This is a genomic window from Stenotrophomonas sp. YJH_SMC_8, from assembly GCF_059371315.1.
This window is the reverse complement of the sequence record NZ_JCAFUL010000003.1, coordinates 280,353-334,215: the sequence shown is the minus strand read 5'-3', so window position 1 is coordinate 334,215 and position 53,863 is coordinate 280,353. Positions and strand designations below refer to the sequence as shown.

Sequence of the window (53,863 nt, the reverse complement as noted above, 5' to 3'; positions counted from 1 at the left end):
ACCTGCTGCTGCGGCGGCCGGCAATGGCCGTGCTCAGAACCGATAGCTGATGGTGCCGGTGACCACGCGCGGGTAGCCGGCGAAGCAGTCGCCAAACGTACGGCACGGGGCGTAGTAGCGCTTGTCGGTGAGGTTGGTGATGTTCAATGCCATCGTCCAGTCGGTCACCTGCACTTCCACCAGTGCATCGGCCAGCGTGTAGCTGGGCGTGACGATGCGTCCGCCATTGCCCAGCGATACGGTGTTGCCGACGTGGCGCACGCCCAGGCCCAGGCGCAGGCGTGCGGCATCGTCCAGCTGGAAGCCCTTGGACACCCAGGCCGAGGCCAGGTCCTGCGGGGTGTCATTGAGGCGCTGGCCCACTTCCAGCGCGAAGTTGCTGCGGCTGACTTCAGCCTCGTTGCGGGCCACCGCGGCGGTGATGGTGAGGTCGTTGGCGAACTGGAACTGGCCTTCCAGCTCGATGCCCTTGGAGCGGATCTGGCCGGTCTGCACCACGTTCAGCACGTTGTCCGGATCGTTGGTCTGGCGGTTGGTTTCGGTGATGCGGTACGCCGCCATCGTCAGCAGCAGATTGCGCGCCGGTTGCCACTTGATGCCGGCCTCTGCCTGGCGGCCGCGCATCGGCTTGAAGGCCTGGCCGAACAGGTCCTGGCCGGCCACCGGCAGGAACGATTCGCTGTAGCTCAGGTAGGGCGACACGCCCGCGCCCAGTTCACCGATCAGGCCGGCGCGGTAGGTCGTCGCGTTGTCGATCTGGCTGGGCTGGCCTTCGGTCTTCGAGCGCGCATGGTCGCGGCGCGCGCCCAGCACCAGCGATACGCGGTCGGCCCAGCGGATCTGGTCCTGCACGTACACGCCCAGCTGGGTGGAGGTCTGGTCGGGCTGCCGCTCCCAGCCGCGTACCGTGGGTGCCACCGACACCGGGGCGTAGATATCGATGGGCGTGCCGGTGGCATCCAGCCGCTGCAGCTGTTCCTTGTACTGGCTGTAGTCCACGCCGGCCAGCAGCAGATGCTGGAAGGCACCGGTGGCGAAGTCGAACTGCAGCGCGTTGTCGGCGCTGAGGATCTGCACGTCCGGGCGGGTGCCGTAGGCGGTGCGGTTGACCACGCGGCGCGCAGCGTCGATGAACGGATCGGCCGGATTGCTGTAGCTGTCCACGTACATCTGCTGCAGCGTCGTCCTGCCGTCGATGTAGCGTACGGCCGAGCGCAGGCTGAGCACATCGTTGAAGCGGTTGTCGAACAGTGCGGTCAGGCTGTAGACGCGCGAGTCGATGCGGTCGAAGTCGGGGTCACCGATGAAGGTGGAAGGATCCAGGCGGCGCCCGGGGGGGGCCAGCAGGGTCGCGGCCAGCGGCAGGAACTGCTGGCTGGAGCCGGTCCTGTCGTGCTGGTAACTGGCCAGCAGGGTGAGCGTGCTGCGTTCGCCGCGCCAGCTGACCGAGGGCGCCAGATAGACGCGGTCGTCCTTCAGTACATCGGTCTGCATGTTCGATTCACGCAGCAGCCCGACGAAGCGGCCGGCAAGCGTACCGGCATCGTTCAGCGCGCCGCTGAAGTCCCCCTGCAGCTGCCTGCGGTCGAAACTGCCGAGCTGCACGCCGACCTCGCCAGCGAGGGCGCCGAAGGTCGGGCGCTTGCTCATCGCATTGATGATGCCGCCGGTAGCGCCGGCACCGTACAGCACCGAGGACGGTCCGCGCAGGACTTCCACCCGCTCCAGGCCATAGATTTCCGGGCGGGCGAGGGGGCTGAAACCGTAGCTGCGGCGCAGGCCATCCTGGTACTGCACCGGGTCCAGGCCGCGCACCGAGGTGGCATCGTTGCGGGTATCCAGGCCCCAGGCATCGGCGGTGACGCCGGCGCTGTAGCGCAGCACTTCCTGCAGGTTGTGCGCGCCGCGATCGGTGAACAGCTGCTGGGTGACCACGCTGATCGCCTGTGGCGTCTCGGTCAGGGCGGTATCGGTCTTGGTGGCGGTGCTGGCGCGCTCGGCCACCACGGTCACTTTGTCCAATGTGCGTGCCGCCGGGCCGTCCTGGGCGTGGGTGATGGCGGAGGCCAGCAGGGTGGGCAGGGCGAGCGCGTACAGCATCGGGCGGTGCGGCGACAGGGCGGGCATCGTCAGGAATCCGGGAAGGCGGTGACGGCGGATTATCCGGATGCCCGTCCGCAAATACAAATGATTCCCAAATGCAATTGACTCACCCGGGCCCGGTGTCAGGGCAGCCCGTTCGAGGCGCCGCGGATGCTCAGCCAGGCGCCGCCGCCCGGGGCGCTGCCCGCGCGCAGCCGGAAGCCGTGCAGGCCGGCGATGGCGGCCACGATCGACAGTCCCAGCCCGAACCCCGGTCCCTGGCCGGCGCTGCTGCCGCCGCGGAAGAAACGCTGGTAGATCAGCGTGCGGTCCTGTGGCGGAATGCCGGGTCCATTGTCGATCACATCGATCCTCGGGGCGCCGTGATCGTCGACCGCACGCAGCAGGATGCGGCCGTGTGCAGGGGTGAACTGCAGGGCGTTGGACAGCAGGTTCGCCACCGCTTCGAACAACAGTTCACGGTCGCCGCGCAGCGGGCCGGCCTGTGGATCCACCTGCAGCTCCAGCAACTGCTGCTTCTCTTCGGCCAATGGCAGGTAAAACTGGTGCAGTTCCTGCAGCAGCTCGGCAAGGTCGACCTCGTCGAACGCCGAGCGCCGCTGGTGGCTTTCCAGTTCGGATACCCGCAGCAGCGCGGTGAAACGCGCCATCAGCATGTCCGTTTCAGCCAATGCCTTGTCCAACGGGTCGGCATGGGGGTCCTGTTCGTCGAGGCCGACGCGCATGCGGTACAGATGTGCCCGCAGGCGGGTGAGCGGGGTGCGCAGATCATGGGCGATGCTGTCGCACACGCCTTTGACCTCGGTCATCAGCTGCTCGATGCGTTCGAGCATGGCATTGACGATGCTCGACAGCCGATCGATCTCGTCGCGACGGTTGGATACCGGCAGGCGCTGACCGAGGTCACCGGCCACGATGCGGTTGGTGGCGGCTTCGATCTGCTGGATCCGCTTCAGCGGGCGCCGGCGCAGCAGATGCCAGCCCACCAGGCCGGGAATGACGGTCAGCGATACGCCCCACAACAGCGCATCGAGGATGATGCTGTTGACGGCAGTGAGCTTGCCGTTCTGGCGGACGAACACCAGCGTCCGCCCATCCCGGGTCGCCATGCCCAGCGCGTTGCCGCCGCTGTCGTGCCTGCCACCGGCCAGCGTCCATCCCTGCACCGGATGCGAGCGGCCATCCAGTGGCAGCCCCTCGGGAATGGCGATCAGCGTGCCGCCCACCGGTGAGCCGCGGCGGTCGAACAACCCGTAGGTGTACACCTGGTGCAGGTCGAAGCGCTGGCTGTCGCGCAATGCCTCATCCAGTGCCTGGCCGTCGAATGCCATGAACAGATGGGCGCGCTGCTGCAGGCCGGATTCGGTCAGGTCATTGAGGTAGTCCGAGATGCGCCAGTACATCACCCCCAGCAGCAGGCTCGACCAGGCGACGAACAGGATGCAGTACAACCCGAGCAGGCGGCTGCTGGACGAGCGCCACTGGTCAGGGTTGCGCATCGAAGACATAGCCGGTTCCACGCACGGTGGTGATGGGTTGCGGGCGGCCGGGCTGCTCGATGCGTCTGCGGACACGGCCGATGTGGACGTCGATCAGGTTGGTGCCGGGGTCGAAGTGATAGCCCCAGACTTCCTGGAACAACATGCTGCGGGTGACCACCTGGCCGGCATTGCGGACCAGGAATTCGAGCAGCTTGAACTCCGTCGGCAGCAGGCTGATCTCCTGCCCGCCACGCCGGGCCGAACGGGTCATCAGATCCAGTTCGAGGTCGCCGGCGCGCAGGACATTATCGGCAGGGCCGGCCTGGCTCTGGCGACGGATCAATACCTCCACGCGGGCGGCCATCTCATCCGAGGCGAACGGCTTGGTCAGGTAATCATCACCGCCTGCACGCAGGCCACGCACGCGCTCGTCCACGTCCGACAGCGCGCTGATCATCAGTACGGGCGTGACGATACCTTCGCGCCGCAGGGCAGTGACCAGCGCCAGGCCATCGATGCCGGGCAGCATGCGGTCCAGGGTGATCACCGCGTAGTCGCCCCCCCGCGCCAATGCCAGGCCGGCAGTGCCATCAACGGCAACGTCGACCTCGAAGCCATGGCTGCGCAGTTCGGTTGCGATTTCCTCCGCAGTGACAAGGTCGTCCTCGATGGTGAGTACGCGCGGCATGGGCCATTGTGCAGGTTGGATGGCTGCCATCCTCGCAACCGCACGCGGTGACTGCAAATGAAAAATGTTTCATGCGCGATTCGCCGGAATCCGCGCACGGGTCTTCTATATTCGGCGCCGAGCGTCTCCCCCCGGCGCACGGAATCCCGGCCACCGATGAACCTCCTGCACACCCCGTCGCCACGCCACGCCCGGCCACTGAGGATGCGCCGGCCGGCGCTGCTTGCACTCGTTCTGCTCAGCCTGCTGTCGGCCTGCGGCAAGGATGCGCCCAAGCCGGCCGGCAGGCTTCACGAGGTGGAAGTGCTGACCCTGCAGGAGAAGCCGTTGGCGATGGAACAGGAGCTGCCTGGGCGGACCATCGCATCGCAGGAGTCGGATGTGCGCCCGCAGGTGGATGGCGTGCTGGTGAAACGCCTGTTCGAAGAGGGCGAATCCGTGCATGCCGGGCAGCCCTTGTTCCAGATCGAGCCGGCCCTGTACCAGGCGGCAGTGAACCAGGCGCAAGCCAACCTGAAGACCGCCGAAGCAGCGGCAGTGACCGCACGCCTGCGCGCGCAGCGGATGCAGGCGCTGGGCGGCGAGCAGCTGGCCGCGCGCCAGGACGTGGATGACGCCATCGCCAGCGGGCAGCAGGCCGCAGCCGCGGTACAGGCGGCACAGGCGAGCCTGGATACCGCGCGCACGCGGCTTGGTTTCGCCACGGTGACCGCGCCGATCGCCGGTCGCATCGGCCGCGCGCTGTTCACACCGGGTGCGCTGGTCACCTCGGGCCAGGCCAACCCGCTGGCGCGGATCCAGCAGGTCGACCCGATGAACGTGGACATCACCCAGTCCAGCAACGAGTACCTGGCCCTGCGCCGCGCGATCGCCGATGGAGGCGTACAGGCCACGACCGCTGCGGTGCGGCTGCGGCTGTCCGATGGCAGTGAATATCCGTTGCCCGGCACCCTGGAATTTGCCGATATCGATGTGCAGCAGGAAACCGGCAGCATCACCCTGCGTGCACGTTTTCCCAATCCCGCCGGGCAGCTGCTGCCGGGGATGTATGTGCGGGCGCAGGTGGGGCAGGGCACGCAGCAGCAGGCCCTGCTGGTGCCGCAGTCTGCGGTGGACCGCAGTCCGAAGGGCGAGGCGCAGGTGTGGGTGGTGGATGAGGGGGGCAAGGCGAAGCTGCGCCTGTTCCGTACCGCGCGGGCGATTGGCGACCAGTGGCTGGTGCTGGATGGCATTGCTGCAGGTGAACGGGTGGTCGTGGCCGGCGCACAGGGGCTCTCCGATGGCATGGCGGTGCAGGTGAAGCCCGCGGCGGCAGTCACGCCGGCAGCCGCCGGGAAGGACTGAGCCCATGCTTCCGCGCTTCTTCATCCACCGCCCGGTATTCGCCTGGGTGCTGGCGATCTGCATCATGGCCTTCGGCGCGATCGCCGTCAGCCAGCTGCCGGTCGAACAGTACCCGGACATCGCACCGCCGCAGGTCAACATCACGGCCAACTACACCGGTGCCTCGGCGCAGACGGTGGAAGACAGCGTCACCCAGGTGATCGAGCAGCAGATCAAGGGCATCGATCACCTGCTGTACTTCTCCTCCACCAGTTCGTCATCGGGGCAGGCGCGGATCACGGTCACGTTCGACCAGAGCGCCAATCCGGATATCGCCCAGGTCCAGGTGCAGAACAGCGTCAACCAGGCCATCAACCGGCTGCCGCAGGAAGTGCAGCAGCAGGGCGTGACCGTGGCGAAGTCGCAGGGCGACTCGCTGATGGTGGTATCGCTGTACGACACCAGCCGGCGCATGGAACGGGTGGACGTTTCCGACTTCCTGGTCAGCAACGTGCAGGATCCGATCAGCCGCATTCCGGGTGTGGGCGAGATCAATGTGTTCGGCTCGGCGTATGCGATGCGCGTGTGGCTGGACCCGCACAAGCTGCGCGCCTACGACCTGATGCCGGCCGACGTGCGCACGGCCATCCAGGCCCAGAACACCCAGGTCACCGCCGGTGAGCTGGGAGCGTTGCCATCCAGTGCAACGCAGAGCCTGAATGCCACCGTCACTGCCCAGTCGCGCCTGCAGACGCCCGAACAGTTCCGCGCGATCATCCTGCGCACGCTTCCCAGCGGCGCTGCAGTGCACCTGGGCGACGTGGCACGGGTGGAGATCGGTGCCGAGAACTACCAGACCAGCAGCTATCTCAATGGCTATCCGGCGGCGGGTTTCTCGGTCACGCTGGCCTCCGGGGCCAACGCGCTGGCCACCGCGGATGCGGTCCGCGAGGAGATCGAGCGCCTGCGACCAACGTTCCCGCCCGGGCTGCAGGTCGCCTATCCCCGCGACAGCACACCGTTCGTGCGCGTTTCGATCGAGGGTGTCATCCATACCCTCATCGAAGCCATCGTGCTGGTGGTCGTGGTGATGTTCCTGTTCCTGCAGAACCTGCGTGCCACGTTGATCCCCGCGATCACGGTGCCGGTGGTGCTGCTGGGCACGTTCGGCGTGCTGGCGGTCGCCGGATTCACGATCAACACGCTCACCTTGTTTGCGATGGTGCTGGCGATCGGCCTGCTGGTCGACGACGCGATCGTGGTGGTGGAGAACGTGGAGCGCATCATCCACGACGAGCACCTGCCGCCACGCGAGGCCACCGAAAAATCGATGGGCGAGATCACCGGCGCGCTGATCGGCATCACCGTGGTGCTGGGCGCGGTGTTCCTGCCGATGGCCCTGTTCGGTGGTTCCACCGGCATCATCTACCGCCAGTTCTCGATCACCATTGCATCTGCGATGGCGCTGTCGGCGCTGGTCGCGCTGACGCTGACCCCGGCGCTGTGCGCGACCCTGCTCAAGCCATCTTCGGCGCAGAAGCCGCAGGGCCGCTTCTTCAGGGCGTTCAACCGGGGTGTCGAGCGCAGCCAGTTGGCCTATCAGGGAAAGCTCGGTGGCGTGGTCGCCCGGCCGCGGCGCTGGATGGCGTTCTACCTGCTGCTGGTGGTGGCCATGATTGCGCTGTACGCGCGCATGCCCACCGGCTTCCTGCCGGTGGAAGACCAGGGCCAGGTGACCTTCCAGTTCTCCACGCCGGAGGGCACGCCGATGGCGCGTACCGAAGCGCTGGGCGAACAGATCAGCCGCTACTTCATGGAGCACGAGAAGCAGAACCTGGACGTGGTGTTCGTGGTGGTCGGCCGCAACAATGCCGGCACCGGCCAGAACGCCGGACAGGGCTTCCTCGCACTGAAGCCCTGGGATGAGCGTACCGGCGACAACACCGCTGCGGCGATCATCACGCGTGCCAATGCCTACTTCCGCGGGTTGCCCGATGCCAGGGTCAATGTGCTGGCACCGCCGGCAGTGCGTGGACTGGGCCAGTCCAGCGGCTTCGAACTGTGGTTGCAGGACACCAGCGCCGCCGGGCGCGTGGCCCTGCAGGCGGCGCAGGAACAGGTGGTGCGTGCGGCCGGCGAAGACGATGGGCTCACCTCGGTGCGCCTGAACGGCCTGGGCGACAAGGCCGAGCTGCGGCTGGACATCGACCATGCGCAGGCCAGTGCGCTGGGGCTGTCCCAGGCTGACATCAATTCCACCCTGTCCGCGGCCTGGGGCGGCAGTTACATCAATGATTTCCTCGATCGTGGCCGGGTCAAGCGTGTGTACATGCAGGGCGACCAGCCCTACCGCAGCGTGCCCGACGACATCGGCCAGTGGTACGTGCGCGGTGGCAACGGTCAGATGGCTTCGTTCGCCAGCTTCGCCAGCAGCCACTGGGCGCGCGGGCCGCAGCTGCAGCAGCGCTTCAACGGCCTGCCGGCGATGCAGATCCAGGGCAGTGCCGCCGAAGGACGCAGCTCGGGCGAGGCGATGCAGCGCATGCAGGCGCTGGTTGCGGACCAGCCGGGTTTCGACCTGCAGTGGAGTGGCCTCTCCTACCAGGAGCGGCTGGCCAGCAACCAGACGCTGTGGCTGTACCTGGCCTCGATTGCCTTCATCTTCCTGTGCCTGGCTGCGCTCTATGAAAGCTGGACGGTGCCGGTGGCCGTGGTACTGGTGATTCCACTGGGGGTCATCGGCACGGTGCTGGCGACCACCGCGGCGGGCTTCGTCAACGACATCTACTTCCAGGTCGGTCTGCTGACCACCATCGGCCTGTCGGCGAAGAATGCGATCCTGATCGTGGAGTTCGCCGAGGCCCGCTATCGCGCGGGCAGTTCAGCGGTGGAGGCTGCGCTGCAGGGCGCACGCCTGCGCCTGCGGCCGATCGTGATGACGTCGCTGGCCTTCGTGGCCGGCGTGATTCCGTTGGCGCTGGCGACGGGTGCGGGTGCAGTCAGTCGACGTGAAATCGGCATGAGCGTGATCGGCGGCATGCTGTCCGGCACGCTGCTGGCGGTGATGCTGGTGCCGCTGTTCTTCGTGCTGGTCCGCAGCCTTGGCCGATCCCGGCCGCAGGACTGAGGGGGCCACCTGTCATCTGCCTGCCGCAGCACCATCACCCGTTCTTTGCCGATGCAGGGCTAGCGTAGGTCGTCCCCGTCCCCCACGGAGACCCGCCATGTGGCTGCTCGACCATCTCTGGCCTGGCCGCAGACCCTCACCTCCCCCGGTCGCGGCCGAGCCGCAGGCCGCGCCCCGTCGCCCCTGGCTGAAACGCCCGGTGCGGGCCGGGCGCAGCGGCATGGCACCCTGGCAGAAGGTCGCCGCACCGCCGCGGCGCACACGCCACTAGGCGGTGCGGTCGGCGGGGTGGTTGACCCCGTCGTTGACCGGGATCATGCCCAGTGCAAACGGGTCGATGCCCTCCAGGCAGGCCACGTTGTAGCCGTACTGGTCCGGGTTGGAGCGACGCCGGTGGTGGGTGTAGATGCCGCACACGCCGCAGAAGTAGTGCTCGGCCACATGCGTGTTGAACTGGTACAGCCGCAGGTGGTCCTGCCCGCGCACCACCTGCAGGCCCGCGCGGGTGACGCTGGCGGCGATGGCGCCACGTCGGCGGCACATCGAGCAGTCACAGCGGCGCGGGTCGACGATGCCATCAGGCAGGTCCAGCAGCAGTTCGACCGTACCGCAGTGGCAGGTGGCGCGGTGCCGGGGTTGGACCGGAACGCCGGCCACGGACGTGATACCCATCGTTTCTCCTGTGTGGTGGAAGGCGGCCGCAGGGGCCGCTGCCGACCCTGCGCCGGCCTGCCTGAACGGGCCGTAGATGCGACGCTGATCCGGCTTGTGGCTAACTATGCGGCTTCAAGACCGCGACAGGATGCCAGTGAACGCCGCAGGACGTTGGATGACAGGAAGTGCCATGGCGCTGGCGGCGCTGTGGGTGACCGGGCTGCTGGCGTACCAGTTGCCGGGGCCGGGCTGGTTGGCCATCGGCGTGGCCGTGCTGTGGCTGCTGGTTGCCCTGTGGGTGTCGTGGCGGATCGCGCGTGGCCGTGGGTCACGCAGGTTGGGCCTGATGTTCGGCGCATCGCTGGCGCTGGCCGTGCTGTGGTGGCTGCTGCTGACCCCGCGCCAGGACCGCGTATGGGCCGACGACGTCGCGCAGCGGCTGCACGTGGTGTCCTTCGATGGCCGCCACGTGGTGTTCGACAACGTGCGTGATTTCACCTGGCGCACCGAGACCGACTACGACGCACACTGGGTGCGCCGCGGGTACGACCTGGACCAGCTGCGCTCGGCCGACCTGGTGCTGTCGTACTGGATGGGCCCGGCCATCGCCCACACCCTGATCTCGTTCGGCTTCGAGGATGGCCGCCACGTGGTGTTCTCTCTGGAGATCCGCAAGGAACGCGGTGAATCGTTCTCGGCACTGGGCGGCTTCTTCCGCAAGTTCGAGATGACCCTGGTGGCGTCGGAGGAGACCGACATCATCCGCACCCGCACCAATGCGCGCGGTGAGGATGTCTACCTGTACCGGCTGCATGGCATGGACCGCACGCAGCTGAAGGAACTGTTCGCGGCCTACATCGAACAGGCGCGCGACCTGGATGCGAAGCCGGGCTTCTACAATACGCTGACCAGCAACTGCACCACGATCGTCTTCGACCTGGCCCGCCACATCGCACCGCGCCTGCCGCTGGATTACCGCCTGCTGCTGTCCGGTTACCTGGCCGAGTACGCGCAGGAGGTCGGCGCGCTCACTCCAGGCGTGCCGTACGCCGAGCTGCACGACAAGGGCCGCATCACCCAGCGTGCGCTGGACCTGGGCGATGGCCCGCACTTCTCCACCGTGATCCGCCAGGGCGTGCCCGGCACCGAGCAGGACCCGCAGTAATGACCCGATTCTTCCCATCCCGCTGGCAGCGCCTGCTGCCGGTGTTGTTCGCTGCCTTCCTGCTGCTGGGCAGCAGCGGTTGCGCGATGGTCACCGTCAAGCAGGTCAAGTCCAGCGATTCGCTGGTCAACAAGCGTGCCGACGTGCTCAACACCGGCAAGCTCAGCCCGGCCGCGCGCGAGACGCTCAGCGCGGCAGGCCTGGATGAGTCGCAGTGCGAGAAGGACTTCCTGGTCTGTCGCAGCACCCTGCTGATGACCGACGATCTCAATGTCGAGCAGCGGTTGTCGGCGCTGTCCGAACTGTGGGTGAAGGCGGCGCTGGCGCTGACCCCGAAGAAGACCGCTGCCGGTGATCCACCGATGAGCGATGCGGCGCTGGATGCCTGGCTGGAAGCGGCGCGCTATGCCTACGCCTACTTGTTCCACAGCGGCCGGTCTCCGTCTGATCGTGCTTTCGAGGACCGGCAGACGCAGGTACGCGACTACTACAACTACGCGGCCGAGAAGGCGGCAGTGGTGCTGTTCGTGCGCGCGCGTGCCTCTGCATTGGCCGGCGAGGACTATACGAAGCCGATTTCGGTCGGCAGCTGGTCGCTGGCCTCCAACTACCAGCAGCTGAACCTGAAGAGCATTCCCGCGCAGCTGGTGCCGGCTGGCACGGTCAGCTTCGTCGGCCTGCGCAGCACCTATCGCCGCGATGGCTTCGGTGCCGAGCTGGTGATGGTGATGGACCCGCCGAAGCTGGTCGCGCCGGTGATCGCACCCGATGGCCCCAAGGCCGAGGCGCCGCAGGAGGATGAGGACGACGCACGCCGTGGCCGCCGCCATCGCCATGACGACTCGGTGCCTGAGTTCAGCGAGATGTCCTCGATCAACGTCACTGCGCTGCTGCGCTTCGAGGGCAGCAGCCTGGAAGACGTGATGCGCACGCGCCGGGTCGAGCTGGACGCCTATTCGCCGGAAGCCACCGAGCGCATCACCCTGCATGGCGAACAGGTGCCGCTGGCCGGCAACTTCACGGCGGCCTACGGCCTGTGGCTGGCGCAGAGCGGTTTCGCCCGGCAATCTCTGCGCACGCTGTTCGGCATGAGCGAGGGCATCGGCGAACCGCACATCTACCTGATGCAGCCGTGGGACCCGAACCGCCGCATCATCTTCATGCTGCATGGCCTGGCCAGCAGCCCGGAAGCCTGGGTGAACCTGGCCAACGAGATCATGGGCGACCCCGAGCTGCGCCAGCAGTTCCAGGTCTGGCAGGTCTATTACCCGACCAATGCACCGATCGCTCTGAACCGCTACGAGATCGCCAACGCGTTCAACGATACGCTCAAGCACTTCGATCCCAATGGCAGTACGCGTGCATCGAAGGACATGGTCTACATCGGGCACAGCATGGGCGGCGTGCTGGCGCGCCTGCTGGTCAGCGACTCGGGCGACGTGCTGTGGAATGACCTGCTGGCCAACTACGACCTGAAGGGCGAACGCCTGAAGCGGGTGCAGAACAAGCTGGGTCCGCTGCTGCATTTCAAGGCGCAACCGAACGTGGAGCGCGCGATCTTCATCGCCGCGCCACACCAGGGCACCGACATCGCCGGCAACAAGGTCGGTCGCCTGATCGGTCGCCTGGTGCGCCTGCCGCTGACCATCCTCGGCAAGTTCGAGGACGTGTTCCTGGCGCTGGCGCAGGCCGAACAGCAGGTCGATGGCACCGCCAAGCCGAAGATCCCCAACAGCATCGACAACCTCAAGGCCAGCGATCCGTTCGTGAAGGCCGCCGCGCAGTTGCCGATCGAGGCGGGCCTGAAGTACCACTCGATCATCGCCCAGCGCAAGCCGGAACTGCCGGTGGAGAAATCCGATGACGGGCTGGTGCCGTACTGGAGCGCGCACCTGCCGGGCGCACTGTCGGAGAAGGTGATCATCTCCGGCCACAGCGTGCAGGAGACCCCGCAGGCGGTGCTGGAAGTGCGGCGCATCCTGCATCGGGACATCGATGATGTGGGAGCCGACAGGACACCCTGACCGCTGCCTTCGCCGGGCGTGGCCCGGCGGAATCCGCCCGGTGGCGTTACACCCGTCGCGCGATCACCGTGGCCAACACCGCAAGGCCGAAGGTGATGGCCAGGCACAGCAGGTAGCCAGTGTGCGGGGCGCTTTCCACGAACAATGCGAACAATGCACCGGAGACCGCCAGCGCGGTGGTCACCGACAGGGCCTCGCTCAGCTGCAGTGCCGAGGTGTTGGCACCCTGCTCCTGCGGCGCCGACAACGACAGCGTCAGCACCGACAGGCTTGCGTAGATCATGCCCATGCCGAAGCCGGTCACGGCCCAGCCGAGCAGCGACACCGGCAGTGGCACCACGTTGAACAGCACTGCCAGCGTGGCGGCAATGCCGACCGTCATCATCGTCGTGCCGGCGCGCAGCAGCTGCTGGCGTGACCAGCCACGCTGCTGGTGGCCCTGCAGCCACGAGCCGGCGAACCAACCCAGCGCACCGAGACTGAGTACGGCACCGGCCCAGCTGGGCGAAAGGCCACGTTCGCGCTGCAGCAGCAGCGGCAGGTAGGCCTCGCAGGCGAAGAAGGCGGCAGCCGCGATGCCACGCAGCGCGATCACGCTGGGCAGGCCACGGCGCAGGATCAGTGTTCCGGGCGGAAGCAGTCGATGTACGCAGAACAGCAGCGCCAGCATCGCCACGCCGATGCAGAGCAGGGCGGGCAGGCCCTGTTGCTGACCGCCGAAGTACAGCAGCAACGCGGCCAGCGAGGCACCACTGGCCCAGCGCACCACCTTGCCGTGTCCATCGTCGGCGGTGCTGGCGGGACTGGACTGCATGCGTGCCAGTGCGGGGCGCAGCAGCAGGGCCGCCGGAACCGCCAGCAATGGCACCGCCAGGAACACCCAGCGCCAGCCCAGGTGCTGCACGATCAGGCCGCTCAACGCCGGGCCGACCATCGATGGCACCACCCAACCGGCCGAGAAGGCGGCGAATACCTTCGGCCGCAGGTGCTCCGGGTAGCTGCGGCCGACCATCACGTACAGCGAGACCGAGATCGCGCCCGCACCCAGGCCCTGCAGCAGGCGTCCTGCCACCAGCATGCCCATGCGCATGGCAAAGCCGGCCAGCAGCAGGCCCAGCACGAAGCAGGCCAACCCGTACCAGAGCGGCCGTGCCGGTCCATGGCGGTCGGCGCATCGCCCGGCCAGGGTCATGCCGATCACGCTGGTGGCCAGGGTACCGCCGAAGGCCAGTGCGTACAGGCGCAGGCCGTCCAGTGCCACGGCCACGGTCGGCATGGCGGCCGCCACCGCCAAGGCCTCGAAGGCGTGCAGCGCGACCAGCGCGACCATGCCGATGGTGGTGGCGCGGTAGCGCGCGGACAGGATCGAAGTGTCGGCCGTTGAACTGGCGTTGGCGGGGGAGAGCGTGGGGGTCATACGGGTCAGATGCGGGCCGCGCTTGTCAACAGGCGGCGAAGATAGCAGCATGACACCTCAACTGCAGTTGAGGTCAAGCAATGGTGTCCCAGGAACTGAGCGTTGGCGAAGTCTCCCAGCGCAGTGGCGTGGCGGTTTCGGCGCTGCACTTCTACGAGCGCAAGGGGCTGATCAGCAGCCTGCGCACTTTGGGCAACCAGCGCCGCTACAGCCGCGACGTGCTGCGCCGGCTGGCGGTGATCCGCGTAGCGCAGCGCGTGGGCATGCCATTGGAAGCGGTCGGCCGTGCCTTCGAGAGCCTGCCCGACGGCCGCGCACCGACCAAGGCGGATTGGGCCAAGTTGTCCGCGCGCTGGCGCACCGAGCTGGAGGAGCGCATCCACATGCTGCAGCTGCTGCGCGATGAGCTGACCGGCTGTATCGGCTGCGGCTGCCTGTCGCTGCAGCGCTGCCGCCTGGCCAATCCCGAAGACATCCTGGGCGAACGCGGCGACGGCCCGATGCGCTGGGAGTGACCGGGAAAAAGGGGACGCGCTTCCGGTAGCGCCGGGCCATGCCCGGCGGACGAAAACGACTTAATCCCCTCCGTCCCCTTTTTCTTACCAGACCGTGATCGTCTCGCCGCTCTGGATGCCTTCCACCGCGCGCTGGTAGCCCAGCGCCGCGCGCTGCGCGCTCACGGCTTCGAAGCCCGGGAAGTAGGGGCCGTAGGCCGCCATCGATTCGATCAGCACGTTCGGGCTGACTACATTGATGCGCAGGCCACGGGGCAACAGCTCCAGCGCCGCCGCACGCACGAAGCCTTCCAGTGCGGTGTTCACTGCGGTGGCGTTGACGCCGTCGCGGATCGGCTGCGCGCTGATGATGCCGCTGGTCAGGGTGATCGAACCGCCTGCATTGAGGTGATGCTGCGCGGCCAGCGCCAACCGCACCTGCCCCAGCAGCTTGTCCTGCAGGCCGAGGTTGAACTGTGCCGGCGTCATCGCCTGCAGCGGACCGAAGTGCACCGAGCCGGTGGTGGAAATCACTGCATCGACCGGGCCGGTGCGTGCGAACAGCTCGGCAACGCTGGCGTCGTCGGTCAGGTCCACGCGCAGCTCACCGCTGCGGCGGCCGGCGGCCAGGATCTCGTGCTGCTGACCGAGCTGGCGAGCAACTGCCTGGCCAAGGGTGCCGCTGGCACCGACGAGGAGGATCTTCATGGTCGTTCCTTGCGAGGAGATGGTCGCAGTCTGCGCCCTCACAAAGGGGTTGGGTAAGGGGCGTATGATTCGCTGATTCCTAACTCTGGATTAGTAATGGATACGTTGCGCTGCATGCAGGCCTTCGTCGCCGTGGCCGAGCGCGGGAGCTTTGCAGGGGCTGCCGAACAGCTGCAGGTGTCGGCGGTGATGGTCGGCAAGTACATCCAGCAGCTGGAGGCGCATCTGGGCACGGCCTTGCTGCAGCGGAACACCCGCCGCCAACGCCTGACCGAAGCTGGCGAGGCCTACCTGGCCGGTTGCCGGCAGGTGCTGGAGCAGGTGCAGCAGGCCGAGGCGGATGTGGCCGGCCTGCAGGTACAGCCGCGTGGCCTGCTGCGGGTCAGCGCGCCAACCACCTGGGGTTCCTGCGTGCTGGCTCCGCAGCTGGCCACGCTGTTGCGCGCGCAGCCGCAGTTGAACGTCGAGCTGGACCTGAGCAACCGCCGCGTGGACCTGATCGAGGAGGGTTTCGACGTGGCGATCCGGGTGGGTCCGCTGCCGTCGCAGGAAGTGGTGGCGCGGCCGCTGCCGCCGTACGCGATGAGCCTGTGCGCGGCGCCCGCGTACCTGCGCCGGCGCGGCACGCCGCGCACACCCGCCGATCTGGAAGGGCATGACTGCCTGAGTCATCTGGCCTGGCGAGGTGGTCACGGCTGGCAGTTGGCCAACGGTGAACAGGTGGACTGGGAAGCGCGCCTGACCTGCAATGATGGTTTCGCGTTGCGCGAAGCTGCGGTGGCCGGAGCAGGGCTGGTGCTGCAACCGACCGCGTTGTTGGCGGGCGAGATCGCGGCCGGGCGCCTGAAGCCGCTGCTGCGCGACTACCTGCCCGAACCGCGGCCGATGCACCTGATCTACCTGCCTGATCGACGGCCGCGCCCGCGGTTGCAGTGCTTCGTTGATTTCGTCATGACCACGTTGGGGCGGTAGATGGGGTCAGATCCCTTTGCCCCGGCAAAGGGATCTGACCCCAGGGGATCAATCATTCGCCGCAGACAATTCCTGCCCGCGCACCTGCGCGGCGCGCAGCGCGGTGTCCACCAGCGCCTCGAAACCACCGGCCTGGAAGCTCTCGATCGCGGCCTGGGTGGTTCCGTTCGGCGAGGTCACGCGGCGGCGCAGCTCGGCCGGGCTTTCACCGGCCTCATCCAGCATGCGCGAGGCACCCAGCAGGGTCTGCACCACCAGCGTGCGCGCGGCGTCGGGCGGCAGGCCCTGGGCGATACCTGCAGTTTCCATCGCTTCGGCCAGCAGGAACACGTAGGCCGGTCCGCTGCCGGAGACGGCGGTGACCGAATCCATCAGTGCTTCGCTGTCGATCCACACCGTGCGGCCTGCGCTGGCCAGTACCTTCTCGGCCTGTGCGTGCTGCTGCGCATCCACCGACGCGGTGGCGAACAGACCGGTCACACCGGCGCCGAGCAGGGCGGGGGTGTTGGGCATCGCGCGTACCACCGGCAGGTTGCCACCCAGCCAGCGTTCCAGCTGCGTGCTGGTGATGCCCGCGGCAATCGATACCACCAGCGGCCGGTTCGCCTGTGCCAGCGCCTGCAGCGACTGGCAGACCTCGCGCAGCACCTGCGGCTTCACCGCCAGCAGCCAGGTGCTGCCCTGCGCAGCGGCATCAACCGCGTTGTCATGCACCTGCACACCGAAGTCGGCGGCCATCGCCTGGCGCAGTTCGGCCACCGGTTCGGCGACGTGGATGTGCGCGGCGGGTGTGCCCTGGCGGATCAGGCCGGCGATCAGGCTGCGCGCCATGTTGCCGCCGCCGATGAAAGTAATGGAATCAGCTGCCATGGAAATCTCCTCGGAAAGTCAGGCTGGGCGCGGGCGTGCGCCGAACAGTGCGGTACCGATGCGCACCAGGGTGGCCCCCTCGGCGATGGCTTCAGCGTAGTCGCCGCTCATGCCCATCGACAGCGTGTCCACCTGCGGGTGCTGGGTCGCCAGTGACTGGAAAAGTGTGCGCATGCGCACGAACGCATCGCGGCGACGCTCGGCCTCGGGCCACGGCGCGGGAATCGCCATCAGGCCACGCAGGCGCAGGTGGGGTTCGGCGGCAATCGCGCTGGCCAGTGCCTGCACCTGTTCCGGCGCACAGCCGTGCTTGCTTGATTCGTCGTCGATGTTGACCTGGATCAGAACGTTCAGCGGGCCACGCGCGGCCGGACGATGGCGCGCCAGTGCGGCGACCAGCTTGGGCCGGTCCACGCTCTGCACCCAGTCGAAGTGAATGGCCACGGCATCGGCCTTGTTCGACTGCAGGTGGCCGATCAGGTGCCATTCCAGCGCCAGGTGCTGCAGCGCCTGCATCTTGGCCAGCGCTTCCTGCACGTAGTTCTCGCCGAAGGCGTGCTGGCCATGCGCGGCCAGCGCGGCCACGGCCTCGGCCGGCTGGGTCTTGGACACCGCCAGCAGGCGTGGGTCGGGCCTGCCAGCGGCCTCGGCGGCGGCATGCAGGTTGCTCAGGATCTGGGGCAGGGGAGTGGCCACGTAACGCGTTCCGTTGAATCAGGAGGCTATACTGCCGCCCGGGGAAAGATCCTTCCAGTCGAAGCCGTTATTGGGGAGTAGCCGCTCATGGATATCGCCGAACTGCTGGCGTTTTCCGTAAAGAACAAAGCGTCCGACCTGCACCTGTCCGCAGGCCTGCCGCCGATGATCCGCGTAGACGGCGACGTTCGCCGGATCAACATTCCAGCCCTGGACCACAAGCAGGTCCATGCGCTGGTGTACGACATCATGTCCGACAAGCAGCGCCGCGATTACGAGGAATTCCTCGAAGTGGACTTCTCCTTCGAGATTCCGTCGCTGGCGCGCTTCCGAGTGAACGCCTTCAACCAGAACCGCGGCGCCGGTGCGGTGTTCCGTACCATTCCGTCCGAGGTGCTCACCCTCGAGGACCTGGCCTGCCCGCCGCTGTTCCGCGAGGTGATCCAGCAGCCACAGGGCCTGATCCTGGTGACCGGGCCGACCGGCTCGGGCAAGTCGACCACGCTGGCGGCGATGATCGACTACATCAACAAGAACGAATACGGCCACATCCTCACCGTCGAGGATCCGATCGAGTTCGTGCACACCTCGCAGAAGTGCCTGATCAACCAGCGCGAAGTGCACCGCGACACGCACGGCTTCAATGAAGCGCTGCGCTCGGCACTGCGTGAGGACCCGGACATCATCCTGGTCGGCGAACTTCGTGACCTGGAAACCATCCGCCTGGCGCTGACCGCCGCGGAAACCGGCCACCTGGTGTTCGGCACCCTGCACACCAGTTCGGCGGCGAAGACCATCGACCGCATCATCGACGTGTTCCCCGCCGGCGAAAAGCCGATGGTGCGCTCGATGCTGTCCGAGTCGCTGCGTGCGGTGATCTCGCAGGCGCTGCTGAAGAAGGTTGGCGGCGGTCGTACCGCAGCGTGGGAAATCATGGTCGGCACCCCGGCCATCCGAAACCTGATCCGCGAGGACAAGGTGGCGCAGATGTATTCGGCCATCCAGACCGGCCAGCAGTACGGCATGATGACCCTGGACCAGCACCTGCAGGACCTGGTCAAGCGCAGCCTGATCACACGAAACCAGGCCCGCGAGTACGCCAAGGACAAGCGCCTGTTCGAGTAAGGCGGGGCAGCAACGGGGCAGCGTGCGCCAGTGCGCTGCTGTTCCCGTGTTGTTTCCTCCACCGACCGTTACCTGGTAAACCGCTTTCCGGGAGCCCGCCGTGAACACCACCGCGACCACCATTGATTTCACTTCATTCCTCAAGCTGATGGCGCACCAGCGCGCCTCGGACCTGTTCATCACCGCCGGCATGCCGCCGGCGATGAAGGTCAACGGCAAGATCTCGCCAATCACGCAGACCCCGCTGACGCCCCAGCAGAGCCGCGACCTGGTCCTCAACGTGATGACCCCGGCGCAGCGCGAGGAATTCGAGAAGACCCACGAGTGCAACTTCGCCATCGGCCTGTCCGGTGTCGGCCGCTTCCGTGTCAGCTGCTTCTACCAGCGCAACCAGGTCGGCATGGTGCTGCGTCGCATCGAGACGCGCATTCCGACCGTAGAAGAACTGAGCCTGCCGCCGATCATCAAGACGCTGGCGATGACCAAGCGCGGCATCATCCTGTTTGTCGGCGCCACCGGTACCGGTAAATCGACCTCGCTGGCGGCGATGATCGGCTACCGCAACCAGAACTCGACCGGCCACATCATCACCATCGAAGATCCGATCGAGTTCGTGCACAAGCACGAAGGCTGCATCATCACCCAGCGTGAGGTCGGCATCGATACCGACAGCTGGGAAGCCGCGTTGAAGAACACCCTGCGCCAGGCGCCGGACGTGATCATGATCGGTGAGGTGCGTACCCGCGAAGGCATGGACCACGCCATCGCGTTCGCCGAGACCGGTCACCTGGTGCTGTGCACCCTGCATGCCAACAACGCCAACCAGGCGATGGACCGCATCGTCAACTTCTTCCCGGAAGACCGCCGCAACCAGCTGCTGATGGACCTGTCGCTGAACCTCAAGGGCGTGGTCGCGCAGCAGCTGGTGCCGTCGCCCGATGGCCGCTCGCGAAAGGTAGCGATGGAGATCCTGCTCGGCACGCCGCTGGTGCAGGACTACATCCGCGATGGCGAGATCCACAAGCTGAAGGAAGTGATGAAGGACTCGGTCCAGCTGGGCATGAAGACCTTCGACCAGAGCCTGTTCGAGCTGTACCAGGCCGGCGAGATCAGCTATGAAGACGCGCTGCGCTACGCCGATTCGCAGAACGAAGTGCGCCTGCGCATCAAGCTCAGCCAGGGCGGCGACGCACGCACCCTGTCGCAGGGGTTGGATGGCGTGGAGATCTCCGAGATCCGGTGATCCGCCGATCTGTAGAGTCGACTGTCAGTCGACTATCGCGCGCAGCGCGGGATTTTCGCGGCCGGTGGAAGAGCAGTCGACTGACAGTCGACTCTACAGGGCGCGCGGGCGATTGATGAATTCCAGTCATGACCGACTGCCATCCAGTCGGTTCAATCCATTGCCAATGCAGGCGTATCGTCAGCGCTCCCCCTCTGGAGCATGACGATGCAGACACGTGAACTCGGCCGCAGCGGCCTGAAGGTTTCCGCCCTGGGCCTGGGCTGCATGGGCCTGAGCCACGGCTACGGCCAGCCGGTCGAGCGCAGCCAGGGCATCGCCCTGCTGCACGCCGCCGTCGAACGCGGCGTGACCTTCTTCGACACCGCCGAAGTGTATGGCCCGTACACCAATGAAGACCTGCTCGGCGAGGCGCTGGCGCCGTACCGCGACAAACTGGTGATCGCCACCAAGTTCGGCTTCAAGGATGCGCGCGTCGATACCGGCCTGGACAGCCACCCGCAGAACATCCGTGCAGTGGCCGAGGCCAGCCTCAAGCGCCTGCGCACCGACCATATCGATCTGTTCTACCAGCACCGCGTCGACCCGAACGTGCCGATCGAGGATGTGGCCGGCACCGTGCGCGACCTGATCGCCGAAGGCAAGGTCGGCCACTTCGGCCTGTCCGAGGCCAGCGCGGCCACCGTGCGGCGCGCGCACGCGGTACAGCCGGTGGCAGCGGTGCAGAGCGAGTACTCGCTGTGGTGGCGCGAACCGGAGCGCGAGCTGCTGCCGACCCTGCAGGAGCTGGGCATCGGCTTCGTGCCGTTCAGCCCGCTGGGCCGTGGCTTCCTGACCGGCGCGATCAACGCCGACACCACCTTCGACGCCAACGACTTCCGCAACACCGTGCCGCGTTTCGAAGTGGAAGCGCGCCGCGCCAACCAGGCGCTTGTGGACCGCATCAGCACGATTGCGGCCGCACGCGGTGCGACCCCGGCACAGGTGGCACTGGCCTGGCTGCTGGCACAGGCGCCGTGGATCGTACCGATTCCGGGCACCACGAAGATCCACCGGCTGGAAGAGAACCTGGGCGCGGCCGAGCTGCAGCTGGCGCCGGAGGAACTGCAGCGCATCGCACAGGCGCTGGACGAAGTGTCGATCGTCGGCGAGCGCTACAACGCACAGCGTGCGGCACAGGCCAAGGGCTGATTACAAGGTGGGTGGGAACCAGGGTGGGTGCGGACTCTTGGTCCGCACTCCTCAACTCCCCATTGGCCCGCGCAGCGCATCCAGCACCGTGCGCATCGCCACCGTTACATGCCGGCGCGACGGGTAGTACGCGTAGTAGCCATCGAAGTACGGGCACCAGTCGTCCAGCACCGATTGCAGCCGGCCATCGTCCAGCATCGGCTGTACCTGGTCTTCCGGCAGCCACGCCAGCCCGCTGCCGGCCAGCGCGGCGGCGCGGGTCATGCCCATGCTGTTGAAGATCCACTGACCGCCCACGCGTACGCTCAGTTCGTTGCCGTCCTGGCCGAAATCCCACGGCATCAGCCCGCCATGCGTGGGCAGGCGCAGGGTCACGCAGTTGTGGTTGGCCAGTTCGTCCGGATGCCGTGGCACCACATGCTGGCGGAAGTAGTTGGGGGCACCCACCACGCGCATGCGCAGCGGCGGGCTGACCGGCACGGCGACCATGTCGCGGGCCAGCCGCTCCCCCAGGCGGATGCCGATGTCGTAGCGCTCGGCGACGATGTCGGCCAGCCCGTAGTCGGCGGTCAGCTCCACCTTGAGGTCCGGATACTGCTGCAGCAGCGGCGCCAGCCGTGGCCAGGCGATGTATTCGGCGGCATGGCCGGTGGCATTGATGCGGATGGTTCCAGCCGGGCGCTCGCGGTATTCGGCCAGCGCGGCCAGCCCATCCTCGATCTCGGCCAGGCGAGGGGCGAGCGTTTCCAGCAGGTGGGCGCCGGCTTCGGTGGTGGACACGCTGCGCGTGGTGCGGGTCAGCAGGCGCACGCCAAGGCGCTGCTCCAGGCCGCGCATGGCATGGCTGAGCGCAGACTGGGAGACACCCAACTGGGCGGCGGCCTTGGTGAAGCTGCCCGCGCGGGCGACGTGGACGAAGGCCTGCAGGTCGTTGAGGTTTTCACGGGGCATGCGGGAATGATACGGCCGGGCTGCGCCCGGCACCCGCCGAATCAACGTCAACGGGAACGTCAAAAGCTGGCTTCCTGTGGGAGGCGGGGTGGCTCAGGTTGCGGGGGACGGCGCAAGTACGTCCATGTAGCCTCGGTCGCGCCATCCATGGCGCTCACGCCCCCGCAACCTGAGCCACCCCGCCTTCGACAGTTTCCCGCGAGCTGTTGGAACGGCTCCGATCCCATTCTGTGTGGACGAGTGGGTGTGTCGATTTCTGCGTCTGTGGTTCGTCGAATGAATGACTTCAACGGGAGCTGCACATGAGCACTGACACCAAGCCGAAAGGCCCGGCCTCGTACTTCCCCTCCATCGAGAAGACCTACGGGCAGCCGGTGGCGCACTGGTTCGGCCTGCTGTCGAAGAAGAAGGGGCTCAAGCACATGGAACTGGTCAGCTTCCTGAAGAGCGAGCACGGGCTGGGCCATGGCCACGCCAACGCGCTGGTGGCGCACCACCTGGCCGGCAAGGGGTGACCGGCGGCCGGCGGCCGGCAGGGCGGGGCGCATTCAGCTGAACGATTTCATCTGCAACTGTCATGCGGATCGTGTCTAATAGCGCTCCCCACCTGCTGTTCCCCCACCTGTATGTCCCTTCCCTCCCATGGCCCCGCGCCGTGCGACGACGCTGACGGCCACTTGGTCACCGCCGGTCCGCTGACCCCGCCGCCCGACAGCGCTGGTACCACCGCCGACGAAAAAGCGCTGCGCCACTCGATCGCCGAGGATGTGCAGGGCATGGTGCTGGCCACGATGGTGGCCTCGCTGGGCCTGGCCATCTTCGCCAAGAGCGGGCTGATGATCGGCGGCATGGCCGGCATGGCCTTCCTGCTGCATTACGCGTTGGACTGGAACTTCGGCGTGGTGTTCGTGCTGGTCAACCTGCCGTTCTACTGGGTGGCGCTGCGGCGCATGGGCTGGGAATTCACCCTGAAGACCTTTGCCGCGGTCACCGCCTGTGGCGTGCTGACCGACCTGCTGCCACGCTGGATCGACTTCTCGCACATACACCCGCTGTATTCGGCGATCGTCGGTGGCGCGTTGTCAGGGCTGGGCATCCTGTTCTTCATCCGCCACCGTGCCAGCCTGGGTGGCATCGGCATCCTGGCGGTGTACCTGCAGCGCACCCGCGGCTGGAGCGCGGGCAAGGTGCAGATGTCCTACGACGCGTGCCTGATGGTGGCCGCGTTCTTCGTGCTGTCGCCGTCGAAGGTGCTGTACTCGGCCATCGGCGCGGTGGTGCTCAGCCTGGTGCTGATGTTCAACCACCGCCCGGGCCGTTACATGGGGGTGTGATCGCGTTCGCCGGGCATGGCCCGGCGCTACTGGAACCACCACGTGGCAGCGCCGGGCCATGCCCGGCGGATTTGCATCAGCAGCCAGCCACCTGCACCCATGGCGGGGCCAGCGTCAGCAGCCGCGCATGCACCGGGCAGTCCGCAGCATGCGCCCCCGGCAGGTAGCCCAGGCTCATCAGGAACTCGCCGGTGATCTCGCCGCCGGTGAAGCGGAACGTCTTCTTGAACAGCTTCACCCAGTCGGCCTTGCTGCGCGGGTGGTGCGCATCCAGCCACGCCGCGAAGCTGCCATGGCTGGCACGCAGCTGCTGGATCACCTGCGCGTTGTGGATCGCCGCCAGCACCTTCAGCCGGTTGCGGATGATGCCGGCGTCCGACAGCAGGCGTTCGATGTCCTGCTCGGCATAGGCTGCCACGCGGTCCACATCGAAACCGTCATAGGCTGCGCGGAAGCCCTCGCGCTTTTTCAGGATCGTTTCCCAGCTCAGGCCGGCCTGGTTGATTTCCAGCACCAGCCGTTCGAACAGCTCGCGCTCGTCACGCTGCGGGAAGCCGTATTCGTTGGCGTGGTAGTAGTCGTGCACCGGATGGCCCGGAGCGATGAGGCAGTAACCGGACACGTCGAACTCCTGCGCGGTGGGACGTCATTATGCGCGCCGTGACCGCCGGGTGGAGGCGCCCGGCGCGCCCAGCCGCTAGAATGGGGCCATGCCTGTAACGCCGACCTCCCTTGCCGATCACCTGCTCGTCGCGCTGCCGTCGCTGCTCGACGCGACCTTTGCCCGCAGCGTCGCGCTGATCTGCCAGCACGACGAGAACGGGGCGATGGGTGTGCTGGTCAACCAGCCGTCCGAGTACACGCTGGGTGAAGTGCTTGCGCAGATGGACATCACCACCGGTGATGGCGACCTGCAGGCGCGCATGGTGCTCAACGGCGGCCCGGTGCATCCCGAGCGCGGCTTCGTCATCCATGACGACGCGCGGGCGTGGGATTCCAGCCTGACCGTGGGCGATGGCCTGTACCTGACCACCTCGCGCGACATCCTCGAAGCGATGGCGCGCGGCGAAGGCCCGGCCAACGCCGTGGTTACCCTCGGCTGTGCCGGCTGGGGCGCAGGGCAGCTGGAAAGCGAGCTGTCCGAGAACAGCTGGCTGACCGTGCCGGCCGACGCCGAGCTGGTGTTCCAGCTGCCACTGGAGCAGCGCTGGCAGGGTGCGGCCTCGCGTATCGGCGTGGACCTGTTCCGGCTGACGGATTACAGCGGCCATGTCTGAGCCGGCCGCGCCCGCACCGATATCTCCTGCTCCGGCGATCCGCCGTGACGGCACCGTTCTTGGCTTCGATGTCGGCTCGCGACGGATCGGCGTGGCCATCGGCAGTGCCTTCGCGGCGCATGCGCGCGCGGTGGCGGTGGTCGATGTGCACGGCAACGGCCCGGACTGGACCGCGATCGAGCGCCTGCTCAAGGAATGGAAGCCCGATGGCCTGGTCGTCGGCGACCCGCTGACCCTGGACGGCCAGGACCAGCCCAACCGCAAGCGCGCGCAGGGCTTCGCCCGCCAGCTGCGGGAACGCTTCAAGCTGCCCGTGGTGATGATCGACGAGCGTTCCAGCTCGGTCGAGGCCGCCCGCCGCTTCGCCGTCGAGCGCGCCGAAGGGCGCAAGCGCCGCCGAGATGCGGCCGCCCTCGATGCCGTGGCCGCGGCGGTGATCATTGACCGCTGGCTGTCGTCGCCGGACGACGCCACCCCCATTCCCTGACTGCCCGACTCCCGCCATGACTGCCCAGCAAATCGATGCCTCCGGACGCCTGCGCCACCTGCTGACCCTGGAGGGCCTGCCGCGCGAAACCCTGTTGCAGCTGCTCGACCGGGCAGGGCAGATCCGCGATGCCGCGGTCGGTCGCGTCGGCAACAAGCGTCATGTACTGGCCGGTTCGGCGGTGTGCACGCTGTTCTTCGAACCGTCCACGCGCACCCGCAGCTCGTTCCAGCTGGCCGCGCAGCGCCTGGGCGCCGACGTGCTGAACTTCGATGCCTCGACCTCGTCCACGCGCAAGGGTGAAACCGCCTGCGACACGCTGCGCAACCTGGAAGCGATGGGCGTGCGTGGCTTCGTCGTGCGCCACCCCGATGACGGCGCCGTGGCCGCACTGGCCGAAGCGGCGGGCGAAGGCACTGCGCTGATCAACGCCGGTGACGGCCGCAGTTCGCACCCGACCCAGGGCCTGCTGGACATGCTGACCCTGCGCCAGGCCAAGGGCCCGGATTTCTCGAAGCTGAAGGTGGTGATCGTCGGCGACGTGAAGCACTCGCGCGTGGCCCGCACCGATCTGCATGCGCTGCGCACGCTGGGCGTGGGCGAAATCCGCGTGTGCGGTCCGCAGTCGCTGCTGCCGGACGACAAGACCTTGAAGGGCTGCGTGGTCGGCGATGATTTCGATGCGATGCTGGAAGGCGTCGACGCGCTGATGATGCTGCGCCTGCAGCGCGAGCGCATGGAAGAAGGCCTGGTGCCGTCGCTGGAGCAGTACCACGCCCAGTACGGCCTGACCAATGAGCGCCTGGCACGCGCCGGCAAGGATGCGGCAGTGCTGCACCCGGGCCCGATCAACCGCGGCGTGGAAGTGACCGACGAGGTGGCCGACGGCCCGCAGTCGTGGGTACTGCGCCAGGTCGCCAACGGCGTCGCCGTGCGCATGGCCGTGCTGGAAACCCTGCTGGGCTGATCTGCCGCATCACCATGGTGGGTGCCAACCCTGGTTGGTACTGCTGCTGTGGTGGGTGCCATCCTTGGTTGGCACTGCTGCCGTGGTGGGTGCCAACCTTGGTTGGCACTGCTGCCGTGGTGGGTGCCAACCTTGGTTGGCACTGGCCTACCCTTGCGAAGGTGATTTCCCGATGTTCAGGGAACAAGCGCCCGCCCATGCTCTTCTGCATGAACAGCGCCCACCTCCTGCTAGGCCGTCACTCCACTATCGGCCAGAGCTACATCCTCACAACGAACGTGCATGGCCGGGCGGCGCTGTTCGCCAACGACGCCGTTGCGGATACCGCCGTGCAGGAGTTCCGGCGTCTGGATCTGGAAGGTCTGACCCATTCGATTGCCTACGTGGTCATGCCGGATCACATTCACTGGTTGATGCAGCTGCGCGCGGCATCGCTCGACGTTGTCATGAAGCGCTTCAAGTCGCGTACGGCCGTGCACGCAAACAGGGTACTGGGCAGGGTGGGGCGCTTCTGGCAGTCCTGCTATCACGATCATGCAATCCGCTCTGATGAATCGCTGTTCCTGCACGCGATGTATGTGATGGCGAATCCGATCAGGGGGGGCTGGCAACGCAGCTTGGCGAGTACCCGCATGCGTGGTGTCAGTGGGAACTCGAAGGTTCTGCCAAGGCGGAGTTCATGGGGGCGGACAGATAGTGCCAACCAAGGTTGGCACCCACCGAAACCAGGATCCAACCAGGGTTGACAGCCACTGGAGCCAGGATCCAACCCTGGTGGGCAGCTACCGGAAGCCGCGGCTCACCGCTTCTGCGCGAACAGCCAATCCCACATTGCCGGGTCGGCATAGGTGGCGTCCCAGGCGTTGTGGTTGCCGTCGGGGTACTCGGTATAGCGCACGTCGCGCGCATTGGTGGCCAGGAAGGCGCTGTGCAGCCGGCGGTCGTCGTCCGGAGGCACCACATCGTCCAGTGCGCCGTGGAAGATCCAGATCGGTGTGTGCCGCAGGCGTTGCGCGATCACCGCATACGGATCTGACTCCTGCGCGACCTGCTCGACGAACAGGGTCGGTCGCTTCGCGCGCGGTGCGAACACGGCACCGCATACCGGTACGATCGCGGCAAAACGATGCGGGTCGTCCAGGCCGATGTTCCAGCTGCCATAACCGCCCATCGACATGCCGGTCAGGTACTGCCGTGCCGGGTCGGCGCCGAATTCGTCGACGATCGCGTCCAGTGCGGCCAGCGCCATGCGGTTGTTGCGGCCGCTCCATTCGGAATGGCGCGGTGCCTGCGGAAACACCACCAGGGCCGGGAAGTCCGGGTGCTCGCGCAGATAGGGGCCCAGTCCCGAGTAGGTCTGCTTGACGCCATCGGCGCCGCGCTCGCCCGAGCCGTGCAGGAACAGGATGACCGGAGGCCCGCCCTGCGTGGCTGCGCTGCCTGGGGCGGAGGCGCGGACGCCGGCAGGAATGAAGACCTGGTAGTAGGCGGTTTCGCCATCCACCTTCACCGCGCGGCCCTCGAAATGCCCGCGCGCGCTGTCCGGCACCGAGGCGCAACCGGAAATCATCAGTACGGCCAGCAGCGGCAGCCAGCGCGACATCGAACGGACCATGGGACTTCCCGAGGCGGTAGGGTCAGCTGCATCGTAGTCCGCCGCCGTCAACGCGGCATCATGCGCCGCGTCACTCCGGCCGTGGGAAGCTGGCGATGATCTCCAGCTGCTCCCGTGCTTCGGCATTGCCTTCGGCGGCGGCGGCCTGCACCTGCGCCAAATCCGGGTGCAGCACCACCAGCAGCGGGTTCTCGCAGACCGGGCAGTCGTACTCGGTGGCGTCTTCGTCCAGTTCCATTTCCATGGCGCGCGAGCTGCCCTTCCATTCGCAGGCCGGGCAGGTGTGCTGCTGGTCGCGCCAGCCGGGCTGGAAGTAGTTTTCGATGGTGGTTGCCATGGGGTGTTCCGGTTGGGATCGGGTCGGAGCCCCGCGCAGCGGGGATCCGACCCTGGGTTTGGAGTGGGCCGGAGTTCCGACCCTTGAGACGGTCAGTGCAGCAGCACCAGGGTGGCCAGGCCGAGGAAGGTGAAGAAGCCCATCGAGTCGGTCACGGCGGTCAGGAAGATGCCGCTGGCCAGCGCCGGGTCGAAGCCGAAGCGCTTCAGGGTCAGTGGCACCAGCACGCCGGCCAATGCAGCAAACAACAGGTTGCAGGTCAGCGCGATGGCAATGACTGCCGACAACCCGGGCGAGTGGAACCAGGCCAGCACGATCAGGCCCAGCACCGAACCCAGCATCACGCCGTTCAGCAGCGCGACCCGCACTTCCTTCCACAGCAGGGTGCGGGCGTTGGAGGCGCCCACCTGGCCCAGCGCCAGGCCGCGCACCATCAGTGCCAGCACCTGGGTACCGGCGTTGCCGCCGAGGCCGGCGACGATCGGCATCAGCACCGCCAGCGCCACCAGTTTGTCGATGGTGCCTTCGAAATGGCCGACCACGCTGGAGGCCAGGAAGGCCGTGCACAGGTTCACCGACAGCCACATCAGGCGGCGGCGCATTGCGCGCCAGACCGGGCTGAACAGATCCTCGTCCTCGTCCAGGCCGGCGGCGCCCAGCGCCTGGTGCTCGGCCTGGCCGCGGATGATGTCGACCACGTCATCGATGGTGATGCGGCCGATCAGGATGTTGTTGTCGTCCACCACCGGCGCGGAGATCCAGTCATGGTCGGAGAACTGGCGGGCGACTTCCTGGTCGCTCTCGCCGACGTCGATGGCTGGCTGCTCGTCGTCGATCAGGCGGTTGATCGGGGTGGTGTCCTCGTGGGTCACCAGTGCCGCCAGCGACACGCGGCCGAGGTACTGGTGGCGGCGGCTGACCACGAACAGATGGTCGGTGTGGTCGGGCAGTTCACCGCGCAGGCGCAGGTAACGCAGCACGACGTCGACATTGACGTCGGCGCGCACGGTCACCACGTCCGGGTTCATCAGGCGGCCGGCACTGTCCTCGGGATAGGACAGCACCTGTTCCAGGCGCTCGCGGTTCTCGCGGTCCATCGACTTGAGGACTTCGTCGATGACCGTGTCCGGCAGGTCTTCGACCAGGTCGGCCAGATCGTCGATGTCCAGGTCTTCGACCGCGGCGATGATCTCGTCCGGGTCCATGTCCGCGAGCAGGCTTTCGCGCACGTCGTCGCCGACGTGGACCAGCACCTCGCCGTCATCTTCCGGATCGACCAGGCCCCACACCACCTCGCGCTTGCCCGGCGGCAGCGACTCGAGCAGGTTGCCGATCTCGGCCGGGGCCAGGGTGTTGACCAGGCGACGCACCGGGCCCAGCCGGCCGCTGTCCAGTGCATCGGACAGCATCCGCAGTTGGCGCGCAGTCTTGTCGTGGCGTACAGCTTCAGCCATCGCAGCTCCCGCGGGGATAAGAAAAGCCGCGATCCCGGCAAGGATGCGGCAACAGGGGTGTTCAGCGCGTCATTATCGCAAGGGGATGTTTCAACGCATACCCCGCTGGCCTACGGCCACCGGGGGCCACATGTTCCGCCGGGCATGGCCCGGCGCTACCAAGGGTGGCGCGCGGCGGTAGCGCCGGGCCATGCCCGGCGAGCGCGTAGCGCGGAAATCAGGACGCGTCCGCCACCAACGCCAGCCAGCGCTCGATACCGCGGCGGTCACGCATGCCCAGCAGCTTCGGTGCGCGGGCGCGCAGCGCACCGAGGTCGGCCTCGCGGATCGCGCGGCGTACCTCCAGCAACGTGCCGGGATGCAGGCTGAATTCGGTCAGGCCCAGTGCCAGCAGCAGTGGGGTCATCCGCGCATCGCCGGCCATCTCGCCACAGACCGCCACCGGGATGCGGTGGCGCGCGCCGGTCTCGATCACCATCTGCAGCAGCCGCAGTACCGCCGGGTGCAACGGCGAATACAGCTCGCCCAGTGCTTCATTGTTGCGGTCGGCCGCCAGCAGGTACTGCACCAGGTCATTGGTGCCGATCGACAGGAAATCGACCAGGTCGATGAAGCTTTCCAGGGCCAGCGCAGCCGCAGGAACTTCGATCATCGCGCCCAGTGGCACGTGGTCGGACACCATGTGGCCTTCGCCGCGCAGCTGTTCGGTCAGCTTGAGCATGCGCCGGCGCACTGCCAGCAGTTCCTCACGGGTGCTGACCATGGGCACCAGCACCCGCAGCTTGCCGTAGGCCGAGGCGCGCAGGATCGCGCGCAGCTGGGTGTCGGCCACCTTCGGCCGTGCCAGCGACAGGCGTACGCCGCGCAGGCCGAGCGCCGGGTTTTCTTCGTTGCTCAGGGTCAGGCCGGTGCGATCAGCCTTGTCCGCACCCAGGTCGAGGGTGCGGATGGTCACCGGTCGTCCGCTCATGCCCAGCGCGGCATCGCGGTAGGTCTGGAACTGTTCTTCTTCGTCCGGCAGCTCGTTGCGCTGCAGGAACAGGAATTCGGTGCGGTACAGGCCCAGGCCGTGGGCGCCCAGCGCATGCGCCTGGGTTACGTCCTCCAGCGATTCGGCATTGGCCAGCAGGGCGATGTCGACCTGGTCGCGGGTGCGGCTGGGCTTGCTGCGCAGGCGGCCCAGCTCGCGCTGTTCGCGTGCATGTTCCTTCAGTCGCGCGCGGTAGTCGCGCAGATTGTCGGCCTGCGGATTGGCGGTGATGCTGCCGTCGGCGCCATCGATGATCAGCACGTCGCCATCGGCGATGCGGCTGAGCAGCTGTGGCACGTTGACGATCAAGGGCAGGTGCAGGCTGCGCGCAAGGATCGCGCTGTGCGAGAGCGCGCTGCCGGCAGCGGTGACGATGCCGACCACACCCTGTGCCTGCAGCTGTGCCAGTTCGGAGGGCGCGATGTTGTCGCAGACCAGGATCTCGCCGGCCAGGCCTTTCACCGCCGGCGGGCGTTCGGGCTGCAGGAAGGCATGGATGCGGCCGATCACATGGTCGAGGTCGTCCATGCGGCTCTTCAGGTAGGCATCGTCCATCCCGTCGAAGACCTTGGCCAGGCGGTCGCGCTGCAGGCGCAATGCATAGCCGGCGCTGTACGGTCCGCTGCGGATCAGTTCGTCCAGGCCATACAGCAGCTCGGGATCGTCCAGCAGCAGCGCATGCAGGTCGAGGAACTCACCCACTTCCTGGTTCAGCGCTCCATGCAGGCGCTGGCGCAGTTCGTGCATCTCCGTGCGTGCGGCATCCACCGCGCGATGCAGGCAGGCCAGCTCGGCCTCGACCTGGTTGGCCGCAACGCGCTGCTCGGCCACTTCCAATGCATGTGGGAGTCGCACGCGGGCGCGGCCCATTGCCGTGCCGCGGGCGGCACCGTGGCCGGCAAGCAGCAGTACCGGCCGTTGGCCGGAAGGGGGCTGGCCGGCGCGTGCGCGTGGCACGCTCAGCTGTCCTCGTCGAAACGGCGTTCGAACAGGCCGACCACCGCCTCCATCGCGGCGGCTTCGTCCTCGCCGCTGATGCGCACGGTGACCGGAGTGCCCTGGCCGGCGGCCAGCAGCATCACGCCCATGATGCTCTTGGCGTTGATCTCACGGCCCTTGGCGGCCATGGTCACGTTGCAGCGGAACGGCGCCAGGGCCTGCACCAGCTTGGCGGTGGCCCGGGCGTGCAGGCCCAGGCGGTTGCTCACGGTGAGTTCTCGTTCAAGCATCGTCGACTATCGCTCCATTACGGGTACCCGCCGCGGCTGTGGCGGGCAGTTGATCCAGTCCCTGTTCCGGATAATTCATCACCCGCAGCAACATCGGCAGGCTCAGCGCCGACACCCGGCGAACCGGGGTCCCCAGCCGGGCCAGCTGCCCGGCAAGGTTGGCGGGGCTGGCGCCGTACAGGTCGGTCAGGATCAGCACGCCGTCACCCCCATCGACCCGCCGCAGGGCGGCCGAGGCGAGCGGGAGCAGGGCGTCCAGGTCTGCGTCGAACGGTACTTCGAAAGCTTCGGTTTTCAGCGGCAATTGCCGCAGGAGCCGGGTCGCCACGTCAAGCAGGGCGGTCCCGACCCCGGGATGTGTTACGAGGAGAATGCCACAGGTCATTACTGCACGTTAACAGGTCAAGGTGAATCGGCGATAGCAGCAGGAGAGGGGCACTGTGTCCCGTATTCAGTGTTGCCAGGGTCAGAGCCCTTTTCCCCTGGAAAAGGGATCCGACCCCATGCGTTTTTCGATGCCTGCCCGGAACTCATCCACGCATGGCGTGGATCTACCGTGTCGACCAAGGTCGACACCAACCAACAGCAGCACACACCGCCGTCCCGACAGATCGCGGGAATCTGTCGAAGGCGGGGCAGGTCTGCAAGCGGGGGCGTGAGCCGCATGGATGCGGCGACCGAGCTTACAGGGACGTACTTGCAGCGTCCCCCGCTTGCTGACCCGCCCCGCCACCCGGGGAATGCCGCTGTTGCTGTTGCTGTTGCTGTTGCTGTTGCCGGCCAGCGGCCGGCACTACCGGCGGGTGCCGGGCGCAGCCCGGCCGACCCCCTCAATCCTGTTCGCGGTGGTACGTCGCCACGTCTTCCCAGCCCATCTCGCGGGCGTGGCGTGCCATGCGCTCGGCCAGGAACACCGAGCGGTGCTTGCCACCGGTGCAGCCGAACGCCACGGTCACGTAGCTGCGGGTGCCATCCCCCAGCTTCGGCAGCCAGGTATCGAGAAAGTCTGTCAACTGGGCCAGGTAGCGCTGCACATCCGGCTGCGCTTCCAGGTAATCGCGCACGCCGGGTTCGCGACCGCTCAGCGCACGCAGTTCCGGGTCCCAGTGTGGATTGGGCAGCGCTCGCGCATCGAACACGAAGTCCGCCTCGGCGGGCACACCGCGCTTGTAGGCGAACGATTCGAACAGCAGCGACAGGCCGGTGGCATGGTCCATCGTGAACTCGGTGATGATCCGGCGCCGCAGCTGGTGCACGTTGAGGCTGCTGGTGTCGATTACCGCATCGGCCTCGCGGCGCAGTGGTGCGGTCAACTCGCGTTCGCGGGCGATGGCTTCGGGCAGGGACAGCCCCAGCTGGCTCAACGGATGGCGGCGGCGGGTGTCGGCGTAGCGCTTGAGCAGCGTCTCGTCGCTGGCTTCGAAGAACAGCACCTTCACGTCCACGCCGGCGTCGGCGGCCAGCTGCCGCCAGTCGCCCAGCTGGCTCAGGTCGGCCTGCCCACGCACGTCGATGCCTACGGCCAGCCGGCGCGGCGCACTGCCGCCGCGATTGGCCAGCAGGCTGCGTACGAAGTCCGGCAGCAGGTTGATCGGCAGGTTGTCCGAGCAGTAGTAGTCCTGGTCCTCGAAGGTCTTCAGGGCGACGGATTTACCCGAGCCGGACAGGCCGCTGACGATGATCAGGGTCGGGGCGGAGGGGGTGACGGTGCTCATGGAAAGGCTCTTCGAAGGGCAGGGGGTCAGGGCGTTCGCCGTTCCAGCAGGTTGCTGTGGCGGGCGATGAACATCGCCGCCGGGTCGATGCCCTTGGTCCGCAGGATATGCAGGCGGGTGGCCGCCTCGGTCAGCACGGCCAGGTTGCGGCCGGGCATCACCGGCAGGGTGATCAGCGGCACGTCCAGGTCCAGCACATGGCGGGTGCCCGAATCGCCGGTCAGGCGCTCGTAGCCATGCGGGGTGGGTTCGGTCATCGGCTTGGTCAGGTGAACGATCAGCCGAAGGTACTTGTTCTTCTTTACAGCCGTGTCGCCGAACATCTCGCGCACGTTCAACACGCCCAGGCCGCGCACTTCCAGCAGGTCCTGCAGCAGCTCCGGGCAGGTGCCGTCGAGTACATCGGGTGCGATCTGGGTGAATTCGGGGGCATCGTCTGCCACCAGGCGATGGCCACGGCTGAGCAGTTCCAGCGCCAGCTCGCTCTTGCCCGATCCGGCTTCGCCGGTGATCAGCACGCCGATGGAGTAGATCTCCATGAACACGCCATGCAGGATCACCCGCGGCGCCAGCGTCCGTGCCAGGTGGTAGGACAGGTGGTTGAGCAGTTCGTGGCCGCGCTTGGGCGACAGCCACAACGGGGTGCCGGATTCATCGGCGGCGGCACGCAGGTCTTCCGGGCACGCCTGGTTGCGGGTCAGCACCAGTGCCAGCGGGTGCGACTGCATGATTTTTTCGATCGTTTCCCAGCGCTGGCGCGGTTCAAGTGCGTCCAGCCAGGACAGTTCCTCGGTGCCCAGGATCTGCACCTTGTTGGGGTAGATCGCATTGAGGTAGCCGGCCAGCGAGGGGCGACGGGAGACCGTATTGCCGGCCTCCAGCTCACGCTTCTCACCCGACTGGCCCGCGGCCCAGCGCAGCCCCAGCCGCTCGCGCTGCTGTTCGAACAGTTCACGGGCGGTGATGCTGGTATTCATGCGGCACTCGCAGGTGGGGTCATGTCCAGCGCCTCGCGCAGGGCCCGCGCGTCGCCTGCCTGGCGCAGTGCCTGGCGGATATCCGCTGCCGAGAACAGTTCGGCCAGCTCGGACAGCAGCATCAGGTGCTGGTGGGTGTAGTGGGCGGGAACGGCCATCGCGAACACCAGGTCCACCGGCTCGTCGCCACCGAAGTCGACCGGGGTGGCCAGGCGCAGCAGGGCGCCACGGGGGCGGTCCAGGGTCGGCGCGCGGCCGTGGGGAATGGCGATACCGTGGCCGATCGCGGTGCTGCCCAGCGCTTCGCGCTGGCACAGGTTCAGATAGATCTGTTCGGCGTTGGCCTGGCGGCAGGCCAGCAACCCGGCGGCGGCCTGCAGGACGCTGTCACGGTCGGTGGCCGTGCAGAGCTGGGTCTGCACGGCCGCCAGAAGGTCAGTCAGGGGCATGTCTGCGGGGAACAGTGGCGATCAGCCACCATTGTCGCCCACCGGCAGCGGTGCGTGCTGCTGTTTTTTCTCCTTGTGCTTGATCACCAGGCGGTCAAGCTTGTCCGCAAGCAGGTCGATCGCGGCGTACATGGTCTGGCCGCCGGCCTCGGCGTGCAGGGTCTGCCCCGGGATGTTGAGGCTGGCGTCGACGTGGTGCTCGGTCTTCTGCAGCTTGAGGGTCACCCGCGCTTCGCAGTGCTGGTCGAAGTGTTTGCCGATCCGGGCCAGCTTCTCCTCTACATAGGACTGCAGGGCCGGGGTGACTTCGACATCTTTGCCAAACGTTTCGATGCGCATCGGGTTTCTCCTGTGTTCGGATGTGCCAATGAACCTCTCCGCCGGGCGCGGCGGCGCGTCAAGCGATTCTGACCCTTTCGTGCGAGGCGGAAATGTTCATGGCTTCACGATACTTCGCCACGGTGCGTCGCGCTACTGGAATTCCCGACGATTTGAGCAGGTCAGCCAGCTTGGCGTCAGAAAGCGGCTTGCGCGGGTTCTCGTCGTCGATCAGGCGGCGGATCATCGCCTGGATGGCGGTGCTGGATGCTTCGCCGCCGCCCTCGGTATCAATGCCCGAAGCGAAGAAGGCGCGCAGCGGCAGGGTGCCGCGCGGGGTACGCACGTGCTTGCGCGCGATCGCGCGCGACACCGTCGATTCGTGCAGGCCGAGCTCGGCGGCGATCTCGCGCAGGGTCAGCGGACGCAGGGCCTGCTCGCCGAATTCCAGGAAACCGGCCTGCTGCAGGATCAGGCTCCGCACCACCCGCAGCAGGGTCTCGCCACGCTGCTGCAGGCCCTTCAGCAGCCAGCGCGCTTCCTGCAGCTGGGCGCGCAGGTAGCCCGCGTCGGCGTCGCCACAGCGGCGGATCAGCTGTTCGTAGCCACGATGGATCACTACCTTCGGTCCGGCGTGCCCGGCCAGCGCCGCACGCCACACACCGTTCTGCCGCCACACCACCACGTCCGGCACCACGTAGGTGTCCTGCGACAAGGGGGCGATCTGGGTACCTGGACGCGGGTCCAGCGAGCGCAGCAGGGCGACCGCGGTCTCGACCTCGTCCAGCGGCTGCTTCAGTTCATGGGCGAGCCCGGCGACGCCGCTGCGCGGCAACCGCTCCAGTGGTCCTGCGGCAATCTGTCGCGCCAGCAGCAGGCCCGGCGTTTCGTCGGCCAGCACGTCCAGCTGCAGCTGCAGGCATTCGCCAAGCGTGCGTGCAGCCACACCGACCGGATCGAAACGCTGGATGCGATGCAGCACGGCGAGGATCTCATCCTCGTCGGCGTGGATCGCCGGCAACAGGGTTTCCGCGATGGTGGCCAGCGGCTCGCGCAGGTAACCGTCGTCGTCCAGTGCATCGATCAGTGCCGCGCCGATGCTGCGATCACTGGCAGAAAGATGCGACAGGTGCAGCTGCCACAGCAGGTGGTCGGCGAGCGTCTCGGTTTCGGCCACGCGTTCGGCGGCGCTGCCGGTATCGTCGTCATCATCGAAGCTGCCACCGCTGCCGGTGGCCGTCCAGTCCAGTTCGGCCGGCGCCCAGTCGTCGCCTTCATCGCTGCGTTCTGCAGGCGCTTCGTTGCCGTTGCCATCGCTGCCTTCGTTGGCGGCGCTGCTGTCGTTGCTGTCGGCCCAGTCCAGCAGTGGGTTGCTCTCCACTGCCTGCGCGATCTCCAGCTCCAGCTCGGTGGTCGACATCTGCAGCAGCTTGATCGCCTGCTGCAACTGGGGCGTGAGCACCAGTTGCTGTCCCAACGATGTCTGCAGCCGAGTCTTCATGCCTGTGCCGAAAGGAAGGAAAGGGACCCGGCGACCGCAGTCACAGCTTGAAGGAATCCCCAAGGTAGACCCGACGCACGTCGGCATTGTCCAGGATCGCCTCCGGCGAACCCTGGGCCAGCACGCTGCCCTCGGCGAGGATATACGCGCGGTCGCAGATACCCAAGGTCTCGCGCACATTGTGGTCGGTGATCAACACGCCGATGCCACGCTGCTTGAGATGGGTGACGATGCGCTGGATCTCGCCGACCGAAATCGGGTCTACACCGGCGAACGGTTCATCGAGCAGGATCAGGCGCGGCTGCGCGGCCAGTGCGCGGGCGATCTCGCAGCGGCGGCGTTCGCCACCGGACAGGCTGGCGCCGAGCTGGTCGGCGACATGGCCCAGCTGCAGTTCGTCGAGCAGGCCGTTCAATTCGCGCTCGCGGCCGGCCGAGTCCAGGTCCTCGCGCAGTTCCAGCACCAGGCGGATGTTGTCGGCCACGGTCAGCTTGCGGAACACCGAGGGTTCCTGCGGCAGGTAGCCCACGCCCTGCTTGGCGCGGGTGTACATCGGGTCACCGGTGATGTCCTTGCCGTCGAGCACGATGCTGCCGGCATCGGCGGCGACCAGACCGACGATCATGTAGAAGCAGGTGGTCTTGCCGGCGCCGTTGGGGCCGAGCAGGCCCACCACTTCACCCGCATCGAGGGTCAGCCCGAAGTCCTTGACCACTTCGCGCTGCTTGTACTTCTTGCGCAGGCCCTTGGCGACGAGCATTACTTTCTGCTCCCGGCCGGCTGTGCCGGCGTGGTGGCCCTGGGCTGTGCCGCTGGTGCCGCCGGTGTCTTGTTCTTCGGCGGGATGACGGTGCGCACGCGGCTGCCGTCACCACCGGAGTTCATCTCGCCGGTGCGGGTGTTGTAGACCATGCGCTGGCCGGCATTGGTGCCGCGCGCGCTGGTGACCTTGTAGTTGCCGGTCAGGGTGATGATCTCGGTCTTGATGTCGTAGTCGATGCGATCAGCCAGCGCGTCCATCCAGGTGCCGTCATCAAGCTGCTGCTTCATCTTGGCCTGCTTGCCGGTGAACACCACGCGCACCGCCTCGCCGTCCTTGAGGTAGATCTCGGCCTCGGACGAGCGCAGGTCCAGCGTGCCCTGGGTGATGATCACGCCCTGCGACAGCACGGTCTTGCCGTCGCCGGTGAGCATGCCGGACTGGGCGCCGGAATCGATGTGCATGTCTTCGTTGCGGTCGGTGGACTTGGCGAAGGCGGCGCTGGGGACAAGAAGACCGAGCGCGAGTACGGCGGCAAAGGGAATCTTCATCGGGGTCCGTTCTACCGGTGAGGGCCTCCCGGGCGGGCCGGGGGCGGAGGGTGGGGCTGCCGGCCCTGCGCCTGTCCGGAGACGTCGCGGGCTGGCGGCGGAATCAGCGTTTGGGCGTGTAGCGGCCCTTGGACTGGCTGAGGAAATGATACGTGTTGTTCTTGGAATCCACCTCGAAGCCGACGCCGGACTGTTCCATGCCCGGGCGGGTCATGGTCACCAGGGCATCGGTACGGGCGCGGTTGTCCTTCGGGAACACGTCCAGGTGGTCGGTGCGGAAGGTGGTCGGCACCACGCCCGGGCCCGCCGGGCTGTCGCCGGCGACATTGCCGCGCAGCTTCATCTCGTCGCCCTTGGCGCTGAGCCAGCCGGTCTCGGCGCGCAGGGTCCAGTGCTTGCCATCCTTGTCCGGCATCTCGAACAGCGGGGTGGCGATGTTGATGGTCTGGTCGCCGCGCTGGCGTTCCAGCAGCGGTGCGCGCAGGGTGGTCGATTCCTTGCCGTGCTCATCCAGGGCAACGATCTGGAAGTCATGCAGGATGTAATCCACGCCGATTTCCTGGCCACCCGTGGCTGGCCCCTTGTCGCGGTTGCGCAGCGCCGCCCAGCTGCTGAGCAGTGCTGCCAGCAGCAGGCCGATGCCGAGCAGGGTGCGCCAGTTCAAGGTGGGCAAGTTCATGCGCCGAACCTCGCCAGCACCGCATCCACGCGGCCCTGAGCGGCCAGCAGGATGTCGCACAGCTCGCGCGCGGCGCCACGGCCACCCTCGGCGCGGGTCTGCCAGTGCACGCGTTCGGCGATCCACGGATGGGCATTGGCCGGGGCCACCGCCAGGCCGACCGCACCCAGCGGCGCCAGGTCGGGCAGGTCATCGCCCATGAACGCCACCTGTTCCAGGCCGATGCCGTGCTGCGCACACAGCGCCTGCACGCTGGCCAGCTTGTCGCCCACGGCGATCTGGGTATCGATGCCGAGGTCGGCGCCGCGCTTGAGCGCGGACTGGCTGTTGCGCGCGGTGATCAGCACGGGATGGATGCCGTGCTGCTGCAGCAGTTTCAGGCCCAGGCCGTCCTGCACGAAGTACGCCTTGCTCTCGTTGCCGTCCCTGTCGTAGTACAGCCGACCGTCGGTGAGGGTGCCGTCCACGTCGAAGCAGGCCAGGCGGATCCGGGCCGCGGCGGCATGCAGGTGGGCGGGGAGGGCGGGCAGGGGGGACCAGGGCATCAGGGCGGCAGGCTCGTTGTGGGCGGGTGCGGCATTACAGACTGAATGGGGTCTATGGACTGTCGGTTAAACCACCCGCGCCCGCAACAGGTCATGAATGTTCAGGGCGCCGACCGCGCGGCCCTGGCCATCAACCACGATCAGGCCATTGATTTTCTGGGTTTCCATCTGCCGGGCGGCCTCCACGGCCAGCTGGTCGGCGCCGATGGTGCGCGGGTTGCGGGTCATTACATCGGCGATCTTCGCGGTGCGCACGTCCAGCGCGCTGTCCAGCGCACGGCGCAGGTCGCCGTCGGTGAACAGGCCGATCAGCACGCCGTCGGCGTCGACCACGGCGGTCATGCCCAGCCGCTTGCGGCTCATCTCCATCAGCGCTTCGCTGAGGCTGGCGTCGGCGCCCACGCTGGGCAGGTCGTCGCCGGTGTGCATGACGTCGGTAATGTGCAGCAGCAGGCGGCGGCCAAGGCTGCCGGCCGGGTGTGAACGGGCGAAGTCATCAGCGGTGAAGCCACGTGCGTCGAGCAGGGCCACGGCCAGTGCATCGCCCATCGCCAGCGAGGCGGTGGTGCTGGAGGTGGGCGCCAGCGCCAGCGGGCAGGCCTCGGCCGGCACGCTCACGTCCAGGTGGATGTCGGCGGCGGTGGCCAGGCTGGACTGCGGTCGGCCGGTCATGGAAATCAGTACGTTGCCCTGGCGCTTGAGCACCGGCAGCAGCATCAGCACTTCGTCCGATTCGCCCGAATAGGACAGGGCCAGCACCACGTCGTCCTCGGTGATCATGCCGAGATCGCCATGGCCGGCTTCGCCGGGGTGCACGTAGAACGCCGGCGTGCCGGTAGAGGCCAGGGTGGCGGCGATCTTGCGGGCGACATGCCCGGACTTGCCCATTCCGGTGGCGACCACCCGGCCACGGCTGGCCAGGATCGCCTGGCAGGCCTGCTGGAAGCCTTCGCCGAGGCGGTCGGCCACGGCATCCAGTGCCTGCCGCTCGATCTCGAACACTCGGCGGCCGCTGGCAACCAGGCCGGCAGGGTCGACGGAACGGGGGGGCAACAGGGATTCGGCCATGCGGACGCCACGCAGCGGAAGTAGAATGGACGCACATTTTATTAGGAAAGCCCGTTGGACGCCGACACCATCCGCAATCTGATCGAAACCGGCCTGCCCGGCGCCCGCGCCGACGTGCAGGGCGACGATGGCGTGCATTTCGAAGCGACCGTGGTCTGCGAGGCCTTCGCCGGCAAGATGCCGCTGGCCCGCCACCGCATGGTGTATGCCACCCTGGGCGACCTGATGGGCGGCGCGATCCACGCGCTGGCGCTGAAAACCGTGACCCCGGCCGAAGCCGGCTGAACCGCAGAAGATCCCGAATACATGGCCAAGATCGTTGTGACCGGCGGCGCTGCGCTGCACGGTGAAGTGAGCATCTCCGGCGCCAAGAACGCCGTCCTCCCCATTCTGTGCGCGACCCTGCTGGCCGATGAGCCGGTGGAGATCACCAACGTGCCGCACCTGCACGACGTGGTCACCACGGTGAAGCTGCTGGGCGAGCTGGGCGCCAAGGTCACCATCGACCAGGGCACGCTGTCGCGCGGCAGCGCGATCGTGGTCGACCCGCGCTCGGTCACCCAGCACGTGGCACCGTACGAGCTGGTCAAGACCATGCGCGCCTCGATCCTGGTGCTGGGCCCGCTGCTGGCCCGTTTTGGCGCGGCCGAAGTGTCGCTGCCGGGCGGCTGCGCGATCGGCTCGCGTCCGGTCGACCAGCACATCAAGGGCCTGCAGGCGCTGGGTGCCGAGATCGTGGTCGAAAACGGCTTCATCAAGGCCACCGCCAAGCGCCTGAAGGGTGGGCACTTCACCTTCGACATGGTCAGTGTCACCGGCACCGAGAACGTGCTGATGGGCGCGGTGCTGGCTGAAGGCACCACCATCCTCGACAACTGCGCGATGGAACCGGAAGTGACCGATCTGGCGCACTGCCTGATCGCACTGGGCGCGAAGATCGAAGGCCTGGGCACCGCCCGCCTGGTGATCGAAGGCGTCGAGCGCCTGTCCGGTGGCCGCCATGAAGTGCTGCCCGACCGCATCGAGACCGGCACCTTCCTGGTCGCCGCGGCGATGACCGGTGGCAAGGTCACCGTCAACCGTGCGCGCCCGAACACCATGGACGCGGTGCTGTCCAAGCTGGTCGAGGCCGGTGCGAAGATCGACACCACCGACGACAGCATCACCCTGGACATGCAGGGCAAGCGGCCGAAGGCGGTCAACCTGACCACCGCGCCGTACCCGGCATTCCCGACCGACATGCAGGCGCAGTTCATGGCACTCAACTGCGTGGCCGACGGCGTGGGCGTGATCAACGAAACGATCTTCGAGAACCGTTTCATGCACGTCAACGAACTGCTGCGCCTGGGTGCGGACATCCAGGTCGAAGGCCATACCGCCATCGTGCGTGGCAGCGAGCACCTGAGTGGCGCACCGGTGATGGCGACCGACCTGCGTGCGTCGGCCTCGCTGATCCTGGCCGGCCTGATGGCCAGCGGCGACACCACCATCGACCGCATCTACCACCTTGATCGTGGCTACGAGAACATCGAAGAGAAGCTGTCTTCGCTCGGCGCCACCATCCGGCGCGTGCCATGATCCTGCGCGGCAAGTTCAGCCCGCGCCGCAAGGCGCTGCTGGCCCTGGTGCTGATCGTGCTGGCGTGGCTGGGCTACGCCTGGTACGCCAACATCGCCATCACCCAGGGCATCGAGCAGAAGGACATGGACTGGAACGGCGACGGCACGGTCACGCGTGACGAGATCATCGAGTCGTTCTATGCGGTTGCGGTGAACGACAGCCAGGACGGCAACCGCCATTGCCGTACGTTTGTCTGGCGCAGCACCGGCGAGCAGATCCGCGTGGACTGCCGCACCGAGTTCACGCCTGCCGCGGCCGACGAAAAGAAGTAAGCAGAACGCCCGCGAAAGCGAGCGTTTTTTTACGGTAGCGCCGGGCCGTGCCCGGCGAGCGCGTAGCGCGGAACGAAAATCCGCCGGGCATGGCCCGGCGCCACCGGTCAGTTCATCGCCTTGATGGTCAGGTCCAGCGCATCGCGGCCGCTCTCACGCTGCAGCATCCGCGCCGGCACCGGGAAGTCCGGCACGATCCAGGCGATCAGCTCCTTGTTGCCATCGGCACGCGACACCTTGGTGGCCTCGTAGCTCTTGCCGGCCACGGTGATCGACTCCTTGCCGATCACGCGGTAGGTCATGTTCTTGATCCGGCCCTCGTCCACCATGCGGTAGGTCAGCGGCTTGCCGGCCGCCAGGTCACGGGCAATCGCCAGGTTGATCAGCAGCGCATCCATGTCACCGGCCTTCAGCGCGATCGGTCCGGCGCGGTCCGGCTTGATGTCGCCGGTCCAGGTGGCCTGGTTGCTGCTCCAGTTGTAGGTGGCCTGCACGTTGCGCTTCTTCACCAGCAGGGCCGAACGGTCCTGGCTGCTGAGCGGGCGCAGCTGGCCGCGCACTTCCTCGAACACGGTGCTCTGGCTGAGGTCGGCCAGCTGGTTCTTCACCTGCAGGCTGTAGCGCCACTTGTTGGCGCCTTCGCTGGACAGGGTCATGGTGCCGTTGGCCTGCATGCCCATGTAGCTGGCCAGGTAGTCGGCCTTGAACGGCTCCAGCGCCATGGCCGGCAGGCTGGCTACGGTCAGCGCGGCAGCGGCGATCCAGGTGAGGGGGCGGGTCAGGGTGCTCATGCTCAGACTCCTTGGTATTCGATCAGGCGCAGGTCGACGCGGTCTTCGCCGTCTTCGCGTTGCAGGATGCGCACCGGGGTGGGGACACCGTTGGCGATCCAGAGGATGGTTTCGTTGTTGCCGCCATTGGTCCGGTAGACCCGCAGCGCGTTGTAGGACAGGTCGCCGACCTCGACGTTCTCGGTCTGCGGCGCGGCCTGGTAGTCGTGCTGGCGGACCTTGCCCATGTCCACGTAGCGGTAATGCATTGCGGCGCCGGGGCGCGCATCGCGCATGATCGCCAGGTTGATCAGCAGTGCGCTCTGGTCGCCCGGCTGCAGCGGGATCGGCTGCGCGCGTTCCTTCTTTACGTCACCGGTCCACTGCGCGGTACCGGCCTGCCAGTTGTAGGTGCCCACGGCCTTCTTGCCCAGGAACAGGCCCTTGCGCACCGTGCTCTGGCTGAGCGGTGCGTAGACGCCACTGCGCTCTTCGAACACCGTGCTCTGCTCGATGTTGAGGCCGAGCACGCTGGCAAAGCCGCGGCGGCCGACCACCTGCATGTCCACCCGCCACTGGCTGCCGCCGGTGTGGGTGACCTGCATGCTGGCATCACCCGCTTCCTTGCCCTTGTAGAAGGCCTGGTAGGTGGCGGTGAACGGCTGCAGCGGCGGTGGCTCCCAGGCCAGTGCCGGCAACAGCGGCACGCTGGGCTCGTTCGGTGGCAGCGCAGCGGGTGCGGGTGGCGGTACCGGCGAAGCCGCAGGCGGCTGCGCCTGGCCCCAGCCCACGCCGGGAAGCACGGCAAGCGACAACAGCAGTGAAGTGGACAGCAGCGTCGTGGTCTTCATGGAGGACAGGGACCGCAGGAGGGGGCAGGATGCCAGCCCCGCAGTCAGCGGGGCGTGTGCAAGGGCGTTACCGGTTCAGGTTTCCGGCGGAATCTAGGGCCAAGGGGCTAAACAGGGGGTGACCGTCCAGCCAGGGCTGCCCCTCCCGTTCAGCCAGCCGGCCCTCGCACAGCAGCTGCAGCGTGGCGATCAGCAGCGGGTGCTCCACCGCCAGCACCCGCTCGGCCAGGCTGTGCGCGTCGTCGCCCGGCAGCACGGGAACCCGTACCTGCGCCAGCACGGCTCCGGCATCCAGCTCCGGCACCACCAGGTGCACGCTGGCACCGTGCTCGGCATCGCCGGCCTGCAGCGCCCGCGCGTGGGTGTCCAGGCCCTTGTGCAGCGGCAGCAGCGACGGATGGATGTTGACCAGGCGGCCGGCGAAGCGCTGCACGAAGGCCGGACCAAGGATGCGCATGTAGCCTGCACAGACGATCCAGTCCGGCTGTACTGCTGCCAGCGCATCGCCCAGTGCCTGCTCGTAGGCGGCGCGGTCACTGAAGGACTTCGGCGTGTGTGCCCAGCGCAGGCCGGAATCGACGCGCTGCAGTGCTTCTGCAGCGGGGCGGTCGGAGAACACGCCGGCTACCTCGGCCGGCAGGCGGCCGCTGCCGATCGCGTCGAGGATGGCCTGCAGGTTGCTGCCGCGGCCCGAGGCGAGCACGGCGATGCGGGTTGGGGCGGTCATTGCAGGGAACTCCGGCGGATCAATGGCCAGGTCAGCAGGCTGCCGATGGTCGCCATCAGCATGTCGGCATGCGCATCCCACATGTCACCCTGCTGGCCGTTGTAGGCTTCGGCGGCATTCGGCGACAGCGCCAGCGCAATGGCCCATTCGAACCATTCGTAGACCAGGCTGGCGCACATCACCGTCATCACTGCCAGGGTGAAGGCTTGGCCCAGCCGCAGCGCTGGCCACGCATGGCGCGCCAGCTGCAGCAGCGCGGGGGTGAAGCAGACGCCGAACAGGAAGTGGATGAGGCGGTCGAAGTGATTGCGCTGCCAGCCGAATGCCGCGTTGGGCGACCAGCCGGTCAGCGCCTGCGCCCAGGCGTCGTAAGGCACGTTGGAATACAGCCAGCGCGCCGCCACGCAGTGCAGAGCGATGAAGCCGCAGATGGCGATGAAAGCGCCGTTGCCCAGCCAGCCACCGCGACGGTCGACCCACAGCAGGGCGACCAGCCCGACCACGGTCAGCGTGCTGTGCAGGGCCTGCTCGGTGGGCCACAGCGGGTGGATCCAGCTGATCGCGAAGACCGCCAGTACGGCGGCGAAGGCCAGCTTCTTCGGTACCGGGAAGCGGTAGCGGGTGGGTGAGGCGGTCGTTGAGAAGGCTGGCGAGGACATGTCGGGTCGATCAGGGGAGGGCGGCTGTCTGCCCACGGGCTCAGACACTGAGATGGTCGCCGCGGTCGAACAGCGCAGCCATCTCCGGCTTGGACAGGAACACCCAGGCATAAGCGGTCAGGGCCATGCCCAGCGGGCCGGCCAGCACGCCCAGCCAGGCCGCGCGCTGGCACCAGGCCAGGCCGGTGCGCTGTGAAAGCTGGCGGGCAGTACGCAGCTGCACGAAGCCCAGCACGGTGGCCAGCAGGGCGATCGAGGCATGGATCGAGGCCAGCATCCAGGCATCGTCCAGCCCGCGTGAGTGGGCCACCCATCCACTGAGGCCAAGGAACGCCACTGCGGCGACCCAGTGGAAACCGGCCAGTGCATGGAACAGCACGCTCAGTGTCTGCAGATGGCTGACCAGCTGCAGCTGCGCCAGGGTCTGGTGCGGCAGCGGCGGTGGATTGCCGGAGGCGGTCATGCGGCCGTGGCGGGAGCGTCGAAGGCAGCCTTGACCTGCGGACGCAGCAGGGTGATCAGGCTGAACACCCCCAGCACCGTGCCGACCGGCGTGAACAGGCAGGCCAGGCCAGCCGCGATCAGGCACAGCAGATGGCGGCGGCGGCGGGACAGGCAGCGGCCGGCATAGGCCACGAACGAACCCAGCGCGATGCCACCGAACACGACGACGCAGCCGAGAACAGTGAACACCCAGCCCATCAGGCGCTGTTCCTCCGGCGAGGAGGGCTCGCCGCCGGACTTCATCGGCAGGCTGCCGGTCAACGCAGCGATGCCGATCACGATGTGCAGGATGAAGATCAGCGAGAACAGCACGATCAGGCCACCGACCACGTAGTGTGCGATGGCCAGCATGCGCAGGTGGTCGGCATCCTGCGCGCTGAACGGCGGTACCGTCGCCAGCGGCGGCGGCACGGGGGCGGGCGACAAGGGGGGCGTTGCGTCCATGCGGGCTCCTGGTTGCCGGGCTCAGCCGATGTGGACGCGCTCGGCGCCTTCGGCGGTGACCACCTGGCCGATGGTCCAGTGCTCCAGGCCCTGCGCCTTGACCGCCTCGGACACCGCAGCAACCTGGTCCGGCGCGACGATCAGCACGAAGCCGATGCCGCAGTTGAAGGTGCGCCACATCTCGCTGTCGGCCACCGCGCCTTCCTTCTGCAGCCACTGGAACACCGGCGGCAGGGTCCAGGACGACGCCTGGATGTCCAGGCCGAGGCCGTCGGGCACCACGCGGATGATGTTCTCGGTCAGGCCGCCACCGGTGATGTGGGCCATGCCATGGATGGCCTCGCCGTGCGACTTCAGCAGCGACAGGATCGGCTTGACGTACAGGCGGGTCGGCGCCATCAGCGCATCGACCAGCTTCACGCCGCCTTCCAGCTCCAGATCGGCCGGGCGGCCGGCGCGGTCGTAGATGCGGCGGACCAGCGAGTAGCCGTTGGAGTGCGGGCCGGAGGAGGCGATGCCGATGAGCACGTCGCCGGCGGCCACGCTGGCGCCGTCCTTCAGCTCGCTCTTCTCGACCGCGGCGACCGTGAAGCCGGCCAGGTCGTACTCGCCCGGGGCATACATGTCGGGCATTTCAGCGGTTTCGCCGCCGATCAGGGCGCAGCCGGCCTCGGTGCAGCCGTTGGCGATGCCGCCCACGACCGCCGCCGCGGTGTCGATGTCCAGCTTGCCGGTGGCGAAGTAGTCCAGGAAGAACAGCGGCTCGGCACCCTGCACCAGCACGTCGTTCACGCACATGGCGACCAGGTCGATGCCGATCGTATCGTGGCGGTTCAGCTGGTGGGCCAGCTTCAGCTTGGTGCCCACGCCGTCGGTACCGGACACCAGCACCGGCTCGCGGTACTTGTTGGACAGGTCGAACAGGGCGCCGAAGCCACCCAGGCCGCCCATCACTTCCGGGCGGAAGCTGCGCTTGACCAGGGGCTTGATCCGCTCGACCAGTTCGTTGCCGGCGTCGATGTCGACACCCGCGTCACGGTAGGTGAGGGGGGAGGGGGCGGAAGACGGGGTGTTGGTCACGGGCGTCGGCGCTGGCAGGGGTTGAACGGGCGATTTTAACAGGCCGCATTGGCGCAAAGGCCGTATTCGGGCAACAATTCCCCCGGATACGTCGAGCCAATGGATGTCCTGATGCGCCGCAGCCTGATTCTGACCCTGCTCCTTGCGCTGAGCCTGCCGGTGGCCACGATGGCCCAGAGCGGCCTTCGCACCGAGGGTGATGTCGCCACCGCCAGTGGCGCGTACGAGGCCGAAGTGCCCGTCAACAGCCAAGCCGAGGCCGATCGCAACGGCGCCCTAGCCCGCGCCCTGAGCGTGGTACTGGGCAAGCTGTCCGGCGACCGCAGCGTGACGTCCCGCCCCGGCGTGGTGCAGGCGCTGCGCAACGCCAAGGACTACGTGGCCAGCTACGACTACAAGCAGGACCAGAGCGTGAGCGCCAACGGCGCCCCCAGCTTCCGTACCCTGCTGGTGGCCCGCTTCCGCGAGGACGACGTTGACTCGCTGGTGTCGGCGCTGGGCCTGCCACTGTGGCCGCAGCCGCGACCGAAGCCGGTGCTGTGGCTGGCCGTCGACGATGGCAGCGGCCCGCGCCTGGTCAGCGTGCAGCAGGCCAACGCCGCCCGCCCGCTGCTGAACCGCGCCATCGAGCGTGGCTACAAGCTGGGCCTGCCCAGTGGTGGTGCCGCCGAACAGGCGCTGGCGGGTGCGATCTGGCGCCAGGACAGTGCCGCCGTGGCCCGTGTCTCCTCGCGCTACTCGCCGCCGATGCAGCTGATCGGCAAGCTGTACCGCGCCAATGGCGGCTGGCAGGCGGACTGGGTGTTCGTCGACAACGGCCGCGAACTGAACAAGTGGACCAGCAAGGACGCCAACGCCATGCGTGCGATGGCCGCCGGTGCCGACGGCGCCGCCGATGCGCTGGTCAAGCGCTACGCCAAGGCGGGCGCCGCCGTCGGCCAGGCCGGGACCTACCGCGTGATGGTCACCGGCATCAACAGTGCCGACGACTACCTGCGCCTGGCTGCCGGCCTGCGCGAGGTGCCGGTGGTGCGCAACGTCACCCCGCTGCACGCCTCGGCCGGCCAGCTTGAACTGAGCCTGGAGATGACCACCGGCCTGGCCGGCTTCAACCGCATGCTGGGCGACAACGGCGTGCTGGTGCCGAGCGCACCGCTGCCGGCCCTGCCCACGCCGATCGACGACACCACCGGTACCCCGGTGGCCGCCCCGGTCAGCAACGAGTACCGCCTGCGATGACCCTGACCCCGGAAGCCGAAATCGCGCAGTTCCTGCGCCGCCTGAAGTACATCCTGTTCGCCGGCCTGATCGGCTGGGTGGTGTGGCTGCTGGCGCCGATCCTGACTCCCTTCGTGCTGGCGCTGGCGCTGGCCTGGCTGGGTGACCCGCTGGTGGACCGCATCGAGGCCACCGGCCGCTCGCGCATGACCGGCGTGGTGCTGGTGTTCGCGGCGATGGTGCTGGTGATCGTGGCGCTGCTGCTGGTGCTGGTGCCGATGATCGAGCGCCAGATCACCACCCTGATCGCGGTCGCGCCCCAGGCACAGGCGTGGCTGATGGAAAAGGGCATTCCCTGGTTCGAGCAGAAGACCGGCCTGGAAGTGATGCAGTGGCTGGACCCGGACCGCCTGATCGAATGGGTGCGCAGCCACTGGCAGCAGGCCGGCGGCTTCGCCACCACGTTCATGGGCTACGTCTCGCGCTCGGGCTTCGCGATGGTGACCTGGGTGGTCAACATCCTGCTGCTGCCGATCCTGGCGTTCTACTTCCTGCGTGACTGGGACAAGCTGGTCGAGCGGGTCGCGTCGGTGATTCCGCGCAACCAGATCGGCACCATCAGCGCGCTGGCGCGTGAATCCAACGAGGTGCTGGGTGCGTTCATCCGCGGCCAGTTCCTGGTGATGCTGGCGCTGGGCGTGATCTATGCCGGTGGCCTGTCGCTGGTTGGCCTGAAGCTGGGCCTGCTGATCGGCCTGATTGCCGGCCTGATCAGCTTCATCCCCTACCTGGGCGCGACCACCGGCATCCTGATGGCGATCATCGCCGCACTGGTGCAGGCGCAGGGCTTCGACCTGAAGCTGCTGATCCTGGTCGGCGTGGTGTTCACCGTGGGCCAGCTGCTGGAAAGCTACGTACTGACCCCGCGCATCGTCGGCGACAAGATCGGCCTGCACCCGGTGGCGGTGATCTTCGCGGTGATGGCCGGCGGCCAGTTGTTCGGCTTCCTCGGCATGCTGCTGGCGCTGCCGGTGGCGGCGGTGACCAACGTGCTGCTGCGCTACGCGCACCAGCGCTACCGCCAGAGCGAGCTGTACGTGGGCGAGAAGCCGGCGATCGTGCTTGATGGCGTGGTCGATGCCCCCCATATCATCATTCCGAACGACAAGGGCCCCGACCTGAAGTGATGGGTGTGCCGCAACTGCCGCTGGCCCTGCATTACCCGCGGGACCAGCGCCTGGAGACCTTCATCGGTGCGCCGGATGGCGCGCTGGCGCAGCTGCGCGCGATCGCGGTGGGTGCCAGCCACGATTGGGTCTACCTGGAAGGTGCGGCGGGCACGGGCAAGACCCACCAGGCGCTGGCGATGTGTTCCAGCGCCGAGCAGGCCGGGCGCCTGCCGACCTATGTGCCGCTGGCCAGTGCGGCCGGCCGCGTGCGTGCGGCGCTGGATGGGCTGGAGGCGCGCGAACTGGTGGCGCTGGACGGCCTGGACGAGGTTGCCGGCAACCGCGAGGACGAGGTCGCGCTGTTCGATTTCCACAACCGCGCGCGTGCCGCGGGCGTGACCGTGCTGTACACGGCGCAGAAGGCGCCGGAAGCGCTGGGCCTGGTGCTGCCGGACCTGCGTTCACGGCTGGGCCAGTGCGTGCGCGTGCTGCTGCAGCCGCTGGATGAGGAAGGGCGAGCCGCGGTGCTGCGCGAACGCGCGCTGCGGCGGGGGCTGGCGATCGACGAGGCGTCCATCGAGTGGCTGCTGTCGCACACCGGGCGCGAGCTGGGTGGGTTGATCACACTGCTGGACTGGCTGGACCGCGAGTCGCTGGCGGCGAAGCGGCGGATCACCGTGCCGTTCCTGCGCCAGGTGCTGGAAGAAGGCCGGCCTCGTTACTGAGGGGGGGGGTTGTTTGCAGGGCTGCGCCCTGCACCCGCCGAAGCCGAAGCAACGTCAACGTCCAAAGCTGGCTTCCTGGGGGGAGGCGGGGTGGCTCAGGTTGCGGGGGACGGCGCAAGTACGTCCATGTAGCCTCGATCGCGCCATCCATGGCGCTCACGCCCCCGCAACCTGAGCCACCCCGCCTTCGACAGATTCCCGCGGCTGTTGGTGGGTGTCGACCTTGGTTGACACGTGCCTTGCTTGTGGTGGGTGTCGACCTTGGTCGACACCAGAGCAAGCGCAGCGAAGCGACCCGCTTTTGCTTTTCTTTCTTTCTTTCTTCCGTGGCTGGACGCGCACGGAAACTGTCAGAGGCCGGGCGGGTGGGCCATGCAGGGGCGTTGGCGCCATGGATGGCGCCATCGAGCTTACAGGGACGTACTTGCAGCGTCCCCTGCATGGCCCACCCGACCGGCCAAGCGCGGCTTTTGATTTGAGCGACCAGCCACGAGGGGCTCAGCCGTTCGCCGCCAACTCAGCATCCAGCGCGCGCAGGCGATCAACGGTCCCGACGTCGGTCCAGCGCCCACGATGGTGCTGCCCCGTCATCAATCCCTGCGCCATGAAATGCTTCTGCAGCGGCACCACCGAGAACTTCGGCGGCAGCCGCTCGCTGCCCGGCGCATCACCGATCACCGCGCGCCAATCGGCCACGATGGAGGGGCGGTAGACACCGATGCCGGCATAGGTCAGGCACGGGCCTTCGCGGTCGTGGTGCAGCACGCCCTGCGCGTCCAGCCGGTAGTCCCCGTTGGGATGCTGCGCCGGATTGTCGACCAGCACCAGATGCGCCTGGCCCTGTGGTTCGCGCGGCAGCGTGGCGAAATCGAAATCGGTCCAGATGTCGCCGTTAACCACCAGGAATGGGGCGTCGCCCAGCACCGGCAGTGCGTTGAGGATGCCGCCGCCGGTTTCCAGCGGGGTCTGCCCTTCGTACATGAAGTGCAGGCGCAGGCCCCACTGGCTGCCATCGCCCAGCGTCGCCGGGAACTGCTCGGCCAGCCATGCGGTGTTGACCACCACCTCGCGCACGCCCAGCGCGGCCAGGCGTTCCAGATGCCACACGATCAGTGGCTTGCCGGCCACTTCCAGCAGCGGCTTGGGCGTATGCAGGGTCAGCGGGCGCATGCGCTCGCCGAGGCCGGCAGCAAAGACCAGTGCTTTCATCGGGCCACGCGCATCGGTGCGGCCAGTTCGGCCAGCGCCGGCTTGATGCGGTCGTCCAGCAGCTGCTGCAGGGGGGCCAGCTCGCGGTAGCGCGGCAGCACTTCATCCAGATAGGTGATGAAGCGCGGTGCGTCGTCCAGGTAATGACCCTTGTTGTCGCGGTAACGCAGGCGGCAGAACAGGCCGAGGATCTTCACGTGGCGCTGGATGCCCATCCAGTCGGCATCGCGCAGGAAGGTGGCGCGGTCGGGCACCGGCAGGCCGGCACCGCGCGCACGCTCGTGGTACTGCGCCAGCCATTCGTCCACACGCTGCAGTGGCCAGCTCAGGAAGGCGTCCTTGAACAGGCTTACCGCGTCGTAGGCGATCGGGCCGCGCACCAGGTCCTGGAAATCCAGTACCGCTGGGCCGTCGTCGACCGGCATCAGGTTGCGCGGCATGTAGTCGCGGTGGGTCATCAGCTGGGCCTGGCCCAGCGCGTTGTCCATCAGGCGGCGATGCACCAGCTGCAGGCCTTCGATCTCGCCGCAGTCCAGTTCCAGGTTCAGGTGGCGCTGCAGGAACCACTCATCGAACAGCCCGGCATCGCGTTGCAGCAGCGCTTCGCCGAACTGGCCGAAGTCGGCCGGCACCGGGATCGCCTGCAGGCGCAGCAGCTGTTCGATCGAACGGTCGAACCATTCATCGGCATTGCGCTCGTCGAGGATCTTCGCCAGGGTCGGGCCGCCGAGGTCTTCCAGCAGCAGGAAGCCGGCCTCCAGGTCCTGGGCGAGCAGCATGGGCACGCGCAGGCCGTTGTCGTGCAGCAGGCCGCGCATGCGCAGCCACGGCCGCGGATCTTCCAGCCCCGGCGGGGCGTCCATCACGATGTGGCTGCCGCGCGTGCTGGTGGTGCGCCAGTAGCTGCGCATGCCGGCATCGACCGAGGCGCGTTCGACCACTGCATTCGCATCTTCGAGCTGGGTACGGGCCCACTGCAGGCGCTGCGCGCTGCGCTGGGGATCGGAGGCGGGTTCGGTCATGCAGGCATATCCGGGCGCGCCGGGCGCGCCAACGTCGGGAACAGGAAGGGAAGGGGATGCGGGCTCAGCGGCGGCCGCTGAACAGGCGCAGGACGGCCAGCACGGCCACCGCGCCCACCACCGCTCCGAGGAAACCGGCCGGTTCGCCGGGGGCGTACCAGCCCATGTACTGGCCGAACCAACCGGCCAGCAGCGCGCCAAGGATGCCCAGCACGATGGTCAGCAGGCAGCCCATGCGGTTGTTGCCGGGCATGAAGAAGCGCCCGAGCAGGCCGACGAAGAAGCCCACCAGCAGGATGTACAGCCAGCTGCTGCTGCCGAACAGACCATTCATGCGCGCGGATTCCGCTTGAGTGTGGGACGCAGCCTAGCAAGGCCAGGCTGCGTCCGTCACGGGTGCCGGATCAGCAGCAGCCGTGGTCGCCGTGGCGGGTGCCGCTGTCGGCGGCCACCGGCGAACCGCTGGTCTCGCCGCGCAGGCTGGCGGCGTAGTGCTCGCTGATCACCTTGGATACGCAGGCGGTGACCTTCTTGCCCATCGGGATGTGCAGGAATTCGTTCGGGCCGTGCGCGTTGGAGTGCGGGCCGAGCACGCCGGTGATCATGAACTGCGCACCCGGGAACTTCTCGCCGAGCATGCCCATGAACGGGATCGAGCCGCCTTCGCCCATGTACATCGCCGGCTTGCCGAAGAAGGCCTGGCTGGCGTCGTCGATGGCCTGGGTCAGCCACGGCGCCATGGCCGGGGCGTTCCAGCCGGTGGACGCCTTTTCAAGGTCCAGGGTGACCTGTGCGCCGTTCGGCGGGTCGCGCAGCAGCGCTTCCTTCAGCAGCTCGCCGCAGGTCTTGCCATCGGCGGTCGGCGGCAGGCGCAGCGACAGCTTCACCGAGGTCTGCGGGCGCAGCACGTTGCCGGCCGATTCCAGCGGCGGCATGCCGCCGACGCCGGTGACCGACAGCGCCGGGCGCCAGGTGCGGTTGAGCACCAGTTCGGTCAGGTCCTCGTTCATCGGGCGCAGGCCGTCGACCATCGGGAACTTCTCGAAGATCTCGGTATCGACCACTTCG

The 53,863-nt window shown here is 67.5% G+C and carries 58 protein-coding genes and 1 pseudogene (2 of these 59 only partly in view); 22 read left to right on the top strand and 37 right to left on the bottom strand.

Annotated elements, in window-relative coordinates; translation table 11 throughout:
- On the top strand, positions 1-50 hold the final stretch of the coding sequence (locus AC5P88_RS05390; protein ID WP_495224510.1) for an MFS transporter. The gene continues 1,468 nt to the left of window position 1, outside the view; the window shows 50 of its 1,518 coding nt (coding positions 1,469-1,518); its start codon lies beyond the left edge, outside the window; its stop codon occupies positions 48-50.
- Here AC5P88_RS05390 and AC5P88_RS05385 read toward each other — a convergent pair.
- The 3 genes from AC5P88_RS05385 to AC5P88_RS05375 form a co-directional block, all read right to left on the bottom strand.
- Positions 34-2,127: a TonB-dependent siderophore receptor gene (locus AC5P88_RS05385; protein WP_495224509.1), complete on the bottom strand. Its 2,094-nt coding sequence runs from the start codon at positions 2,125-2,127 to the stop codon at positions 34-36. The two genes, AC5P88_RS05390 and AC5P88_RS05385, sit on opposite strands and share 17 nt — an antisense overlap.
- A gap of 98 nt (positions 2,128-2,225) precedes the next feature.
- A complete protein-coding gene (locus AC5P88_RS05380) occupies positions 2,226-3,602 on the bottom strand; it encodes a sensor histidine kinase (protein WP_106549854.1) in 1,377 nt (458 codons plus the stop codon).
- Positions 3,589-4,272, bottom strand: a complete 684-nt coding sequence (locus AC5P88_RS05375) for a response regulator transcription factor (protein WP_495224508.1) — start codon at positions 4,270-4,272, stop codon at positions 3,589-3,591. The genes AC5P88_RS05380 and AC5P88_RS05375 overlap by 14 nt, the downstream gene beginning before the upstream one ends.
- Before the next feature lie 156 nt (positions 4,273-4,428).
- On the opposite strand from AC5P88_RS05375, the gene AC5P88_RS05370 reads away from it, so the two are divergent.
- Both AC5P88_RS05370 and AC5P88_RS05365 read left to right on the top strand, forming a co-directional pair.
- Positions 4,429-5,616 (top strand): efflux RND transporter periplasmic adaptor subunit, encoded by a 1,188-nt coding sequence (locus AC5P88_RS05370; RefSeq protein WP_495224506.1) that lies wholly within the window; start codon positions 4,429-4,431, stop codon positions 5,614-5,616.
- Between the two features lie 4 nt (positions 5,617-5,620).
- Positions 5,621-8,722, top strand: coding sequence for an efflux RND transporter permease subunit (locus tag AC5P88_RS05365; protein WP_495224505.1), 3,102 nt, complete (start codon positions 5,621-5,623; stop codon positions 8,720-8,722).
- A 267-nt stretch (positions 8,723-8,989) separates the two neighbouring features.
- Here the strand turns inward: AC5P88_RS05365 and AC5P88_RS05360 are convergent, their stop codons facing one another.
- Positions 8,990-9,394, bottom strand: coding sequence for a GFA family protein (locus AC5P88_RS05360; RefSeq protein ID WP_106549857.1), 405 nt, complete (start codon positions 9,392-9,394; stop codon positions 8,990-8,992).
- Between the two features lie 172 nt (positions 9,395-9,566).
- Between AC5P88_RS05360 and AC5P88_RS05355 the strand changes: the two genes are divergently transcribed.
- The gene (locus AC5P88_RS05355; protein WP_495224541.1) at positions 9,567-10,541 is read left to right on the top strand and encodes an Lnb N-terminal periplasmic domain-containing protein; all 975 of its coding nucleotides are present in this window, start codon (positions 9,567-9,569) and stop codon (positions 10,539-10,541) included.
- On the top strand, positions 10,541-12,565 hold the full coding sequence (locus AC5P88_RS05350) for an esterase/lipase family protein (protein ID WP_111111562.1): 2,025 nt from the start codon (positions 10,541-10,543) through the stop codon (positions 12,563-12,565). Before AC5P88_RS05355 ends, AC5P88_RS05350 begins: the two co-directional genes overlap by 1 nt.
- Before the next feature lie 46 nt (positions 12,566-12,611).
- Here the strand turns inward: AC5P88_RS05350 and AC5P88_RS05345 are convergent, their stop codons facing one another.
- Entirely contained in the window at positions 12,612-14,033 is a 1,422-nt protein-coding gene (locus tag AC5P88_RS05345; protein ID WP_106549860.1) for an MFS transporter, read from the bottom strand.
- A gap of 29 nt (positions 14,034-14,062) precedes the next feature.
- Between AC5P88_RS05345 and soxR the strand changes: the two genes are divergently transcribed.
- Positions 14,063-14,497 (top strand): redox-sensitive transcriptional activator SoxR, encoded by a 435-nt coding sequence (soxR, locus tag AC5P88_RS05340; protein WP_495224504.1) that lies wholly within the window; start codon positions 14,063-14,065, stop codon positions 14,495-14,497.
- Between the two features lie 84 nt (positions 14,498-14,581).
- On the opposite strand, the gene AC5P88_RS05335 is transcribed toward soxR, so the two are convergent.
- Positions 14,582-15,184: a short chain dehydrogenase gene (locus AC5P88_RS05335; RefSeq protein ID WP_106549862.1), complete on the bottom strand. Its 603-nt coding sequence runs from the start codon at positions 15,182-15,184 to the stop codon at positions 14,582-14,584.
- Positions 15,185-15,280: 96 nt separating this feature from the next.
- Here AC5P88_RS05335 and AC5P88_RS05330 point away from each other — a divergent pair, with 96 nt between their 5' ends.
- Complete coding sequence (locus AC5P88_RS05330) at positions 15,281-16,156, top strand: LysR family transcriptional regulator (RefSeq protein WP_106549863.1); 876 nt, start codon at positions 15,281-15,283, stop codon at positions 16,154-16,156.
- A 48-nt stretch (positions 16,157-16,204) separates the two neighbouring features.
- Here AC5P88_RS05330 and proC read toward each other — a convergent pair whose 3' ends face one another.
- Entirely contained in the window at positions 16,205-17,026 is an 822-nt protein-coding gene (gene proC, locus AC5P88_RS05325; protein WP_106549864.1) for a pyrroline-5-carboxylate reductase, read from the bottom strand.
- An 18-nt stretch (positions 17,027-17,044) separates the two neighbouring features.
- Positions 17,045-17,722, bottom strand: a complete 678-nt coding sequence (locus AC5P88_RS05320; protein WP_106549865.1) for a YggS family pyridoxal phosphate-dependent enzyme — start codon at positions 17,720-17,722, stop codon at positions 17,045-17,047.
- An 87-nt stretch (positions 17,723-17,809) separates the two neighbouring features.
- Between AC5P88_RS05320 and AC5P88_RS05315 the strand changes: the two genes are divergently transcribed.
- From AC5P88_RS05315 to AC5P88_RS05305, 3 genes are all read left to right on the top strand, one after another.
- Positions 17,810-18,847 (top strand): type IV pilus twitching motility protein PilT, encoded by a 1,038-nt coding sequence (locus tag AC5P88_RS05315; protein ID WP_004147099.1) that lies wholly within the window; start codon positions 17,810-17,812, stop codon positions 18,845-18,847.
- 100 nt (positions 18,848-18,947) lie between these two features.
- Positions 18,948-20,090 (top strand): PilT/PilU family type 4a pilus ATPase, encoded by a 1,143-nt coding sequence (locus AC5P88_RS05310; RefSeq protein ID WP_005408369.1) that lies wholly within the window; start codon positions 18,948-18,950, stop codon positions 20,088-20,090.
- A 207-nt stretch (positions 20,091-20,297) separates the two neighbouring features.
- Positions 20,298-21,281 carry an aldo/keto reductase gene (locus AC5P88_RS05305; RefSeq protein ID WP_106551436.1) on the top strand — a complete coding sequence of 328 codons (984 nt, stop codon included), beginning with the start codon at positions 20,298-20,300 and terminating at the stop codon, positions 21,279-21,281.
- A 51-nt stretch (positions 21,282-21,332) separates the two neighbouring features.
- On the opposite strand, the gene AC5P88_RS05300 is transcribed toward AC5P88_RS05305, so the two are convergent.
- The gene (locus AC5P88_RS05300; protein ID WP_106551437.1) at positions 21,333-22,232 is read right to left on the bottom strand and encodes a LysR family transcriptional regulator; all 900 of its coding nucleotides are present in this window, start codon (positions 22,230-22,232) and stop codon (positions 21,333-21,335) included.
- A gap of 302 nt (positions 22,233-22,534) precedes the next feature.
- Between AC5P88_RS05300 and AC5P88_RS05295 the strand changes: the two genes are divergently transcribed.
- Complete coding sequence (locus AC5P88_RS05295) at positions 22,535-22,747, top strand: DUF4287 domain-containing protein (protein ID WP_099553959.1); 213 nt, start codon at positions 22,535-22,537, stop codon at positions 22,745-22,747.
- Positions 22,748-22,858: 111 nt separating this feature from the next.
- The gene (locus tag AC5P88_RS05290; RefSeq protein ID WP_099553961.1) at positions 22,859-23,566 is read left to right on the top strand and encodes a YitT family protein; all 708 of its coding nucleotides are present in this window, start codon (positions 22,859-22,861) and stop codon (positions 23,564-23,566) included.
- A 76-nt stretch (positions 23,567-23,642) separates the two neighbouring features.
- On the opposite strand, the gene AC5P88_RS05285 is transcribed toward AC5P88_RS05290, so the two are convergent.
- Positions 23,643-24,188, bottom strand: coding sequence for a DNA-3-methyladenine glycosylase I (locus AC5P88_RS05285; protein ID WP_106551305.1), 546 nt, complete (start codon positions 24,186-24,188; stop codon positions 23,643-23,645).
- Positions 24,189-24,276: 88 nt separating this feature from the next.
- Between AC5P88_RS05285 and AC5P88_RS05280 the strand changes: the two genes are divergently transcribed.
- The 4 genes and pseudogenes from AC5P88_RS05280 to AC5P88_RS05265 all read left to right on the top strand — a co-directional run bounded on the left by AC5P88_RS05280 (position 24,277) and on the right by AC5P88_RS05265 (position 26,994).
- Positions 24,277-24,843, top strand: a complete 567-nt coding sequence (locus tag AC5P88_RS05280; RefSeq protein WP_005408377.1) for a YqgE/AlgH family protein — start codon at positions 24,277-24,279, stop codon at positions 24,841-24,843.
- A 19-nt stretch (positions 24,844-24,862) separates the two neighbouring features.
- Positions 24,863-25,330, top strand: coding sequence for a Holliday junction resolvase RuvX (gene ruvX, locus AC5P88_RS05275; protein ID WP_180851461.1), 468 nt, complete (start codon positions 24,863-24,865; stop codon positions 25,328-25,330).
- Positions 25,331-25,346: 16 nt separating this feature from the next.
- A complete protein-coding gene (locus AC5P88_RS05270) occupies positions 25,347-26,297 on the top strand; it encodes an aspartate carbamoyltransferase catalytic subunit (protein ID WP_106551303.1) in 951 nt (316 codons plus the stop codon).
- A gap of 209 nt (positions 26,298-26,506) precedes the next feature.
- A pseudogene (locus tag AC5P88_RS05265) lies at positions 26,507-26,994 on the top strand (REP-associated tyrosine transposase).
- Between the two features lie 102 nt (positions 26,995-27,096).
- Here the strand turns inward: AC5P88_RS05265 and AC5P88_RS05260 are convergent.
- The 16 genes from AC5P88_RS05260 to AC5P88_RS05185 all read right to left on the bottom strand — a co-directional run bounded on the left by AC5P88_RS05260 (position 27,097) and on the right by AC5P88_RS05185 (position 40,525).
- The gene (locus AC5P88_RS05260; RefSeq protein ID WP_106551302.1) at positions 27,097-27,912 is read right to left on the bottom strand and encodes a carboxylesterase family protein; all 816 of its coding nucleotides are present in this window, start codon (positions 27,910-27,912) and stop codon (positions 27,097-27,099) included.
- Between the two features lie 70 nt (positions 27,913-27,982).
- Entirely contained in the window at positions 27,983-28,249 is a 267-nt protein-coding gene (locus tag AC5P88_RS05255; RefSeq protein ID WP_106551301.1) for a hypothetical protein, read from the bottom strand.
- A 92-nt stretch (positions 28,250-28,341) separates the two neighbouring features.
- A complete protein-coding gene (mgtE, locus tag AC5P88_RS05250; RefSeq protein WP_005408383.1) occupies positions 28,342-29,703 on the bottom strand; it encodes a magnesium transporter in 1,362 nt (453 codons plus the stop codon).
- Between the two features lie 217 nt (positions 29,704-29,920).
- On the bottom strand, positions 29,921-31,690 hold the full coding sequence (ptsP, locus tag AC5P88_RS05245) for a phosphoenolpyruvate--protein phosphotransferase (RefSeq protein WP_106551300.1): 1,770 nt from the start codon (positions 31,688-31,690) through the stop codon (positions 29,921-29,923).
- A 2-nt stretch (positions 31,691-31,692) separates the two neighbouring features.
- On the bottom strand, positions 31,693-31,962 hold the full coding sequence (locus tag AC5P88_RS05240) for an HPr family phosphocarrier protein (RefSeq protein ID WP_495224503.1): 270 nt from the start codon (positions 31,960-31,962) through the stop codon (positions 31,693-31,695).
- Complete coding sequence (locus AC5P88_RS05235) at positions 31,955-32,347, bottom strand: PTS sugar transporter subunit IIA (RefSeq protein ID WP_005408386.1); 393 nt, start codon at positions 32,345-32,347, stop codon at positions 31,955-31,957. Before AC5P88_RS05235 ends, AC5P88_RS05240 begins: the two co-directional genes overlap by 8 nt.
- A 445-nt stretch (positions 32,348-32,792) precedes the next feature.
- Positions 32,793-33,677, bottom strand: a complete 885-nt coding sequence (gene rapZ, locus AC5P88_RS05230) for an RNase adapter RapZ (protein ID WP_262238520.1) — start codon at positions 33,675-33,677, stop codon at positions 32,793-32,795.
- 26 nt (positions 33,678-33,703) lie between these two features.
- Positions 33,704-34,654 carry an HPr(Ser) kinase/phosphatase gene (gene hprK, locus AC5P88_RS05225; protein WP_099553978.1) on the bottom strand — a complete coding sequence of 317 codons (951 nt, stop codon included), beginning with the start codon at positions 34,652-34,654 and terminating at the stop codon, positions 33,704-33,706.
- Entirely contained in the window at positions 34,651-35,103 is a 453-nt protein-coding gene (locus AC5P88_RS05220) for a PTS sugar transporter subunit IIA (RefSeq protein WP_106551096.1), read from the bottom strand. The genes hprK and AC5P88_RS05220 overlap by 4 nt, the downstream gene beginning before the upstream one ends.
- Before the next feature lie 21 nt (positions 35,104-35,124).
- Entirely contained in the window at positions 35,125-35,442 is a 318-nt protein-coding gene (hpf, locus tag AC5P88_RS05215; protein ID WP_005415556.1) for a ribosome hibernation-promoting factor, HPF/YfiA family, read from the bottom strand.
- Positions 35,443-35,500: 58 nt separating this feature from the next.
- On the bottom strand, positions 35,501-36,922 hold the full coding sequence (locus AC5P88_RS05210) for an RNA polymerase factor sigma-54 (RefSeq protein ID WP_106551095.1): 1,422 nt from the start codon (positions 36,920-36,922) through the stop codon (positions 35,501-35,503).
- Between the two features lie 40 nt (positions 36,923-36,962).
- On the bottom strand, positions 36,963-37,682 hold the full coding sequence (gene lptB, locus AC5P88_RS05205; RefSeq protein WP_005408391.1) for an LPS export ABC transporter ATP-binding protein: 720 nt from the start codon (positions 37,680-37,682) through the stop codon (positions 36,963-36,965).
- Positions 37,682-38,233 (bottom strand): lipopolysaccharide transport periplasmic protein LptA, encoded by a 552-nt coding sequence (gene lptA / locus AC5P88_RS05200; RefSeq protein WP_049455548.1) that lies wholly within the window; start codon positions 38,231-38,233, stop codon positions 37,682-37,684. Before lptA ends, lptB begins: the two co-directional genes overlap by 1 nt.
- 103 nt (positions 38,234-38,336) lie before the next feature.
- Positions 38,337-38,912, bottom strand: coding sequence for an LPS export ABC transporter periplasmic protein LptC (gene lptC / locus AC5P88_RS05195; protein ID WP_106551094.1), 576 nt, complete (start codon positions 38,910-38,912; stop codon positions 38,337-38,339).
- Positions 38,909-39,457: a KdsC family phosphatase gene (locus AC5P88_RS05190; RefSeq protein ID WP_106551093.1), complete on the bottom strand. Its 549-nt coding sequence runs from the start codon at positions 39,455-39,457 to the stop codon at positions 38,909-38,911. Before AC5P88_RS05190 ends, lptC begins: the two co-directional genes overlap by 4 nt.
- 66 nt (positions 39,458-39,523) lie before the next feature.
- On the bottom strand, positions 39,524-40,525 hold the full coding sequence (locus tag AC5P88_RS05185) for a KpsF/GutQ family sugar-phosphate isomerase (protein WP_106551092.1): 1,002 nt from the start codon (positions 40,523-40,525) through the stop codon (positions 39,524-39,526).
- 54 nt (positions 40,526-40,579) lie between these two features.
- On the opposite strand from AC5P88_RS05185, the gene AC5P88_RS05180 reads away from it, so the two are divergent.
- Genes AC5P88_RS05180 through AC5P88_RS05170 form a run of 3 tightly spaced genes read left to right on the top strand, consistent with a single transcriptional unit; the run spans position 40,580 to position 42,417 of the window.
- Positions 40,580-40,810 (top strand): BolA family protein, encoded by a 231-nt coding sequence (locus tag AC5P88_RS05180; protein WP_005408396.1) that lies wholly within the window; start codon positions 40,580-40,582, stop codon positions 40,808-40,810.
- Positions 40,811-40,831: 21 nt separating this feature from the next.
- Positions 40,832-42,103, top strand: coding sequence for a UDP-N-acetylglucosamine 1-carboxyvinyltransferase (murA, locus tag AC5P88_RS05175; RefSeq protein ID WP_106551091.1), 1,272 nt, complete (start codon positions 40,832-40,834; stop codon positions 42,101-42,103).
- Complete coding sequence (locus AC5P88_RS05170) at positions 42,100-42,417, top strand: hypothetical protein (protein ID WP_049427475.1); 318 nt, start codon at positions 42,100-42,102, stop codon at positions 42,415-42,417. The genes murA and AC5P88_RS05170 overlap by 4 nt, the downstream gene beginning before the upstream one ends.
- A 107-nt stretch (positions 42,418-42,524) precedes the next feature.
- Here the strand turns inward: AC5P88_RS05170 and AC5P88_RS05165 are convergent, their stop codons facing one another.
- From AC5P88_RS05165 to purM, 7 genes are all read right to left on the bottom strand, one after another.
- Entirely contained in the window at positions 42,525-43,208 is a 684-nt protein-coding gene (locus AC5P88_RS05165) for a DUF3108 domain-containing protein (protein ID WP_106551090.1), read from the bottom strand.
- Between the two features lie 2 nt (positions 43,209-43,210).
- A complete protein-coding gene (locus AC5P88_RS05160; RefSeq protein WP_106551089.1) occupies positions 43,211-44,038 on the bottom strand; it encodes a DUF3108 domain-containing protein in 828 nt (275 codons plus the stop codon).
- 67 nt (positions 44,039-44,105) lie between these two features.
- Positions 44,106-44,765, bottom strand: coding sequence for a phosphoribosylglycinamide formyltransferase (gene purN / locus AC5P88_RS05155; RefSeq protein WP_106551088.1), 660 nt, complete (start codon positions 44,763-44,765; stop codon positions 44,106-44,108).
- Positions 44,762-45,424 carry a DUF2238 domain-containing protein gene (locus AC5P88_RS05150; protein ID WP_106551087.1) on the bottom strand — a complete coding sequence of 221 codons (663 nt, stop codon included), beginning with the start codon at positions 45,422-45,424 and terminating at the stop codon, positions 44,762-44,764. The genes purN and AC5P88_RS05150 overlap by 4 nt, the downstream gene beginning before the upstream one ends.
- 40 nt (positions 45,425-45,464) lie before the next feature.
- Complete coding sequence (locus AC5P88_RS05145) at positions 45,465-45,887, bottom strand: hypothetical protein (protein ID WP_106551086.1); 423 nt, start codon at positions 45,885-45,887, stop codon at positions 45,465-45,467.
- Positions 45,884-46,372, bottom strand: coding sequence for a hypothetical protein (locus tag AC5P88_RS05140; protein ID WP_106551085.1), 489 nt, complete (start codon positions 46,370-46,372; stop codon positions 45,884-45,886). Before AC5P88_RS05140 ends, AC5P88_RS05145 begins: the two co-directional genes overlap by 4 nt.
- A gap of 21 nt (positions 46,373-46,393) precedes the next feature.
- Positions 46,394-47,452, bottom strand: coding sequence for a phosphoribosylformylglycinamidine cyclo-ligase (gene purM, locus AC5P88_RS05135; protein ID WP_049427462.1), 1,059 nt, complete (start codon positions 47,450-47,452; stop codon positions 46,394-46,396).
- Positions 47,453-47,551: 99 nt separating this feature from the next.
- Between purM and AC5P88_RS05130 the strand changes: the two genes are divergently transcribed.
- From AC5P88_RS05130 to hda, 3 genes are read left to right on the top strand one after another with little or no spacing between them, the layout of a single operon-like run.
- A complete protein-coding gene (locus AC5P88_RS05130) occupies positions 47,552-48,691 on the top strand; it encodes a DUF2066 domain-containing protein (RefSeq protein WP_495224500.1) in 1,140 nt (379 codons plus the stop codon).
- Positions 48,688-49,857 carry an AI-2E family transporter gene (locus AC5P88_RS05125; protein WP_106551083.1) on the top strand — a complete coding sequence of 390 codons (1,170 nt, stop codon included), beginning with the start codon at positions 48,688-48,690 and terminating at the stop codon, positions 49,855-49,857. Before AC5P88_RS05130 ends, AC5P88_RS05125 begins: the two co-directional genes overlap by 4 nt.
- Positions 49,857-50,564 carry a DnaA regulatory inactivator Hda gene (hda, locus tag AC5P88_RS05120; protein WP_106551082.1) on the top strand — a complete coding sequence of 236 codons (708 nt, stop codon included), beginning with the start codon at positions 49,857-49,859 and terminating at the stop codon, positions 50,562-50,564. Before AC5P88_RS05125 ends, hda begins: the two co-directional genes overlap by 1 nt.
- A 498-nt stretch (positions 50,565-51,062) precedes the next feature.
- Here hda and murU read toward each other — a convergent pair whose 3' ends face one another.
- The 4 genes from murU to AC5P88_RS05100 all read right to left on the bottom strand — a co-directional run.
- Entirely contained in the window at positions 51,063-51,773 is a 711-nt protein-coding gene (murU, locus tag AC5P88_RS05115) for an N-acetylmuramate alpha-1-phosphate uridylyltransferase MurU (protein ID WP_106549240.1), read from the bottom strand.
- Positions 51,770-52,795: an aminoglycoside phosphotransferase family protein gene (locus tag AC5P88_RS05110; protein ID WP_495224499.1), complete on the bottom strand. Its 1,026-nt coding sequence runs from the start codon at positions 52,793-52,795 to the stop codon at positions 51,770-51,772. The genes murU and AC5P88_RS05110 overlap by 4 nt, the downstream gene beginning before the upstream one ends.
- 64 nt (positions 52,796-52,859) lie before the next feature.
- The gene (locus AC5P88_RS05105; protein ID WP_005415577.1) at positions 52,860-53,129 is read right to left on the bottom strand and encodes a GlsB/YeaQ/YmgE family stress response membrane protein; all 270 of its coding nucleotides are present in this window, start codon (positions 53,127-53,129) and stop codon (positions 52,860-52,862) included.
- Positions 53,130-53,199: 70 nt separating this feature from the next.
- Positions 53,200-53,863 carry the 3' portion of a M20 family metallopeptidase gene (locus AC5P88_RS05100; protein WP_099553086.1) on the bottom strand. The gene runs 830 nt beyond the window's last position, so the window shows 664 of its 1,494 coding nt (coding positions 831-1,494); its start codon lies beyond the right edge, outside the window; the stop codon is at positions 53,200-53,202.

What these genes read in the sequence shown, in the direction of transcription:
- AC5P88_RS05385 (WP_495224509.1), bottom strand. Translation starts at nt 2,127, where the DNA reads ATGCCCGCCCTGTCGCCGCACCGCCCGATGCTGTACGCGCTCGCCCTG.
- AC5P88_RS05380 (WP_106549854.1), bottom strand. Translation starts at nt 3,602, where the DNA reads ATGCGCAACCCTGACCAGTGGCGCTCGTCCAGCAGCCGCCTGCTCGGG.
- AC5P88_RS05375 (WP_495224508.1), bottom strand. Translation starts at nt 4,272, where the DNA reads ATGCCGCGCGTACTCACCATCGAGGACGACCTTGTCACTGCGGAGGAA.
- AC5P88_RS05370 (WP_495224506.1), top strand. Translation starts at nt 4,429, where the DNA reads ATGAACCTCCTGCACACCCCGTCGCCACGCCACGCCCGGCCACTGAGG.
- AC5P88_RS05365 (WP_495224505.1), top strand. Translation starts at nt 5,621, where the DNA reads ATGCTTCCGCGCTTCTTCATCCACCGCCCGGTATTCGCCTGGGTGCTG.
- AC5P88_RS05360 (WP_106549857.1), bottom strand. Translation starts at nt 9,394, where the DNA reads ATGGGTATCACGTCCGTGGCCGGCGTTCCGGTCCAACCCCGGCACCGC.
- AC5P88_RS05355 (WP_495224541.1), top strand. Translation starts at nt 9,567, where the DNA reads ATGGCGCTGGCGGCGCTGTGGGTGACCGGGCTGCTGGCGTACCAGTTG.
- AC5P88_RS05350 (WP_111111562.1), top strand. Translation starts at nt 10,541, where the DNA reads ATGACCCGATTCTTCCCATCCCGCTGGCAGCGCCTGCTGCCGGTGTTG.
- AC5P88_RS05345 (WP_106549860.1), bottom strand. Translation starts at nt 14,033, where the DNA reads ATGCTGCTATCTTCGCCGCCTGTTGACAAGCGCGGCCCGCATCTGACC.
- soxR (WP_495224504.1), top strand. Translation starts at nt 14,063, where the DNA reads ATGGTGTCCCAGGAACTGAGCGTTGGCGAAGTCTCCCAGCGCAGTGGC.
- AC5P88_RS05335 (WP_106549862.1), bottom strand. Translation starts at nt 15,184, where the DNA reads ATGAAGATCCTCCTCGTCGGTGCCAGCGGCACCCTTGGCCAGGCAGTT.
- AC5P88_RS05330 (WP_106549863.1), top strand. Translation starts at nt 15,281, where the DNA reads ATGGATACGTTGCGCTGCATGCAGGCCTTCGTCGCCGTGGCCGAGCGC.
- proC (WP_106549864.1), bottom strand. Translation starts at nt 17,026, where the DNA reads ATGGCAGCTGATTCCATTACTTTCATCGGCGGCGGCAACATGGCGCGC.
- AC5P88_RS05315 (WP_004147099.1), top strand. Translation starts at nt 17,810, where the DNA reads ATGGATATCGCCGAACTGCTGGCGTTTTCCGTAAAGAACAAAGCGTCC.
- AC5P88_RS05305 (WP_106551436.1), top strand. Translation starts at nt 20,298, where the DNA reads ATGCAGACACGTGAACTCGGCCGCAGCGGCCTGAAGGTTTCCGCCCTG.
- AC5P88_RS05300 (WP_106551437.1), bottom strand. Translation starts at nt 22,232, where the DNA reads ATGCCCCGTGAAAACCTCAACGACCTGCAGGCCTTCGTCCACGTCGCC.
- AC5P88_RS05295 (WP_099553959.1), top strand. Translation starts at nt 22,535, where the DNA reads ATGAGCACTGACACCAAGCCGAAAGGCCCGGCCTCGTACTTCCCCTCC.
- AC5P88_RS05290 (WP_099553961.1), top strand. Translation starts at nt 22,859, where the DNA reads ATGTCCCTTCCCTCCCATGGCCCCGCGCCGTGCGACGACGCTGACGGC.
- AC5P88_RS05280 (WP_005408377.1), top strand. Translation starts at nt 24,277, where the DNA reads ATGCCTGTAACGCCGACCTCCCTTGCCGATCACCTGCTCGTCGCGCTG.
- AC5P88_RS05270 (WP_106551303.1), top strand. Translation starts at nt 25,347, where the DNA reads ATGACTGCCCAGCAAATCGATGCCTCCGGACGCCTGCGCCACCTGCTG.
- AC5P88_RS05260 (WP_106551302.1), bottom strand. Translation starts at nt 27,912, where the DNA reads ATGGTCCGTTCGATGTCGCGCTGGCTGCCGCTGCTGGCCGTACTGATG.
- AC5P88_RS05255 (WP_106551301.1), bottom strand. Translation starts at nt 28,249, where the DNA reads ATGGCAACCACCATCGAAAACTACTTCCAGCCCGGCTGGCGCGACCAG.
- mgtE (WP_005408383.1), bottom strand. Translation starts at nt 29,703, where the DNA reads ATGGCTGAAGCTGTACGCCACGACAAGACTGCGCGCCAACTGCGGATG.
- AC5P88_RS05240 (WP_495224503.1), bottom strand. Translation starts at nt 31,962, where the DNA reads ATGCTTGAACGAGAACTCACCGTGAGCAACCGCCTGGGCCTGCACGCC.
- AC5P88_RS05235 (WP_005408386.1), bottom strand. Translation starts at nt 32,347, where the DNA reads ATGACCTGTGGCATTCTCCTCGTAACACATCCCGGGGTCGGGACCGCC.
- rapZ (WP_262238520.1), bottom strand. Translation starts at nt 33,677, where the DNA reads ATGAGCACCGTCACCCCCTCCGCCCCGACCCTGATCATCGTCAGCGGC.
- hprK (WP_099553978.1), bottom strand. Translation starts at nt 34,654, where the DNA reads ATGAATACCAGCATCACCGCCCGTGAACTGTTCGAACAGCAGCGCGAG.
- AC5P88_RS05220 (WP_106551096.1), bottom strand. Translation starts at nt 35,103, where the DNA reads ATGCCCCTGACTGACCTTCTGGCGGCCGTGCAGACCCAGCTCTGCACG.
- hpf (WP_005415556.1), bottom strand. Translation starts at nt 35,442, where the DNA reads ATGCGCATCGAAACGTTTGGCAAAGATGTCGAAGTCACCCCGGCCCTG.
- AC5P88_RS05210 (WP_106551095.1), bottom strand. Translation starts at nt 36,922, where the DNA reads ATGAAGACTCGGCTGCAGACATCGTTGGGACAGCAACTGGTGCTCACG.
- lptB (WP_005408391.1), bottom strand. Translation starts at nt 37,682, where the DNA reads ATGCTCGTCGCCAAGGGCCTGCGCAAGAAGTACAAGCAGCGCGAAGTG.
- lptA (WP_049455548.1), bottom strand. Translation starts at nt 38,233, where the DNA reads ATGAAGATTCCCTTTGCCGCCGTACTCGCGCTCGGTCTTCTTGTCCCC.
- lptC (WP_106551094.1), bottom strand. Translation starts at nt 38,912, where the DNA reads ATGAACTTGCCCACCTTGAACTGGCGCACCCTGCTCGGCATCGGCCTG.
- AC5P88_RS05190 (WP_106551093.1), bottom strand. Translation starts at nt 39,457, where the DNA reads ATGCCCTGGTCCCCCCTGCCCGCCCTCCCCGCCCACCTGCATGCCGCC.
- AC5P88_RS05185 (WP_106551092.1), bottom strand. Translation starts at nt 40,525, where the DNA reads ATGGCCGAATCCCTGTTGCCCCCCCGTTCCGTCGACCCTGCCGGCCTG.
- murA (WP_106551091.1), top strand. Translation starts at nt 40,832, where the DNA reads ATGGCCAAGATCGTTGTGACCGGCGGCGCTGCGCTGCACGGTGAAGTG.
- AC5P88_RS05170 (WP_049427475.1), top strand. Translation starts at nt 42,100, where the DNA reads ATGATCCTGCGCGGCAAGTTCAGCCCGCGCCGCAAGGCGCTGCTGGCC.
- AC5P88_RS05165 (WP_106551090.1), bottom strand. Translation starts at nt 43,208, where the DNA reads ATGAGCACCCTGACCCGCCCCCTCACCTGGATCGCCGCTGCCGCGCTG.
- AC5P88_RS05160 (WP_106551089.1), bottom strand. Translation starts at nt 44,038, where the DNA reads ATGAAGACCACGACGCTGCTGTCCACTTCACTGCTGTTGTCGCTTGCC.
- purN (WP_106551088.1), bottom strand. Translation starts at nt 44,765, where the DNA reads ATGACCGCCCCAACCCGCATCGCCGTGCTCGCCTCGGGCCGCGGCAGC.
- AC5P88_RS05150 (WP_106551087.1), bottom strand. Translation starts at nt 45,424, where the DNA reads ATGTCCTCGCCAGCCTTCTCAACGACCGCCTCACCCACCCGCTACCGC.
- AC5P88_RS05145 (WP_106551086.1), bottom strand. Translation starts at nt 45,887, where the DNA reads ATGACCGCCTCCGGCAATCCACCGCCGCTGCCGCACCAGACCCTGGCG.
- AC5P88_RS05140 (WP_106551085.1), bottom strand. Translation starts at nt 46,372, where the DNA reads ATGGACGCAACGCCCCCCTTGTCGCCCGCCCCCGTGCCGCCGCCGCTG.
- AC5P88_RS05130 (WP_495224500.1), top strand. Translation starts at nt 47,552, where the DNA reads ATGGATGTCCTGATGCGCCGCAGCCTGATTCTGACCCTGCTCCTTGCG.
- AC5P88_RS05125 (WP_106551083.1), top strand. Translation starts at nt 48,688, where the DNA reads ATGACCCTGACCCCGGAAGCCGAAATCGCGCAGTTCCTGCGCCGCCTG.
- hda (WP_106551082.1), top strand. Translation starts at nt 49,857, where the DNA reads ATGGGTGTGCCGCAACTGCCGCTGGCCCTGCATTACCCGCGGGACCAG.
- murU (WP_106549240.1), bottom strand. Translation starts at nt 51,773, where the DNA reads ATGAAAGCACTGGTCTTTGCTGCCGGCCTCGGCGAGCGCATGCGCCCG.
- AC5P88_RS05110 (WP_495224499.1), bottom strand. Translation starts at nt 52,795, where the DNA reads ATGACCGAACCCGCCTCCGATCCCCAGCGCAGCGCGCAGCGCCTGCAG.
- AC5P88_RS05105 (WP_005415577.1), bottom strand. Translation starts at nt 53,129, where the DNA reads ATGAATGGTCTGTTCGGCAGCAGCAGCTGGCTGTACATCCTGCTGGTG.